The organism is Verrucomicrobiia bacterium, assembly GCA_035765895.1.
Lineage (GTDB): Bacteria > Verrucomicrobiota > Verrucomicrobiia > Limisphaerales > DSYF01 > DSYF01.
Genome location: DASTWL010000049.1, coordinates 1 through 48221 on the forward strand (window position 1 = coordinate 1; position 48221 = coordinate 48221).

Below are 48221 nucleotides of genomic sequence, written 5' to 3' on the forward strand. Positions count from 1 at the left end.
ATGACGACTACCAGAATCCGCCCAAGGGCATCGTCGAACATTGCATGGAAGGTCCGTATATGTTCAAGCGGCGGGGCATCTACTATTTGATGTATTCAGACAACATGTGTCAGGACTCGACCTACAACGTCAAATATTCCACCGGCACATCGCCCACCGGTCCGTTCACGTATGATCCGGCGAAGAATCCCATTCTGGAAACCACCGACGACGATACGGTGGACGGCCCGGGGCATCATTCGATGCTCGTGGATGGCGACCGGGTGTTCATTGTTTATCACCGGCATGACAACCCACACGATCCGGATGGTGCCCACCGCCAAACCTGCATTTCGGAGCTGCATTTCAACGCCGACGGTTCGATCAAAAAAGTTGAGCCAGACCATCTGGGCGTGGGTTACCTTGCCCCGTCCACCGTTCGCGACTCCAACCTGGCGCTCGGCAAACCGGTGACGGCCTCGTCTTATCTAAGTCCGGATTTCAGACCTGAATACGCGGCGGACGAAAACAACGGCACCCTTTGGAAAGCGGCGGACAAAAATTATCCCCAATGGTTGCAGGTGGACCTGGGCAAGAAATCGCCGGTCCGGCGGGTCGAGACGGAATTTCAGTATCCGCAGGTGACGAACCGTTACTTGATCGAATGCTCCAACGACGGCCGGCGCTGGCAGACTTTTGCTGATCGCCGGCAAAACGCCCAGCCGGGCATCATGATTGACCGGGGCGACGCGCAGGCACGCTACGTCAAAATTACCCTGCTCGGACAAAACTCGGGCCGTCCCGACCAGTGGGCCGCGCTGTGGGGATTCAGAGTTTATGACGGCATCGACCGGCCCAATCAAGCGCCCGTGGTGAAGCTTGGGTCCACCCTGCATCTCAACTTCCGTTACCCCACGGTCACCCTCGAAGCGACCGTTCACGATGACGGCCTGCCGAACGGGCCCCTGGCGCTCGCGTGGAGCAAGGTGAGCGGCCCGGGCAACGTCACGTTTACACATCCGGAGCGTGTGCGCACCGGCGTTGCCGTGGACCGGCCCGGCAAATATGTGCTGCAACTGACGGCTGACGACGGCCAGCTAAAGGGCAGGGGCACGCTGGAAGTTGATTTCGCCGCGCCTACGGAGCGCATCCTTGACTACAGTTTCGATGAAGCGAGCGGCGCCATTGCGAATGACTTTAGCGGCAATGGCCAGGATGCCGTTTTGCGGGACGGCACCACGCGCAGCTTGGGGATGCACGGGCGGGCCATTTACCTGGACGGAGTGAATGACTATGTGGCTGTTCCCGCCCTCGGTGCGTTGAAGTGCGCCACCATCGCGGCGTGGATCAATCCCCGTGTCGTGCGTCCCAATACGGGCGTCTTCTGTTCCACCGGGACGGGGCGGGGAGCCTTGCGATTGACGGTCAACGGGAACGGGGCCGTGCAGTTGGCCGTCGAAGGCGCTGCGCCTCAGGCCTCCGAGTTTCGCTTTGCGCCGGACCAGGCCGGGGAATGGCGACACGTCGCGGTAACGTATGATTCGGAGGCCAAGACGGTGGCGTTCTACATCGACGGCAAGCTGGATGTCCAACGGCCCCTGAAGGAAGCTCCCGCTCTCCAACTTGCCACTCCTCTGCGGCTGGGCGGCGCCAATTCCGGAGCGCACAACTTCAGCGGGGAAATTGACGACTTCCAACTTCACGAACGCGTGCTGTCGGCGCGTTCCATCGCCCGCCTCGCCCGGCGGTCCTCGTTCGTGAGCGTGGCGGAGGCGCGCCGCCTCAAGGATGGTCAATCCGTGGCCCTGGTAAGCAAGCCCGTGACGTTTGCAGCCGCCAATCCGCTCAGCTTGGAGCGTTCCACAGATTTCTTCTATGTGGCTGATCGCGATGGCCGGGCTGGTCTCCGGGTGGAGGATGGAAAGGTCGGACCGGACAAAGTGCGGGCCGATGCTTGTGCCAGTTTCACCGGGATTTTGCGGACCAAGGCCACCGGCGAACGTTATGTTGAATTGACGTCCACACCGACGGTGGGCGCCGCCCGGCCGGTCGCCGCGCAGACAATCAAAATTGCGAACTGGCCGACGGCCATTGGCTGTCCGGTCCGGATCGAGGGCGTGGTGAAACAAATTGCGGCCGATGGCCAGTCGTTGATCATGAGCGACGGCTCCGAAACGGGTGAAGTCAAAGTCATTACGGGTGACGCCACGCCACGGACGAAGCTCGAATCGGGCAACTCCATCGCGGTTGTGGGGGTTGTGAGTTGCGAGGACGTCCCCCGGCGACCGGTGATTTGGACGAGCGAATTGACGCGGCTAAGTCCGCCCGCCACGGATGTGCTGGCGGTTTATTCCTTCGAGGGAACCGGTGAAACTGCGCAGGATTCGTCCCCGAATCATCAGGATGCCCGGCTGCTGGGCGGGGCGACGCGCACGGCCGGCAAAGCGGGCCAGGCGCTGCAACTGGATGGGGAGCATGGCTATCTGCAACTGCCGGACCTCGGACAGCAAACCGCGGTGACGGTTGCCTTGTGGGTGAACTTGGCTGACTATGCCAAGGATACTTTCGCATCGGTGCTCCATTGCGATGGCTGGAACTGGGGGGACTTCCATTGGAACGTGGCCGCTGACAATCATAAACTGAACGCCTACCTGAATGGCATCGGCGAGCTGCATTCGCAGTTCCAGTTTACGCCCGACAAGCTGGGCCAGTGGGTGCATGTGGCGCTGACTTATGACGCCAGGGCGCGCAGTCTCCGGCTGTATGTCAATGGGGTCGAGGAAGCGGCTTCCGGGATCGAAGCTCCCCGCGCCGTAAATCTCTCCCACGTCAAGGTGGGTTGTTGGGAAGGGCATGCCCGCTTCTGGAAGGGCGCCTTGGATGAAATCCACTTTTACAACCGGGCACTGACGGCCGCCGAGATCCGCAGCCTGGCGGCCGCCGCTCCGGCAAATCCATGAGCCAGCCGTTCAACCAAAAATTCACCAATCATTGATCATGTTCATGCGCATACCTGCAGTTTGTCTTTGTCTCACAATCGGCGTTTCCAGCCTCCCGTTGGCCGCTCCGGCGGCGGAAACGCGGTGGGCGGTAGAGCCCGTTGTTCCCAGCGCTCAACAGTTGTTCGCGCCCGGCGCGGTGCGTTTGTTGGACGGTCCCTTCAAGGATTTGCAGGCTGCGGATCTTGCCTATCTCCTCCGGTTGGAGCCGGACCGGTTGCTTGCCCAGTTCCGGGTCGAGGCCGGCCTGGAACCGAAGGCCAAGCCCTACGGGGGTTGGGAATCGCCGGCGCAACCCGGCAAGACCTGGTCCCTGGCCGGTCACAGCCTGGGCCACTATCTCAGCGCCGTGAGCCGGATGTATCGCCTGACCGGGGATGAGCGGCTGAAAACACGCGTCGCCTACATCAGCCGGGAACTCAAGGAATGCCAGGACAAGCGCGGAGATGGATCGTTGGTGGCGTTCCCTTATGAGCGCGAGTTGGAGGCCGACATCCGTGCGGGAAAAGTCGAGACCATCGACAAGTATTGGGCGCCTTTCTACACGATCCACAAGGACATGGCGGGACTGCGCGACGCGTGGCTCTGGTGTGAAGACGCAACAGCGCGTGATGTGCTCGTTCGCATGGCGGATTGGTGCGGTGGCCTGGTGAAGGATCTTTCCGACGAACGGCGCGAACGCCTGCTGCAAATGGAGCATGGCGGCATGGCGGAAGTGCTGGCCGACGTTTACGCGATCACCGGCGACCATAAGTATCTGGAGTATGCCCGGCTCTTCGAGCACCACGCGGTCATGGATCCGCTGGCGCAAGGCAAGGACATTCTTACCGGCCTCCACGCCAACACCCAGGTTCCGAAATTCATCGGTTACGAACGCATCCACGAGCTGGCTGGCGATGAGAAACCTGGAGCGGCTGCGGCATTTTTCTGGGACACCGTCGTCACCAATCGCACCTGGGTGAACGGCGGCAACAGCATGCACGAGCATTTCCCCGCGCCGCAGGAGATGGGGGAGTTGATCCCTCATGATGGCGGACCGGAGACGTGCAACACCTACAACATGCTCAAACTTACCGAGGCGCTCTACCGGGAGGAGCCGACGGCGGATCAGGTGGATTTCTATGAGAATGCCCTGTTCAATCACATTCTTGCCTCGGAAGCCCCGTTGGTGGGGGCGGGGGCGTTTGTCTATTACACACCATTGCGTCCGGATTTTGCCCGCTCCTACGGCACGGACTTCAACTCGTTCTGGTGCTGCACGGGAACCGGCATGGAGAATCCCGGGCGTTATCCCGATTTCATCTATTCACACACGACCAACACGCTCACCGTGAATCTGTTCCTGGCCTCGGAGTTGAACTGGTCCGAGCGCGGCGTGGCGCTCCGCCAGGAGACTCGTTTTCCCGACGAGCAGCGCAGCACGCTGGTGTTTACGGCGGCGCCAAAAGACGCGTTGACCTTGCGAATCCGTCATCCCTTTTGGCTGGCGTCCGACCGCTTGCGGGTAAGCGTCAACGGGCACCTGGTCAAGGCCGCATCACAAGCTGGCGGTTATGCGGAGTTGACGCGCCGATGGCAGGCGGGTGACCGCGTGGACATCGAATTGCCGATGAGCATCCGTGTCGTCCGCGAGCCGCAAACGCCGGGATGGGTTTCGTTCTTTTACGGCCCCATTCTGCTGGTGGGCCAGTTGGGAGCGGAGGGCACCACGCAATCCGATTACATCGGACCTTACACGCCGATCAAAGCGATGCGGCCATTGGAGAAGGCGCCCGTGGTCGTGGTCCGCAAGGACAAGGACATGATCGCTGACATTGCCCCGGTCCCGGGCGAACCGTGCGTCTTCCAAACCTCCGGATTGGTGAAACCCGAGGATGTCACATTGGCGCCGTTCTTCCGCACGCACTTTCAGCGCTACGCGATGTATTGGCAGGTCACAGACCCTCAGAGTTGGGAAGCCAACCAGCGCAAGATCGCCGAGGCGGAACGGGCCGAACGCGAACTGGACGCCCGCACCGTGGATCAGGTGCGCATTGGGGAACAGCAGCCGGAGATTGATCACAATTTGCGGTTTGAACATTCCGAAAGCGGCACCGGGCCGCAGAACCGGCGCTGGCGGGACGCGCGCGCCGACGGCTGGTTCAGCTATGAACTGAAACTGCCGCCCGCCGGAACGAAATCAGCGCTGCACCTGGTCTATTGGGGAGGCGATGGCGGACGGGCATTTGACATTCTTGTCGATGGGCAGGTGCTCGCGACCGAAACGCTTCGTGGCGGCCAGGACGGATACTTCGTCGTCGAGCATCCGCTGCCCGACGCCATGGTGGCCGGCAAGGACAAAATCACCGTGCGGTTTCAGCCCAAGCCAGGAAGCATGGCTGGCGGTGTCTTCGGGATTCGCATCGTCAAAACCAAATGACCCGCGGCACAGGGCGGAACGCACCTGATTCATAACAAATCACAGAACCAAGCAAAGCGAACTACATCTATGCATCGTCACACTCATTTGTTCATACTCACGCTGGGCTTGCTGGCCGTGTTTCCCTTGTCGAGCCACGCGCAATCGCCGGAGCCGGCAGCCACCATCCGCGTCAACCTCAAGGCAGAGAAGGCGCCGGTGTCGCCGAATCTCCACGGCATCTTCATGGAAGAGATCAGCCATGCCTTCGATGGCGGCATCTACGCCGAGTTGATTCAAAACCGCAGTTTCGAGGAAGGCGTTGTGCCGCCGGGCATGAAGCTGGTCGAGAAGCCGGACGGCGGATTGAAGATGGAACTAAAGTCACTGCCGCCGGGCGTGCCGACAAATCAATGGGACATGCCGTGGCCGTGGAACGGGAATTGTGGCTGGGATACCAACCGGGCGCTCATCGGCTGGTCGCTTGAAAATCGGGGCGGCGCGAAAGGCGAAATGCAACTTACGGAAGCCAACCCGATGAACGCCGCCTCAAGCCGTTCGTTGGCCATGCACATCACGCCCGGCGACAATTCGGCAGGCCGCGTGGCACTGATCAACAGCGGTTATTGGGGCATCAATGCGCAGTCCGGCGTGGCTTACGATCTGAAATTCTATCTGCGTCCGGGAACGTTCACCGGGCAAGTGACCGCATCCCTCGAAAGCAGCGACGGGAAAATTCTCGCCAGTCGCGATCTGGGACAGATTAAGGCCGGGACGACCTGGGAAAAGCACACGGCCAAACTCAAGGCGACGGGCACCGATCCGCAGGCGCGCTTTGTCCTTTCCTTCCGGGGTCAGGGCGACTTGCAAGTGGACTGGGTTTCGCTCTTTCCACCGACTTTCAAAAACCGGCCCAACGGCCTGCGGCCCGAACTGGCCAAATACCTTCAAGACCTGAAGCCGGCGTTCATTCGTTATCCGGGCGGTTGCTATGTTGAAGGGCTATCGTGGGAATCGGCCCCTGACTGGCGCACGATGGTTTGCCCGCCGGAAGAACGTCCGGGGCAGTGGGGCTATTGGCAATACCGCTCGACGGACGGGTTCGGTTATCACGAGTTCCTTCAGTTCTGCGAGGACATCGGCTCGGACGCGATGTATGTCAGCTTTGCGGGCATGACGGTGCATCCGGAGAACAACTGGCCGCTCGACAAGATCGCGCCGGTTGTGCAGCGCACGCTCGACGCCATCGAATATGCCATCGGACCGGTGAATTCCAAATGGGGCGCCCGTCGTGCGGCCATGGGGCATCCCAAGCCGTTTCCCCTGAAATACGTTGAGATCGGCAATGAACATCCGCCCGCCATCTATGGCGACTACTACAAAAAATTCCGCGACGCGATCAAAGCCAAGTATCCCGACATCACGGTCGTGATGAGCATGTTTTGGAGCGGATTGAATCAGGCGGCCATTGCCCGCGCCGGCGATCAGAACATCGACATGGTGGACGAGCATGCCTACCGCGACGCGTCTTGGATCCGCTCGAACTTTGGCTATTTCGACAAATATCCGCGCAAACCGTGGAGCATTTACGTGGGCGAATATGCCTCGCATCATGGCGGCGGCGACTGGTATGGCGGCATGGGGGACTCGCTCTACCTGATGATGTGCGAGCGCAATGGGGATCTCGTCAAACTGGCGAGCTACGCGCCGTTGTTCTGCAACGTCAACAAGCGGGATTGGGGCATCAACCTGATCGAGTTCGATTCGTCCCGGAGTTTTGCCCATGCCTCCTACTACGTGCAGAAGGTGTTTGCGGAGAACCGGCCCGATGTGAATCTGGCCACCACCGTGGCGCTTCAATCCACCGAAGCCAGTCGGCCGCTGCTGGCGGGACGGTTCGGACTGTGCGCCTGGAGCACGCTAAACGAGTTCAAGGATCTCCGCATTTATGATGAAAAGGGCAACTTGGTTTGCAGCGACGATTTCCAGACGCTGACCAACTGGGATACGCCTGGCACCGGCACATGGCGCGTCGAGAACGGCGTGCTGCAACAAACCGACCCGGGCGTGGCTCCGGCGATGCTCTTTCTTAAAAATTTCCGATTCGCAACCGGGCGGGTCACAATCAAGGCGCGGCGCGTCAGCGGCGCGGAGGGCTTCCAACTGCTCTTTGGCACCGACCGGCCCGAGCGTGGCCTCGATTGCAATTACGGCGGGTGGGGCAACACGCGATCCGCCATGGAAGTCGTCTCCGCCCAAGGCATCTCCGCCCGCGTGGATGGTGAACTCCAAGGCGCGCTCGAAAACAATCGCTGGTATGACCTCAGTCTCGTGCTGACCAAGGACTCCGCGGAAATGTTCCTGGACGGCAAGCGGGTGAGCCGCGTGACGGCGGAGTTCCTGCGGGAATTCTTTGCCACGGCGGGTTACGATCGGAAAAACAAGACGGTGGTGGTCAAGGCGACCAGTTACAGCAGCAAGCCGCTGCGGGCCGAAATTCAACTCGACGGTGCGGCGCGCGTGGGCCGCTCGGGCCGGCAGATCGTCATATCCGCTCCGCAACAGTTCGATGAGAACTCGTTGGAGAATCCCCGCCTGATTGTGCCGCGGGAATTGCCGCTGTCCGACGTGTCCGAGCGTTTTTCGGTCGAATTGCCGCCGTATTCGGTCAATGTGCTGCGCCTCCCAGCCCGGCCCAAGTAAGAAGGAGACATGGTGCTGTGAATGCAATTGCTTTGCGTCGGCCGGTTGGGCGGTGGTGGCACACTCTGGTTTTGGTTGCGTTGCTCGGCCTTGCGGCCGCCGCGCGGGCGGATGTCAACCCGCTGGCCGTGGATCCACCGTCGCCGGCGCTCACCAATTACACGAGTCTGGGGGAGTGGAATGTGAGCGGGGATTTCGAAGGCTGGACCACGGCGCAACTGGCGGCCACGTCGGTGGCCGGCGGCGTGCTTGCCGGCACGCCCTCCGGCGCCAATCCACAAGTCATGTTGCTCAACCTGGCCAACGGGCCGGATTTGGATCTGGCCTTCAACGATTATCTCGACATCCGGCTCCAGGTGTCGGCGGGTTTCAGCGGCAGCATTCAAGTTTACTTTGGCACGACGAACACGCCGGGCATCAGTGCCGCGCGGGTCTTTACCATCGGCAACACCAACATCCCAAACGACGGCGCCTTTCATCTGTATCGGCTCTTTTTGGGCCCGCAGGCGTATTGGCGCGGCAGCCTGTCGGATCTGCGCATTGATCCGCTTGGCACGGGAGCCAGGCCCAACCAGACCTTTGCCATTGATTATGTGCGGCTCGGCGATCTCGCGGGCGACATTTACCATCCCTCCTACGTGGCCGGCAGCGTGCCGGGTCCGGGAACCAACAGTCCCAATGGCTTCCCAACTCTGGAACTGTCCTCGAAACACTTCCGCTTCTGCTGGGACATCAGCATCACCTCGAACAGCTTCTGGACGGCGGACATGCCACATGGGACGCTCCGCAATTTTGAGGAGGTCTGGAAGAGCCAAGTCTGGCACCTGGGCTTTCCCGAACCCAGCCGTCCCATGGGGACATCGCTGCCTTACACAGGACCGAAATACAAGGTGAACGTGACCACCTGGTATGGCGGTTATTGGACGGGGGGCGACGGCAACGGAATCCCCTGGGTCAACATCACGCCCGACGGGCTCCGGGTGGATCCGCCGACGTGGGTGCCACCGCATGAATTCACCCACGCATGTCAGGAGGACGCCAATGCCGGCGGGAATCAGACAGTGGATGGCCAGTTTTGGGAGAATCACGCCAATTACGGTCGCGAACAATGGCTTTACTATTTTCCGTGGAATACGAATCAAAGCAATTTGGATCCCTATTATGCCGACACGTCGCATTTTTGGATCGGCCACGGACGGAATTATTATCTCTGCTGGCCATTTTGGCTGTATCTGGACGAAAACCCGGACAACCTGCCTGGATTGGGCGTCAGCAATGGCGTGTTCATCTCCACGAAGCTTTGGCAAGCGGCGCAGTCCGGGGAATACCTGTGGGACACGCTTGGACGGTTGGCGCCGGGCGCCCCGGTTCAGGACATCATTGGTTACATGGCACGACGCAACGTGATGTGGGATTACTCACATCGGGCGGCCTTGACCAATGCGGCCAAAACGGGTGACACGGAGCTTAATCAGCGCTGGACTTACGCGGAGTTGCGCCAGCGGCCCGACGATCCGACATGGTGGCAGACGCCGCTTGAATTCGCGCCGCAACAGACCGGCTACAAAATCGTCCGCCTCGTGCCGCAAGGCACCGGCTCCGGACGTGTGGTGAGCGTGAATTTTCACGGCCTGCCTGACAGTGCCCGCGGTGCGGACTGGCGGGCCAGCCTGGTCGTCGTGTCCACCAGCGGCGCGGTGCGCTACAGCAGTTTGTGGAACGCCGGTGTCAACTCGGTCACGCTGGCGGCCAACGAGAACGACGTTTATCTCAGCGTCGCCGGCACACCGGCGTTGCCGTTCCTCCCCGAGTCCATCGATGATGGCCAGCAGTCGTATCAATCATCCCCGGCCAAGGCGCGGTTTCCCTACGAAGTGCAGATGAGCGGCGCCGTGCCTTACGAGAGCGCGAACGGGAGCACGGCCGGCCTGGTCCACGTGTCGAATGGAGGCGGTTGGCGGGCTTCAAGTGCCATCGTGGATGCCACCGCCTACGTGGGCCCCAATGCCCGTGTGCTGGGGACGGCGCAGGTGCGAGGCGCCGCGCGCATCGAGGATTACGCCGTCGTGGAGGGCAACGCGATCGTCCGGGACAACGCGATTGTCAGTGGTCACGCCCTGGTGCGCAACAGTGCCCTTGTGAAGGACTATGCGAAGGTGCGCGATTACGCGATGGTGGTGGACAGTGCCGTGGTCAGTGGCTCCGCGCGCGTGATCGAGCACGGCCAGATTACCGGCAGTTCGGTCATCACTGACTGGGCGACGGTCAAGGGTTCTGTTTCCACGTGGCACGACAACAACGTCGCCACGGGGTCGCAAGCTTGGAACGATGCGGTGCTTGACGGTGACTTTTCCACCTGCCAGTCCGTCAGCAACGGCTTTCACTTCGGCTTTGAGGAATACAATCCGGGGCCGCTGATCTGGATCACCAACCGCACCGCCCCCCGCCGTTTGTATGCCGCCTATGAATTCACTGCGCCGCACGATTCGCTGGCCAAGGATCTGCTCGGCGTCACTGATGGATACCTCGAGGGAAATCCGGCTTGGTTCAGTGGCGACCGGCAGCACCGGGGATTCCTGGCCTTCAATGGCGCGGACCAATACGTGATTTTGGACCGATCCTTGTCGGATCTGAGGGAGACGACCATCACCGCCTGGGTGAAATGGTCGGGCGGCCCCGCCAACCAGCCGGCGTGGTATTTTGGCACCGCGCCGACCAACGGCATGTTTTTCACGCCCGACGACGGCACCGGGAAGGCCGCTTTTTCCATCGCCCATGCGGGGGTGACGCAGACGCTCACCGGGTCAAATGCATTGTCCGTGGGAGTCTGGACGCATGTGGCCGTGTCCCTTTCGAACAATGTGATGGGCCGGCTCTATCTCGACGGCGTCAATGTGGCCACGGGAAGCATCACGATTTCTCCCGACCAGCTCAATGCGCCAAATGTGAACACCGCGGCCCAGCAGAATTATCTGGCGCGCGGCGCCGGCCGTTCGCTGCCGTTCTTCCGCGGCGCGCTGGATGGTGTGCGCGTTTACACCGGCCCCCTGACCGATGCGGAAATTGGCGCGATGCAGCCGCCGGCAAACTTCACCGGCACCGGCACGTTGTATGTTGATTTGCGGGCCACCAATGCCGCCTCCAGTTCGCTGTCCCTGTTCAATACGTGGACCAACTTGGGCGCCTCGGTCGGCAACTTCACCAAGAGCGGCGGCCTGTCCTACTCGACCAATGTCGCGGGCACGGGCATCCCGGGAATCTTGTTCGATGGTGCCAGTGGGCGCTACAGCTCGGCAAACATGTCCATCGCAGATCTCACGGGCGCGAGCGACCGGACGATTGAGGTCTGGGCTTGCAATCCCACCCTGGCCGGTGAGGAAACCATGGTCTCCTTGGGAGACCGGAGCGGCACCCGAAAGAATTGTGGTTTCAATTTTGGCAACGCGCCGGGTTGGGGCGCGGCAACTCATTTCAATGACGACGTTCCGTGGGGCGCAATGGGACTGCCCGCGGCCAATGCGTGGCATCATCTTGTCTACACTTATGACGGCAGCCGGACGGTGAGAATCTACGTGGATGGATTGTTGTGGTATACCGATCCGCTCAACGGATCACTCGTTACTCCCAACGGGGATTCAGTCAATGTCGGTTGCCAGCGGGCTGCCGGAGGTGGGGGGACGGCGGGGCAGTTCTTTTCTGGCTACATCAATGCCGTCCGCGTTTGGGGCGGGGTGATGAGCGCCAGCCAGGTGGCATCGAATTATCTCCGTGGGCCGTGGACCTTCCCCGCAGCGCCCCAAGCCATTGCTTTCGCCCCCATTTCCAACGTCACCGCCAGCGTCGGTGTTCCCCTGGTCATCACCAACGCCGCGACTGATCCGAACCAGCCGCCGCTGCCGCTCACGTTCAGCCTGTTGAGCCCGCTCGATGGCGCGGCCATTGACGCCGCCAGCGGCTTGTTCACTTGGCGTCCCGCGGTGGCGCAGGCCGACACGACCAACTTGATCACGCTTCAGGTCGCCAACAACGGCATGCCCGGTCTGACGGCCACGCAGAGTTTTGTCGTGCGCGTGAACCCCGTGGCCTTGCCGGGCGTTGCGAATGCGGGAGTTTCCAATGGCCAGTTTGGGTTTCAGATCAATGGCGACGCGGGGCCGGATTATCTGATTCAAACTTCAACGAATCTGTTGGATTGGACAACGGTCCTCAGCACCAACTCGCCGGCGCTGCCGTTCAATTGGACCGATCCCAGCCCGGCGCTGGATGCGGCACGATTCTACCGGGTGCGCCTTGGACCTTGAAGCCCGCCGATTGTGCGCGTCGCCTGCATTCAGGCGACGGTCGGTTGACCGGCGGAGTTGGAATGAACCATCGCCACAGCCGCGCCGGGAAAGTTCATCTCAAGGATGCCGCCAACCGGTGGACCTTGAATCCCAACTCGATCCGCCTCCGGTCCGCGCAGCAGCGGAATTCCCCCTGACCGTCCAAGCTTGGTCTGCACCGATTTCCCGCCATCTCTCCGCGCCGTGCGGCGGCCGCGTGAAGAGCGCACGGGTTTTTCTAAAATCAGCAGTGGTGCGAGCAGGAAAGGCCGTGACTTAATTAGGGATTAACGACGACGGTGGCAAACTTGGAAACCGACATGAAGAAATTCACTGGCGCCTTGCTGGTTTTGATGTTGTTCGCCGGCCTGGCCCGGGCGGATGTTCGATTGCCGCACATTTTTGGCGACCACATGGTGCTTCAACGCAACGTGAAGGTGCCGGTCTGGGGTTGGGCTGACCCGGGTGAAAGGGTCACGGTCGAGTTTGCGGGCCGGCGGGTGTCGGTTTCGGCGGACAAGGACGGCAAGTGGATGGTAAAATTGGCGCCCCTCAATGCCAGCAGTGAAGGTCGCGAGCTTACGGTTTCCGGGAGGAACACGATTGTTTTGAAAGATGTCCTCGTGGGCGAGGTTTGGGTGTGCTCGGGCCAGTCCAACATGGATTTCAACCTGGGTGGCGTCATTAACGCACAGGAGGAGATCCGGCGTGCCAATCATCCCCAGATCCGCCATTTCACAACCGGCTACGCCGCTCCCGCCGAGCCTGCCAAGGACTGTCAAGGTCAGTGGGTGGTGTGCTCGCCTGAGACGGCTGGCGGATTCACCGCGGTTGGTTACTTCTTTGGCCTGGAACTGCATCAAGCGCTCAACGTCCCGGTCGGTTTGATCAAGTCGGCAGTGGGCGGCACCCCGGTGGAGTCTTGGACCGGCAAGGAAATGATGATGTCTGAACCGGCGTTTGCCGCAGCGCTCAAGCTTTACGACAACACGCTCAAGAATTATCCGGAGGCCAGAAAGAAGTATGAGGCAGAAGTCGCGGCACGCGATGCCGTGATCAAGGCGCCGGTGGAGGACAAGGGGTGGGAGTCCCCCTCGCTGGAGGACGCGGATTGGAAAACGATTCCGCAGCCCGACATCTGGGAAAACCATGGTCTCAATATCGATGGCGTGGTCTGGGAACGATTCGCGGTCACGATTCCGCAAAGTTGGGCAGGCAAGGAACTCACCTTGCACCTGGCTCCGGTCGACAATGAAGATCTCACGTATTGGAACGGGACCAAGGTGGGCGAAGGCAACGATTACAAACAGGTCCGGTCCTACACGGTTCCGGCCAGTCTCGTAAAGGCAGGCTCGACCGTCATTGCCATTCGGGTCAATGACACCGACGGCTGGGGCGGCATCAATGGGAAGCCCGAGGACATGTTCCTCGCGTGTGCAGGTCAGGGAAAGATCTCGTTGGTGGGGCAATGGAAATACAAGATCGCTTTCACGCTCCCACCGTGGCCGCGGGAGCCGTTGGGTCCGGGAAACGCATTCCTGCCCACCGCACTTTACAACGGCATGATTGCGCCATACGCCGGCTACGGCATCAAGGGCGCCATCTGGTATCAGGGGGAGGGCAATGAAAGCGACAAACCCGGCAGCTATTTTTACAAGATGCGCGGCATGATTGCCGGCTGGCGCAAAGCCTGGGGCGAGGGGGATTTTCCGTTTTACTACACCCAGATCGCCAACTTCCGCGATCCAACCGATGATCCGGCTGGCAACGACGGCGTCCACTGGGCCACTGTCCGTCAATCGCAACTCCAGACGCTGAACGTGAAGCATACCGGCATGGCCGTAACCATTGATCTCGCCGATCCGGACAACCCGGGCGACATCCATCCCAAGGACAAGCAGGACGTTGGCCATCGTCTCGCCCTGTGGGCGCTCGCGAAGGATTACGGCCAGCGCGGCCTGGTTTACAGCGGACCGATTTATAAATCGATGCGGGTCGAAGGCGACCAGATTCGCCTCCGCTTTGACTGCACGGGTGGCGGGCTTGTAGTGGGTTCCAAAGCGGGGATCAACCCGTTCCAGGAACTCAAAGGTGCCAAGCTGCAGTGCTTCGCAATCGCAGGTGCGGATCGCAAGTGGTTTTGGGCCAATGCAGTCATTGACGGCCATACCGTGCTCGTTTCCAGTCCGGAGGTGGAGCATCCCGTCGCGGTGCGCTACGCGTATTCGATGAATCCGGCCGGCAACAAGCTTTACAACAAGGAGGGCCTGCCGGCGTCCCCGTTCCGCACCGATAATTGGTAATCGTCAAGCAATCCCATGTCTGCCAAATGCCATGAGTTGGGGGGGGAAGCCGGTGGTCTGAGTGCTCACTTGTCCGGTGGGTGCGTCAGGTTTCGTGGCTTGGCTTGGGTGGCGATCGCGGTCTTGCTGGTTTTATCGGCTCGCGCCGAGGTTCGCCTGAACCGGTTGTTCACCGATCACATGGTGTTGCAACGCGAGATGCTCGCGCCGGTTTGGGGCTGGGCCGATCCGGGTGAGAGGGTCTCCGTGCAGTTTGCCGGTCAAAGCGCCACGGCTGTGGCGGGTCCGGATGGAAAATGGATGACCAGATTGGGGCCTTTCGCGGCGAGTTCCTCCGGGCGGGACCTCGTTGTCACGGGAAAGAACACCCTCACAGTCACCGACGTGTTGGTGGGAGATGTGTGGCTGGGATCCGGCCAGTCCAACATGGAATTTGCGATGCGTGACGTGGAGAATTCAAAGGATGAGATCGCCGGAGCCGACAGACCTTTAATCCGCCTTTTCACGGTGCCGCGCTCGGAGAAGAGCCAGCTCGCAGATGATGTGGATTCGAAATGGGTGGTTTGTCGGCCGGACACCGTGAGGGATTTCTCGGCGGTGCTGTATTTGTTTGGTCGCGAGATCAATGCTGAGACGAAGGTGCCGGTCGGCCTCATTCACAGTTCGGTTGGCGGGACGCGCATCGAGTTGTGGACGGCGCCGGAGGGTTTCGCCACCGTGCCGGAGTTCGCGGGTGCGGTGCAGGGCATTGAGGCTGCGGAGCGACAGTATCGCGAGCAAATCCTGCCCAAGGCGCTTCCGCTGTTGGAGGACTGGATTGCGCGGACCAAGACGGCTTTGGCGAATGGCACCCGAGTGCCGGTCGCGCCGGACTGGCCCGATCATCCGCGACTTGGAAACTCCGGTTTATATTTGGGAATGATTCATCCGCTCGTGCCGTTCGGCTTGCGCGGCGTGGCCTGGTATCAGGGCGAATGGAACGGGGGCGAGAACGACATTTATGTCAGGCGGATGCAAGCGTTGATCGCTGGTTGGCGGCAGGTATGGAACCGTCCGGATCTGCCGTTCTATTACGTGCAGCTCGCGCGCATGCCGCAGAAGGATGATCCGCCCTGGCTGGGTGACGGATTGTCGCCCACACGGGAAGCGCAGCGCAAGAGTCTCGCCATCCCGCATACTGGCATGGCGGTGATCATTGACTTGCCCGGTGACTCTGGCTGGCATCCGCGCAACAAGCAGGATGTGGCCAGGCGGCTGTCGCTTTGGGCGCTGCATAATGAATACGGCCGGAAAGACCTCGTTTTCAGTGGGCCGCTTTATCGCGAGATGACCGTGGAGGAGGACAGAATTCGGCTGCGCTTTGATCATGTCGGATCGGGACTGATGGCGGGGAGCAAGAACGGCCTTGAGCCAGTGAAGCCGGCGCCGGACCAACCACTAAAAGAGTTTGCAGTGGCGGGCGCGAATCGGAAGTGGGTTCTGGCGGAGGCCAGAATTGACGGTGCCGATGTGGTGGTTTCTTCCCTCGAGGTTCCTCATCCCGTCGCGGTGCGTTACGCCTATTGCAATGATCCCGAAGGCGCAAACCTTTACAACAAGGAAGGCCTGCCGGCATCGCCATTCCGAACGGATGATTGGTAAAACGGTTTTGGTGAACAGCCTCCGGCTATCACGAATTTTGAGAGACACATTTGCCGTATGAAAGACTCGACGATTATGATCAAATCAAGGAACCAGTTCCTTTGTGCGATGATTTTTTTGGCTGCGATTGGCGGGCCTGCGCCAATCGTCCGCGCCGCCGCGACGGCACGGGACCCGGTGGTGGAAGTTGTTGCCAGTCCCGACGCCGCGCTCGGCAACCAAAATTACCCGGGCAACCGCGCGCCACTGCTGCCCAGTCCGCTCATCAATTTGCCGTTCGGTGCAATCAAGCCCCAAGGCTGGCTGCGCAAGCAGTTGGAGCTGGAGGCGGACGGCTTCACCGGACATCTCACCGAGATCAGCCCGTGGTGCAACAAAGAGGACAACGCCTGGCTGAGTCCAGAAGGTGAGGGGGCCAATTCATGGGAGGAAGTGCCCTATTGGTTTCGCGGCTACGCGGCACTCGGCTATGTGCTCGACGACCAGAAGATCATCAAGGAAGCCCAGCCGTGGCTTGAAGCCGCCATCGCCAGCCAGACCGAATACGGCTATTTCGGCCCGCGCGCCAATTTGGGTGCGCCGGTTCACCCGGCCGTGCCGGCCGATCTGTTCACGACGGGCGACGGTCAGCCCGGGCTTACGGCAGAATATTTTTCCGACCAGAATTTCGAGAAGCTCCAGGGCAAACGGGTGGATCCGCAGGTGGATTTCAACTGGCGAAAGACCAGTCCTCCGATGGCGGGGCTCGGCGGAGAGCATTACAGCGTCCGCTGGACCGGCCGACTGACGGCCAAACAGACGGGTGACTATGTCTTCTCGTTGTATTGTGATGACGGCGCCCGGCTCTGGCTGGACGGCAAGGTGGTCGTTGAAGATTGGGGCGGTCATCCAGCGCGCACGACCGTGGCCCGCCAATCCGTGCATCTGGAAGCCGGCAAACCGTGCGACCTGCGATTGGATTACTTCAACGACATCAACGACGGCGAAATTCGCCTGGGTTGGAAGCAGCCTGGCGCGGTGTATGAGGCCCGCAACATGCCGGACCTGATGCCGAACCAAAACATGCTCTTCGCGCTCCGGTCGTATTACGAATACAGCGGCGATGAACGGGTGTTGAAGCTGATGCAGCGCTACTTCGACTGGGAGCTGCAGATTCCGGACAACAAGTTCTTCTCCGGTGGCTGGCAGGTGCCGCGCAATGGTGACAATCTCGACAGCGTTTACTGGCTCTACAATCGGACCAGCGATCCCAAGTTGCTTGAGCTGGCAGCCAAGCTGCAACGCTGCGGTGCCAGTTGGATGGGCAAAGTCACCGGCGGGCACAACGTGGATTTCTCCCAGGGCTTCCGCAAACCCGCTGAGTTCTACCAGCAGAACCACGATCCGAAATTCCTGGCCGCCACGGAGAACAACTGGAACAGCATGATGGACATTTACGGGCAGGTGCCGGGCGGCATGTTCGGCGGCGACGAATTTGCGCGCGCGGGCTTCACAGACCCGCGGCAGGCGATTGAGACGTGCGGCGCCGTCGAGATGATCATCTCCGAAGCAACATTGCTCGATGTGACCGGCGACACCAAATGGGCCGACCGCTGCGAGGACATCGCTTTCAATACGCTGCCCGCGACGATGACGGCGGACATGAAGGCGTTGCGTTATCTGACTTCGCCCAATCAGGTCAACTCAGACGCGCGCAGCAAGGCGCCGGAGCTGGCCGATGGCGGACCGATGCAGGTGATGAATCCCCATGACCACCGCTGCTGCCAGCACAACAGTGGCGCTGGCTGGCCCTACTTTGCGCAGAGTTTGTGGAAAGCCGCCCCGGGCAACGGACTGGCCGCCGTGATGTATGCGGCCAGCACGGTAAACGCCAAAGTCGGCGATGGCGTGAAGATCAGTGTTGCCGAGGAAACGCATTATCCCTTCGATGGCACGGTCACGCTCAAGCTCCAGACTCCGACGTCCGTGGACTTCCCGCTGTATCTGCGCATCCCGGCCTGGTGCCAGAAGGCGAGTCTCGAATTGAATGGTCAGAAGTTGCCGTGCGACAGCCAGCCGGGCGCCTATCTCAAAGTTCAGCGGCAATGGAAGAACGGCGACACGGTCACGTTGAGTCTGCCCATGCCGGTCCGGGTGAAAACCTGGACCGCGAACCAAAACAGCGTTTCGGTCGAGCGCGGCCCGTTGACCTTCTCGGTCCAGATTGGCGAGAACTACGTTCGCTACGAACCCGCGCGCTTTCCGGAGCCGTGGCCCGCGTGGGAAATCAAACCGGCGTCGCCCTGGAATTACGCGTTGCAGATCACGCCCGCCGATGTCGCTGATTCCTTCAAGGTGGTAACGAAACGATGGCCGGAGAACAACATGCCGTGGACCCAGGAAGGCGCTCCGGTGGAGTTGCTGGCGAAGGCGCGGCAACTTTCCAACTGGCAGGAGGACCATCTGGGGCTGGTTGACAAGTTGCAGCCCAGTCCGGTCAAATCGGATCAACCGCTGCAGACGATCACGCTGATTCCCATGGGCGCGGCGCGATTGCGGGTCGCGGCCATTCCCGTGTTGGGCGACGGGCCGGACGCCCACGCCTGGCAGCCGCCGCCGGAACCGCTCACTTCCTATAGTCGTGGTGGACCCGACCCTTACGAGGCCATGTTCGACGGCAAGGTGCCGGAAAAGTCGAACGACCGGAACCTGCCGCGCTTCACCACCTACTGCTTTGGTGGCGCTGAAGATGGGAAGCTCCAATGGGTCAGGAAAAACTTTGACGCCGAAACCACTGTCTCTTCGTGCGAAGTCTTCTGGTATGACGAATCACAGCCGCCGGGCGACGTGCGGCTGCCGAAATGGTGGCGGGTGCTTTATCGGGACGGCGACGAGTGGAAGCCGGTGCAAAATCCTTCCGGCTACGGCGTCGAGCCGGACAAGTTCAACGTCGTGACGTTTGCGCCGGTCAAAACCACCGCGCTGCGCCTCGATGTTCAATGTCAGGACGAGCCCAATCGCCATGCCATGGGCATTTACGAATGGCGAATCAAGTGAGCGCATTCCTGAAGACGGCTTGGGGGACGGCGCTCTGGCGCGGCCTCGGGCGTTGGCAACCGCTGAATCCGGCGCCAATTTTCGCCTGACAAAAACTGAATTCGGGACAAGCCGATCAAGTCATAGACATGATGATCATCTCACGGACATTCCCCATCGGATTGCTGGTTTTCTGCCTTGTCCCGGCGCGCTTGTCCGCCGCGCCGGCTGAAGGTCAGCCAGGCGTCAGGACGATCAAAGTCATCCATCCGCCGGAGCAAGGCTTCTTTGCCAAGGAACTCGACTACGAGGGCATACCCATCAAGGCGCCGGACGTCGTGGTGGATGCGGCTCTCTACGCCGCCTACGACCGGCTCTCCATGATGTTGACCAACCTCCCGAGCGTGCGCGCGAAACTCCGCGCTGCCGGAGCGGAATTGCAAATCATCGGGCGCGATCAGGTCACCACGGATTTGCCGGATTGGCGGCACGACAAAGGCAAGCCGCTGCCCGAATACAACGGGCTGACCCGCGACCAGCGCACGCGCGGCATGGGCGGCCTGCACACGTCCTGCGGCGAGGAGAATCTGCTCAAGCTCGAGAAGGACCGCTATCGCGGACGCGATATCTGCGTCCACGAATTTGCCCACAACATCCTCGGCAGCGGCGTGTCGCGTGAGGTTCGTGAAATGGTGCGCGCGCAATATCGCCGGTCGCTCGACCACGGTTTATGGGTTGGTTCCTACGCCGGCTCGAACCTCGACGAATTCTTCGCCGAGTTGACGATGTGGTATTTCGGCACGCACGGCGACCTCGGCATGAATGGCCCCAAGCCTGCGAATGGCCGCGCAGGATTGAAAGCCTACGATCCGGAAGCGTTCAAGCTGCTGGATGATTTTTACAGCGGACGTCTGGAAGCAGGCGCTCCCATTGCCGCATCGAAGACCAATTCAGCAAACCAGTGATATGCCCATGAAACCCATTCAGAACATCCAAGGCATTGCGTGCCTCGCAGTATTGCTCCTCGCCGTCGGGCGCGCCGGTGCAGCGGAGGAATCACCTCAATCCGCGACAACTACGGGCGTCAATCTCGCGGTCGTGGCCGAGACCGCCACCTCGTATGTGTCGGGACACGAGACGATCACTGCGCTGAATGACGGCGCCACGCCGGCCAATTCCAATGACAAGAGCCACGGCGCCTACGGGAATTGGCCCCAGCGCGGCACGCAATGGGTTCAATACACCTGGCCCAAACCGGTCTCGATCAACCGCATGGACGTTTACTGGTTCGATGATCACGGTGGCGTGCGTCTGCCCAAGGCGTGCCGGTTGAAGTATTGGGATGGGAATGCGTTCGTTGAAGTCAGCCAGGCGAGCGGACTCGGGCTGGCGGAGAATTGCTTCAACACCACGACGTTTCCGGAATTGACCACCGCGAAGCTGCGGCTGGAGTTTGATGGGAACGACGATGGGGCCTCCACCGGCGTCCTGGAATGGCGGGTTTATGATTCCGGCAAATCGCCCAACTTTGCGCCCAGTGTCACCGCGGGTGTGGACCGCGTGGTGGTTCTCGCGGGTCAGACTTACTTGAGCGGGACGGTGAAGGATGACGGCAAGCCGGCCGGGAAGGCTCGAGTTCGTTGGCTGAAGGAATCGGGGCCGGGGCGTGTTGATTTTGCCGACGCCAGCGCGCCGGAGACCACGGCGCGGTTTTCCAAGGCTGGCGATTACGTGCTCAAACTCACGGCCGACGATGGGCAGCTCAATTCATCCAGCTCCGTCAAAGTCCGTGTTACGCCGCCGGCACCCAAGGCCCATTTGATGCCGGTGTGGACCACACGTTATCAGGTCAGCAGTCCGTTCTGGCGGCCGCGGCTCAAGAATTTGATCGTGAACTGGATTCCGCATTGTGTCCGGCAATGTGAAGACCCGACGTTGAAGGAAGGCGAAGGCGGCATTGAAAATTTCGTGCAAGCGGGCCGGAAGCTTGCCGGGTTGCCCGCCAAGCACACCGGCGCGGTCTTTGCCAACACCTGGGTTTACAACACGCTGGAGGCGATGTGCAACGCGGAGATGTTCGACGCGCAGGGCGATCCGGAAATCATCGCGGCCCAGGCGTCCATGCGGCGGACGATTGACGACTGGGTGCCCAAGATCTTGAGCGCCCAGGAACCGGATGGTTACATTCACACGCAATATACCATCGAGGGACATCCCCGTTGGACTGACAAAGGGGCTCACGAAGACTATCAGGCCGGAAATTTCATCGAAGCTGCGATCGCCCATTACCTGATGACGGACGGCACGGACCGCCGGATGCTTGATGCGGCCAAACGTGTCGCCGACTGCTGGGTGAGAAACATTGGCCCCGCTCCCAAGCGTGCCTGGTATCCCGGGCACCAGGAAATGGAGCAGGCGCTGGTCAAACTCGCACGCCTGGTTGAGCAGGTGGACGGCCCAGGCCAGGGCCGGGACTATGTCGCCATGGCCAAGTTCCTTCTCGATTCCCGTCGTAATGGCGAGGAATACGACCAGAGTCACCTGCCGGTCACCCGGCAATACGAAGCAGTGGGGCATGCGGTGCGGGCGGTTTATTCCTACTCCGGCATGGCGGACGTGGCCATGGAGACCGGCGACGTGGATTATCTCAGCGCCGTGCAGTCGCTCTGGGACAACATCGTCAATCGCAAGTATTACCTCACCGGCGGCGTGGGCAGCGGTGAAACGTCCGAGGGCTTCGGCAAGGATTTCTCACTGCCCAACAACGCCTACTGCGAGTCGTGCGCCAGCTGCGGCGAACTCTTCTTCCAGACCAAGATGCAGATGATCTTTCAGGATGCCCGCTACGCGGATTTGGCCGAGGAGACGATATACAATGCCATCCTCGGCGATGTTGATCTGGACGGTCAGAATTACACCTACACGAATCCGCTGGATTCCAGCGGGCACCGTTACAAGTGGCATGTGTGCCCGTGCTGTGTAGGCAACATTCCGCGCACGCTGCTCAGCCTGCCCACGTGGACCTACACGAAAGGCGAAAAGGAACTTTACGTGAATCTCTTCGTCGGCGGCACCGTCAACGTCGGCGAGCTCGCCGGGACGCCGGTGAAGATCACTCAGGCGACTGAATATCCCTGGCAGGGCAAAATCACGTTGACCGTCAATCCTGAAAAGACCGCCCGTTTCGCGCTCCATGTGCGCGTGCCGGACCGGCAGACCAGCGGGCTTTACACCGCCACGCCGGCCGTGGTCGGGCTGGCTTCGCTGGCGGTCAACGGAAAGACGGTCAAGCCGGTTGTTGTCCGCGGTTATGCCGTGATTGACCGCGCTTGGGCGGCGGGGGACAAAGTCACCTGGGAAGTGCCGTTGAAGGTTCAGCGCGTGACGGCCGACGAACGCATCGCCGCCGATCGCGGCCGGATGGCGTTGCGTTACGGACCGCTGATTTACAACGTCGAGAGCGTGGATCAGGATATGGATTCTCTTCTGAGCCCGAACGCGCCGTTGGCCACCGAGTGGCGTGGCGATTTGCTCGACGGCGTGATGGTCATCAAGGGGAAATACACGGACGGCAAGCCGCTGCTGGCAATCCCCAACTATGCGCGTTTGAACCGGGGCGGGCGTTCGCTGGTCTGGCTGAAACGTCAGTGAACATTCTTTCCGAGTGGGAAAGCTCGCCATGGTGACGCGCCACCGAACTTGCGGGATGGTCTTCGCGGGGCGTGGCTTTGCCCGGACGGCACGAACCGCGTGGTGGGCCGGTCTCGTCGGTGCGGCACTGCTTGCCGCGGCGGCGGAGCCCAAACCGGAAACATTGCAAAATGACCAGTTCAAGCTGCAGGTGGCCGACGGAGCAATTGTCAGTCTGCGATCCGCGGCGGGGAATGCGGTGGAATTCGTGCCGGCCGGCGCGCGAGTGGGGGACGTGCTGCTCCGTTACCGCCAGACCGGCATGGAATGGACGGCGGTTCACACCGGCGAACTCAAGCCTGTGGTGGACACCCTCCATGGGGCCAAGGGGGCAAGTTATCGCGTGCGCTACCAGACCACGAACGGGTTGGCTGGATCGCTCGGAATGGAAATACAGCTCAACCTGGCGGGGGCGGCGGTTGAATGGACGTTGAGGTTGCGAAACAACTCGAGCCAGCCCCTCGAAGTCGGCGATCTGGCGATTGCGTTGATGAACACGTCCTCACGCCCGGGCGGACCTGTGGTGTTGAAGCACAGTTTTCTTGCGGGCCACGGTTCGCATGTCATGTGGTTGCGCGCGGATGGGGTCGGCCCCTTTCTGACCCTGACGCCGACGGGTGACACCTCGTTCGAGTATTGGGAGGCGAGGGATGGGTTTCGCGCGTTCATACACTCCGCCGCCGCGGCGGTTGACATCGCACAGCACGGCTCGCATTGGCGCCTGCCCCACACATCCCTCACGCTGGCCCCGCAGGGTCAGACAGGCAGCGACCACACCTATGGTTTCAAATTTCGCTGGGCGGCTGACTACGCCGGCGTCCGGAACATTGTGGTGGCGGAGGGCGGGGTGGATGTGGAGGTGGTTCCGGGCATGACAGTGCCGGATGATCTGCCCGTGCAACTCGCGCTCCGCACCACGCAGAAGCTCGAAGGAATCGAAGCGGAGTTTCCCCGGCAAACCCAAATCGAATCGGCCGGCACCAATGGCGGCTATCATCTGTTTCAGGTGCGCTTCGCCCGGCTCGGCGAAAACCGGTTGACCATTCATTATGGCGACCAGCGTCGGATGTTCCTGGAATTTTTCTGCACCGAGCCCATCGAGACCTTGATTCGAAAGCGCGCCGCCTTCATTGCCAGGTGCCAGCATCGTGATGCCAGCAAGTGGTATGACGGCCTGATCTCCGAATGGAACATGGAAACCCAAACGTTGCTGGGGCCGGACAACTATGATCGCATCAAGGGCTGGCGGATTTACGAAGTCACCTGCGACGATCCCGGATTGAGCAAACCCGCCTTTCTGGCGGCGAAGAACGCCGAGTTTCCCGTGCAAGGTGAGGTGGCGGCGCTGGACTACTACCTCCAGCATTTCGTCTGGGGCGGTTTGCAGCGCACCACGGACGAAAGCCATTCCTATGCGATTTACGGCATTCCGGACTGGAAACAAAACCGCGAGAGCAAGGACCCCGGTTCCAAGGGGCAGCAGCATTTCTGGCGGGTTTATGATTATCCCCACGTGATCCTCATCTACGAAAGCATGTATCGGGTCGCGCATGATCATCCGGAAATCAAAACGGTGTTGCCGGCCGCGGACTATCTGCGGCGCGCCTACGGCACCGCCATCGCCATGTTCACCATTCCCCTTGAGATCGCCGGCTGGGGCGCCGACGGGACCGGCTATTACAACGAGTTGGTCATCGTGAAATTGATTGATGATTTGGAACGGGCGGGGCTGACCGATGAGGCGGCGCGCCTGCGTGCCCACTGGGAGCGCAAGGTCAAGACCTTCGTTTCCGGCGGCGGAGACTTGTTCCGCTCCGAGTATGCCTTCGACACGACTGGATTCGAGTCCACGCAGGCCCTGGCGGCTTATGCCGTGGCGCACACGAATGACGCGGTCGGGCACCGGCTTGGCCTCACGGCGTCGCAGGCGGAGCAGTTCATGGAGCGGCAAATGGCGGCGAACATTGCGTGCCGCGGCTGGTTGGAACCGGCCTACTATTTGTTGGGCAGTGACTGGCGCGGCAGCGGCAATGGCTACATGCTGACTTACATGGCGCAAATGGGCGGCTGGGGCGTGCTCGATTACGCGCTGCATTACACCACCAATGATGCGCCATTCCTGCGGCTGGGCTACGCCTCCATTTTGAGTGCCTGGGCCTTGATGAACACGGGCACGCCGCAGTCAAACTATGGCTACTGGTATCCAGGCCGGGCCAACGACGGCGGCGCCGGTGGTGGTTTTGAGCCCGCAGCGTTCGGCCAGACATGGCTCGAACAACCGCATCATCGCGGCTCCTGGTATTACGCTTGCGAAATTGATCTCGGCTTTTGCGGCGCGTTGCGGGCAGCGGCTACGATTCTCACGGACGACCCAATTTTCGGACGCATTTGCCTCGGCGGTGACTGGCACAAGTCCGGCGGCCAGTTGATGGTCATCCCGAAGGATGGCGTGCGCCGGCGTTTTCACGTCCGGCTTGCCGGGGGACGGTTTGATCTGGTCACTCCGGTGGAACACTTCGCCGCCGGCCGGCCGCTCGTGTTCACCGAAACCGGAACCCAAATCGAGTTTACGCTGGAAACCTCCAACACGCGCGCACATACGACGGAGGTGCGTGTGGCAGGGTTACCGCCTGGAGAATACTCCGTCCACGCGGGGTCTCGAAAGGTGAGCACGCTCACAGCCCCTGGCGGTGCAGAAGTAGTGCTTGAACTCCCGTTCGCTGCCGGCGGCAAGGACCAAGTCTTCAAACTCAAGCGCACCGGGGGGCTGCAACCATGAAGCCGCTTCGCCTGGTTTGCACTGGTGGCGGCGCTGGCGGGGAATCCGCCCAAGAACTTCCAATTGCGATGAAATGCCCGGTGAAGAACATGCAGCCAGCTCCTTCCCGACCCCGGCATGCGCCCAACCGCGCGTTCACCTTGATCGAATTGTTGGTGGTCATCGCCATCATCGCCATACTGGCGGCGCTGCTGCTTCCTGCCTTGAGCATGGCCAAGGCCAAGGCCAAAGCCATCAATTGTGTGAGCAACCTCAAACAGATTGGCCTTTTCAGCCGGCTCTACATGGATGACAACGACGGCGTCATGATTCCCTTGTGGCTCGCGTCGGGCGCGCCGGGCTGGAATATGCCGGCTTACGACCCGGAGACCTTTGTGGTTCAGAGCGCAGATCATCTTTGGTGGCCCGACAAACTTCGGCTGGACGGTTTCAAGCCGGGGCAGCGGTTGTTTGATTGTCCCGCGCTCACCCAGGCTGCGACAGGCGGTGCGGGCGGCTCGATCAGCAGGGTGCATTCTCTCGGTTTGGGCATGAATTTCCCCGAATACGGCCGGATCATTTCGTCCGCATCCGGGCCGACCTATCCGCGCGGCGTCGCCAAGGATAATCTGGTGGCCGCGCCCAGCCGGTTCGTTGCCTTTGCCGATGCGGCGGGCGTTGCGAATCCGGGCGAATCCAATCCGGACAACTGGACCGAGACCGCGGGGACCGGCGGCTGCTTTTTTCGGGCGCCGAGCGATTCTGAGAACTTTCCCGCTGGCGATGCGCGGACGGTCGCGAGACATGCCAAGCGGGTGAATGCCGCCTGCTTTGACGGACATGTCGAAGCCATCCGCAACAGCGCCATTCGTTACAATCTGCCCCGGCAAAGTGCGTCTGTGTTGTGGGCCAGAAATAATGATGGAGACAGCCCTTGAGTTATGAAGTTGAAACGTCTGGCACAAATAAAACGGGCGCTGCCGCTGCTGTTCGTGGCGGTTATTGCGGCATTTTGCCCGGCCGCTTCTGTTCGAGAGGCAAACACCGCGGAGCACGGGCAAGTTTTGCCGCGCCTAGAGGAGCGCTTCGACGACGACTGGCGTTTTCATTTGGGCGATGTGCCGGAAGCGTCGGTGATGGACTTGGATGATTCCTCCTGGCGGACCGTCAATTTGCCGCATGACTGGAGCATCGAAGATCTCCCTCCCTCGCCGGCAGCAAACCTGCCGACCGTGAATGCCGGGCGGGGAACGTGGCGGTTCAAGGAGGGGGACGATTCCTCGTGGCGGGCCGCCGACTTGGACGACTCGTCGTGGCGGGACATTAAACTTCCGGCCCGGTGGAGCGAGCTTGGCTTGAAAGCGGAGAATGCTTTCGGCTGGTATCGTTGTCACATCCAGGTGCCCGCGGATTTGCGTGGCAAAGAAGTTCTGCTCCTGCTGGGCAAGGTGGACGACGTGGACGAAACCTTTGTCAATGGCACGCGCGTCGGAGGCATGGGCTCCTTTCCTCCCGCCTATGAGACGGCGTGGGACCGGGTCCGGCGGTATCGCGTGCCGGCGAATCTGTTCAAATGTGATGGCACAGATGTGATCGCCGTGCGCGATTACAACGGCTCAGCGGATGGGGGCATCATCGAGACGGCTGCGCCTTTGCTGCGGAGCGGACCCTTCACCATGGACAGTCCGAATGGCGGTCCGCAGGGCTACACGGAAGGCGGGCTGGCTTGGTATCGCAAGACCTTCACGCTTCCGGCCGCGGAACAGGGGCGTCAGGTGGGCATCACCTTCGAGGGCGTTTACATGAATTCCGAAGTCTGGTTCAACGGCCAGAAGCTGGGCGGGCGGCCCTACGGCTACAGCAGTTTCTATTTTGACCTCACGCCGCTGGCGCGCTTTGGCAAGCAGCCGAATGTTCTGTCAGTGAAGGTGGATTCCCGCGGGAAAACCAGTCGCTGGTATTCCGGCTCGGGGATTTACCGGCATGTGTGGCTCACGCTCACCGACCCTGTTCACATTGGACAATGGGGCGTTTACATCACAACCCCGCGCGTCAGCAAAGACGAGGCGGAGGTTTCGGTGCGCACAGCCGTGAACAATGAAGGCCACGCTCCGCAAAACGTGACCATCGAGTCGCGCATTGTGCGGGCGGCAGCCCCCAACAAGACGCTCGCGATCGTAAATGGTCACGTTGCCATGGCGGCTGCCGGTGCACAGGAAGTTCAGCAAACCGTCAAGGTGCCGCGCCCGCATCTCTGGTCGCCGGACAATCCCGAGTTGTATTGTCTCATCAGCACCATCAAGCGTCAGGGAATCGTGCTGGACGAAGTGCGAACAACCTTCGGCATTCGTTCCGTGTCCGTGGATGCCGAACGAGGATTTGTTCTGAACGGCGAGCCCTTGAAATTGCGCGGGGGCTGTCTGCATCACGACAACGGCTGTTTGGGTTCCTGTGCCTACGACCGGGCCGAGGAGCGCAAGGTCGAATTGCTCAAGGCGGCCGGCTACAATGCGGTTCGGACCAGTCATAATCCGCCTTCGCCGGCGCTGCTGGCGGCGTGTGACCGCCTGGGCCTGCTGGTGATTGATGAAGCCTTCGACTGTTGGGAGATTGGCAAAAACAGCGACGACTACGCACGCTACTTCAAGGACTGGTGGCGGCGCGATCTTGGTGACATGGTCCGGCGCGACCGGAATCACCCCAGCGTGGTGCTGTGGAGCATTGGCAATGAGATTCCCGGACAGCCAACCCCGGAGGCTGCCAAAATCGGCGGCGAACTGGCCCAATGCGTGCGCGAACTCGACCCCACGCGGCCGGTCACGCAAGCGGCTTTTGCGGGAGAAACCAAGAACCTGCTGCTCTTCACCAATCTGGACGTGTGCGGCTACAATTACATGCCCGACCATTACGTTCCCGATCACGCCGTGCAACCCGGGCGAGTCATGTGCGGCACCGAGTCTTTTCCGCGGGACTGTTTTGCCGCCTGGATGCCCGTTGTGGATCATCCGTATGTAATTGGCGACTTCGTGTGGACGGCGTTTGATTACATCGGCGAAGCCGGGCTCGGGCACGAGGAGCACACCGTTTATCCGCCGGGGCAATTCGAGGCACGACCGTTCACCATGGCCAACTGTGGTGATTTTGATCTGTGCGGCTTCCGACGTGCGGCCTCTTACTATCGCAGCGCGGTTTGGGGCGTCGGCAGCGGCGTTTCCTGTTTCGTCGAAGCATTGGGCGACCACGGCGAAAGCTCCAGAGTTGATGGCTGGAACTGGGGCTGGTATGACGAACGGCCCTCATGGACCTGGCCCGGCTGGGAGGGGAAAATGGTGAGGGCGCACGTTTACTCGCACGCACCCAAAGTGCGACTGACGTTGAACGGGCGGAATCTGGGGGAACGCAAGACCGACCGCGCGACGCACTTTTTGGCGACTTGGGAAATGCCTTATGAACCCGGTGAACTTGTGGCTGTCGCGCTGGCCGAGGATGGCAAGGAACTGGATCGTTGGGCCCTGCGCACCGCCGGCCAGCCCGCAACCATTAGGCTGACGCCCGATCGGGCCAGGTTGACCGCCAACGGGCAGGATCTGTCGTTCGTAACTGTGGAGATTTTGGATCAGCGAGGCGTGCGGGTTCCCAATGCCGACAGTGAATTACATTTCCGCGTTTCGGGTCCGGGCGAGATTATTGGCGTCGGCAATGGAGACCCGCACAGTTGGGAAAGCTTTCAACAGCCGCTGCGACGCGCTTACCGCGGTCGCTGCCTGGTTGTGATTAAAACAACGGCCAAGGCCGGTAAAATCAAGTTGGAAGCTGCCGGGGCAGGTCTTAAGGAGGCCAGCGTGCTGTTAAAGACGATAACTGTGCAATGAGCCTCAAGCCGATCCTATGCCTCCTGGCAGGCACACTGGAACTGTTTGCGGCAGGCGGCCTCACCTCGCCCGTCGTCGCCGACAAACCGCCCATGGGATGGAACAGCTACGATTGCCTCGGCTACACGGTCACGGAAGAACAGGTCAAGACCGTGGCCGACTACATGGCGCAGCATCTCAAATCATGCGGATGGGATTATGTCGTGATTGACTGGTGCTGGTATGCGCCTTCCACGGGGAGCAAGTGGCCGCCCAATCAGAATGAACACTTCGAGCCACCGCTGGCGATGGATGCTTATGGCCGCTTGATCCCCAGTCTGGACCGCTTTCCCTCGGCGGCTGAAGGCAAGGGTTTCAAGCCGCTGGCTGATTACGTGCATGGGAAGGGGCTTAAGTTTGGGATCCATATCATCCGCGGCATTCCCCGCCAGGCAGTCGCCCGGAAAACACCGGTTTTGGGTTCCACCGCGACCGCGGCCGACATCGCGTGGATTGGCAGTTCCTGGGGCAATCCCAACTGCACCTGGGGCATTCGAATGGATCAGCCTGGGGCGCAGGAATACCTGGATTCGGTTTTCAAACTCTACGCCCAGTGGGGTGTTGATTTCGTCAAAATTGATGATCTTACCCAGCAGTATTATCAGGCAGAGATTGAGGGTTATCGCAAGGCCATCGACAGGTGTGGACGCCCCATGGTTTTCAGCGGATCGCCGGGAGCAACGCCGCTGGAGCAGGCCGCCCACGTTTCCCGCCAACTTAACATGTGGCGGCTCCTCGAGGATTTGTGGGATAACTGGAAACAGGTCGATCATGCCTTTGAAGTCATTCCGCAGTGGCTGCCCTATGCGGCACCCGGTCATTGGCCTGATCCGGACATGCTGCCGCTGGGCCGCGTCATGGACATTGGCCAGAGCCGGCTCAATCATGACGAGCAACGCACGCTCATGACCCTCTGGTGCATTACCCGTTGCCCTTTGATTCTTGGGGGATACCTGCCGGACAATGATGCGTTCACCACGTCACTGATCACCAACACCGAAGTGCTCGCCGTGGACCAGGAGCCCGCGCGGTGCTCTGTCTTGCGTTCAGGAGAGCTGCCTGTCTTTGTCGCCACCCGGACCGGTGCGCGTGATCAATATGTCGCCCTGTTTAATCGCTCGGACAGGAACCTGGCGGATGTCACCATCAACCTGAGAGAGGTGGGAGTTCAGCAGTGCCGGGTCCGAGATTTATGGGCGCAGCAGGACTTGGGCGAATTCAGCGGAACCTTCACTGCCGCGATTCCCGCACACGGATCGGGACTCTTCCGCTTGACTGTCGTTGAGGCGGCTTTGGACGCGGCGACGAAGCCGTGAACTGTTTTTCGCCGGCTGCGGCTTTGCCTCGTTCGCGGACGGCCACGGCCTGCCGGGCTGCCCGCGCCAGTCTGTGAATTACGCATCTGCTTTTGTTAAGAACACGGTGGCGCGGCGATTGGCGGGTTGCCACCATGACATCAATCAACTGAATGAGATCGTTTCGCTTCGGTTTTATTGTTTTGCCGCTGGCGTGGACTTGGCTGTTGGCCGCGAACGCCGCGCCGCCGGAACAACTTTCCTTGGTCAGCCGAGGGCGTGATCTGACCTTCATCGTTGTTTCTGATACGCACTATGGCCTTGGCGGTGAAGAGGGTGCCCGGACTATTCCGCTGCTGGTGGACAAAATGAACGCCCTGCCGGGCACGGCGTATCCCACCAATCTGGGCGGCACGGTGGGCCGGCCAAAAGGTGTGATTCACCTCGGTGACATCACCAATGATGGCAAGCCGGAGCAATGGGCCATGTTCGTGCGGGATTACGGATTGACGGGCAAGGACGGACGGCTCGCCTATCCGGTTTATGAAACGTTTGGCAACCACGATGGCGGACCGCGCTCCCCTGTGCGGGAAGGCATTCGGGAACGCAACCGGCATCGCATTGGAGTCACGACGATTTCCACGAACGGACTGCACTACGGCTGGACATGGGATGGCATTCAGTTTGTCGCGCTCGGGGTGGCGCCCGGCTCGACCACGCATCCCTATGATCCGGAATACAGCATGGAGTTCCTCGAACGGGTGTTGCCGCATGCCACAAAGGGCGAGCCACTCATTCTGCTGCATCATTTCGGCTTTGATCCGCACAGTCTGGGTTGGTGGTCCGAAGAGCGCCGCGACCAGTATTATGACCTGATCAAGGGTGAGAATGTATTGGCGATTATTCATGGCCATGCCCATGAGCCGCTGATTTACCAATGGCGGGGACTGGATGTCTATCACCCGCCGCATTTCCGCCAGAAGGTTCCCAAGGGCGGTCCCAAGAACACCGGTCCGGTCACGCATGGGTTTTTCGTATTCCACATCACCGATACCGAACTGACCGTGGCGGAGCGCCGGTTGGATGACACCTGGGGCATGACGTCGCGAAAAAGCCTCCCGCGTGGCCCCGCCGTGAATGCGCCTCCCAAAGCAACGACTTCCGGGGCTGAGCTCCCTTCGGAACAGGTGTTGACCATCGATCTGGCGGCTGCCGGCAAAATGATCGGCAACAAGTTCAGTGATCTCAACATGTGGTCGGTGGACCAGACTTGGACGCAGGAGGCGTCCGCCCGGCCCGGCAATTACTTCGCCAGCAACTTCCCGTTCGTTCAGCGGGTGCAACTGATGGCCGCCACGGGGGGCAACGGGCAGCGCGATTTGTTCAAGGATCCCAACGACCGGCGAACCCTGACCGACTACGATTTCTCGCCGTTGATTAAAGCCTGCGAAGGGATCCTGGCTCACGGCTTGAAACCCATGATCAAGACGGGGTGGGTGCCTTTGAAAATGAGCACGCCACCGCGCCTTGGTGCTTTTGGCACCAACGTCCGTCCGCCCGATGATTACGCAGCCTACGGTGCTTATATTCGCGCGCTGTGCCAGGCACTCAAGGAGCGATTCGGCGTCGATGAGTTGAGGCAGTGGTCGTGGGGCGTCGGCGTGGAATTCGAGAATCGGGATTGGTTTGCGGCGCAGGACGAAACACCGGAGAGCACGAAGCAGGCTTATTTCCGCCTCTACGACGAAACCGTTGCGGGGTTGGAGGAGGTGCTGGGGGCGAGGAATGTCACCGTGGGGGCGCATGGCATGGTCGTCAGCCGTGGCTGGTGGGATCCGCGTGATTTCATCGAACACTGCGCCACGGGGGAAAATTTGCAGCATGGCGGCAAGGGCACGCACTTGGACTTCGTTGGAGTCTCCTACTACACGGGCGAGCCGGGATTTGACCCCGCGCTGTTCGTGAAGACCGTGCACGCCATCCGGGACAAGGCCAATGAACTTGGCTTGAAACGGCTGCGGATAGGCATGGACGAAGGACGCGTGCTCAATGGTTGGGACGGGCGGGTGCTCTATCCCCGCGAAGTGGAACACCCCATCCAGGCTGCAGGCGATGCACGGCTTTTCCACCTGATGGTGGATGAGGATGTGGATTACTGTTCGACCTGGTGCCTGACCACGGCGGGAATCTTTGGTGGAATCCCCGTCGTCAGCGCGAACCTGCGCAACCTGGCGTTTCGGATGGCCGGCAGCGTGACCGTAAACGTGCAATCCTCCGGGCCGACGGTGGCAGGTGCGGACCGGGTGATGTGCCTCGCCGGTTACGAACAACCGACCCAAACCCTGCGCGTGCTGCTTTACAATTTTGATCGCGATCGGACCGGCCGCGGGCCCGGCAAGGTTCGGCTTGCATTGAACCACGCCCGTCTCCCGCAGCCTGACGCGGTGCATCTGTCCGCCTGGAGATTGGATGAAACGAACGGGAATTGGTGGTCGGCGTGGGAGGCCGATGCCGCCGCGCGCGGCCTTGCGGCCGACGCATATCGGGCATCCGCCTGGACCCTGTATCTGCCGGGTGAACTGGTGCGTCCTGCCGATGTGCAGTTCTGGAATTCGCGGCGGCCCGCTTATGAAGCGCGGGCGAGAATGGACTGCACCAGACACGCCTTGTCCCCCGGTCGCGGAGGCGAACTCTTTTGGGATGCGGAATTGAATCCCAACACGGTCTTGCTTTACGAAATCGCACCCATTGAAAAGGCAACGTTATGAAAACCATTTCTCACCGCGCCGGACGCCATCCGGGCGCACTGCTGTGGGCCGGACTGCTCGTGGCCGCTTTCGGTGTCTGGGCGGCAGCCCCCGGGCGCGAGGTCACGTTCATCTCGACCTCCGACCTGCACTACCGTGAACCCGACCATGCGGGGGGAACGCATAATGATTTGAACCGCGCCTCGGTGGAGGAGATCAACCGCATCGCCGGATGCAAATGGCCGGAAGGTCTGGGCGGCGACGTCATTCAAAAACCGCGCGGCGTTCTGGTGCTCGGCGACGTCATCGATGATGGCGATCGGGGTGGCAACGGCCGGAAGATCAGCGAGGAGCAATACAAGTTGTTCCTCGTGGATTTTGGCCTTGATGGCACGGATGGGTTGCTGAAATACCCGGTCTTTGAAGGTTGGGGCAACCATGATGGTCCACCGGAGGGCAGTGAGAAGAACGGGTTCAGCTTCCAGGCTCAACTCAAAAAGCGCAACCAGATCCGCTTGAAGAAAGGGCTGATTTCCAACGTCTCGAGCAACGGCCTCCATTACTCCTGGGATTGGGACGACGTGCATTTTGTGCAATTGAACATTTACCCGGCGGACCAGCAGCGTGCAGGCGTGCATTACTCACCGGTCTGGCACAATCCGCAGGGCGCGCTGAGCTTTTTAAAACAGGACCTGGCCCAGAAAGTCGGCCGGAGCGGCCGGCCGGTGGTGCTGATGTCGCATTGCGGGTTCGACACGGACTGGTGGACCAAGGAGGACTGGGCGGATTTATATGAAGCGGCCAAAGACTACAATGTCGTTCTTTACCTCTACGGCCATTCGGGCACGGGTTTGCACGACTGGGCTCCGCCGGGGGCGGTCAAAAAATGGACGTGCATCAACGATGGTCAGCTGGAAAAGGGCTTTTTCGTCATTCAGCTCGGCGGCCATCGGTTGCGCGCAGCCATGCGCGTGAAAGCGGGCCTGACGTATGCCAAAACGGCGGGCAAGGTGACGCATGATTGGGCGGGCCAGTGGGAGTGGAAATGGGTGCTGGACAAAACAATCATCGAGCCGCCCACCGCCGACCGGCCATGACCCGTCGCGTTCCGCCCGGGTGTTGCCTCAATGCGCTTCGGCGAGCCGCCGATGCACCAGTTCCGGCAGATACTTGGTGGGGACGGAAGCGGTTTCCAGCACAGCCTCGTGGTAGCGGGCGAGGTCGAACTTGTCACCGAGTTCCCTTTGCATCTGCTGGCGCAGCCGGTAGTGGGCCATGCGTCCCACGAAATAGGTGCTCAATTGCACGGAGGATTGCTTGGCCCGGATGACCTTGAGTTTCGCCTCGCCCTCGGATTGAAAGGCGTCCTCGGTCAGGAATTTCATGGCCTCGGCATCGCTCATCTGCGTGCAGTGCATGCGGTAATCCAGGATCGAGTTGGCCACGGCGCGCAGGTAGAACTTGAGCTGCATCAGGCGCAGCCGCAAATCGCCGCCCCCGTAGCCCGCGTTCAGCATGCTGACTTCGCCGTAAACCGCCCAGCCTTCGATGTAGGTGCCGGATTGGAGCACGCGACGGATGATGGAGGGATTCCGGTTGGCGTATTCGAGCTGGACGTAGTGCCCCGGGTAGGCCTCGTGAATCGTGAGGATCTGCAGCATCCAGCGGTTGTATTCTTCGAGAAAGCTCCTGACCTGTGGTGCGGTCCAGTCGGCGGGCGGCGGACTGACCGCATAGTAACTGCGGGCGTCGGGATCGAGGGGCGGTGCATTGTCGAGGTAGGCCAGCGAATTGCCCCGTCGGAATTCCGGCATCTCAATCACAGCGCAGCGGTCCGGTTCGGGCAGGCGCAGGTAGTCGCGGTCGCGGATGAAGGATTTGATCCGCTCCACGGTGGCGCGGGCATCCGCCACGAGCGCGCCGGCCTCGCCGTGCTCCTGGTTCACGGCGTCAATGACCCGCAGGATGGTGGCCCGGCGGCCGGTGTCATCATCGGCGGGCAGATTCTCCCGGGGAAAATACTGCGGCCACAACTGGCGCGCGATGATGTAGAGCTCGGTCCGCACCCGGTCGAATTCAGATCGGGCATCGGCCAGATTCTGCTCCGCCGTCAGGCCGGCGTTGACCTCCAGCTCAAATTTTTTGGCGAACTTCGCCTTGCCGAGCCGCCAGTTGTCCTCCGCGCGGGCGCGCGCGGGACCTTCGAGAAACGCCTGGTAGTCCTGCAACGCGGAAACAACCTTCGCGGCCGCCGCCTTGAGCGCCGCCTGTTGCGCTGTTTCGCCGACGTAATGGAACAGGTCCGTTTCGTAAAAGGTGATGGCGCCGGCATTCTGCCGGATGGCGGTTTCGAGAATCGGACGTGCCGGATGCGTCAGGGAATTTTTTGCGGTGGCAATGATGCGGGGCATTTGCGCCATGCGGGCAATGGCGTTGGCCACGTTGGTTTCCTTGGGCAGCGTGGACTGGGCCACCAGCAAATAGACGCTGTCGTTGAGGTAGCTGCCATAGGTGCGCGGATCTTCCGCAAAAGGATGCGTGTGGTCGGCCAGCCACAACTGGCGTTGCAGCTCGTGCTGGAAAATTTCGTAGTCAATCTGCCCATCCCGGCTGAGCTGCCGGTAATCGACCGTCCCGGGCAGGGCCTTGAGCGTGCTTTTGGCCAGGGCCCGCCACCGGGCCCGCGCCGCGGGTGAAATGTCGTCCAACCGGGCATCGAACCGGTGATCGCCAAGCTGGGTGGCTTCCAGTGGCTGCAACTGAAAGTGGGCGTCGAGGTAGTTTCCAAAAAATTCGTTGAGCCGCGAATCTTCGGTGTTTTGCGACCAGACGGTTGTCAGGCTGCCGGTCAGCAGCAATGCGGCAAGCGCGCCGCGGAATGACTTTTTCATGACGTTTTGCACAGTGAGTGACGCCGTCAGCCGGTTTCGGCATCAGGGGGTGGATTTGGCCGGGGTGCCGGCGGGTGCCGGATTCGTCGCCGCCCGGATGAGCAGGGGATCGGCCCAGCCGCCCTCGTCGTGCGAGCGGTAACCGGCCGTGGCGCCGCCGCGGTCGCCCTCGACCCGCAACACGAGGCGCTGGATATTCTGGACATCGACCCGGGCCGGTTTCGGGGCGTCATCTTTTTTCATCGGCCCGCTGCGCCACAGCTCGCGACCGTCGCCAAGGACGATAAATTCCAGCGTCTGACCGTCGCGGGTGTGCGGGCCGACGCCCACCAGGGCGGTGAAGGTTTTGAACGCGCCGTGGATTTGGTAGGCCACCTCGGAGTCAGCCAGCGCACCCACTCCCTCGTGTTGCTCGCCACCGAAGGTGAGCGCCCCGGCGGAGACGGTTTCCTCCGACCACGCGCCGCGCGTGCCGGCGGAGTGATCCGGAGTCAAATCCGTCAGTGAAAGGCGGGGCGGCAACAAGTCGGACAAGTTGAAGGTGATTTCGCCGCGTTTCCGGCTTTCGATGCCATCCTGCCAGACGGCGGCGACGCTGGCCATGTGGGAACGGTTCCAGTCCAGCCCGCGCAAGGGAAAGCCAGCGTCGGCGGTGTAGCCGGCCAGCGCGCCGTCGAGGTAAACCTGATAGCCGCAGTTGAGGTAATATTGCTCCTGCCAGTGGAGGTTGACGCCTTCCAGACCGGCGCGCTCCACCGTCAAACCTGCCGGTGTGCCGGGGGGGAAATGATAAACGTCACCCGGGCCAAATGTAACCTCCCAGCGGATGCGACCGGTGTGGCGTGGCGTCACGATGACCGAGGCCCAGCCCTGGTGGTTTTCAATGCGCACCGGCAACGTCCCTCCGCTTCCCCGCGCCCGGACGGATTTCACGACACAGTTGGTGCCGCGCGGAAACGCGAACCGCAGTGCGTAGGGATCATTGCCAATCACCTCGCTGACGCCCTTGAAACCATGGCCGTCCGCGCTTCGGGTCAAGGAAACCAGGTCAATCCAGCCTTGAGTGAGGTGGCGGCTGGTGGAAACGAGTTCGATGCGGCCCGTGTCGGGCACAAGCGTGAGCACGCGGCAGCTCGTGGGGTCGAGCGTTATGGACAGGCCGGCTTCCCACGCGCCGAGATACTCCTGGTTCCAGAAATCAAACACATGGTAACGCTGCGTGGCGGACAGTCCGAGGTCCGTCCAGGACACGCGCAGCGGTTTTGCCGAGCCTGCGGAAAAGTTGAACAGCCCGACCACATCGTAACGCCGGTCCAGGTGGTGAATTTTCAAATCCCAAATGTGTTTCTCACCTTCAACCGGAAAGAGATCCAGCGGGCGCACATCCGCGGCCGGGAAAATGCGCTTGAGCAATTCAACCCGACCGGCCGGGAGGTCCATGAGCCGGTCGCTGGACATCACCGCCTGCCCGGTCAGTCCCTGCAGCGTGGCCCAAACTCGGGCCTGCTCGAAGGGCAGGGGAGGGCGGACAAGCACCACGTCAGGGTCGGAATACCAGACGATATTGTGAAGATAATAGCCCTGGAACGTTGCGCGCAGGGCCACTTGAAAACCGCTCCAGCCGAGGACGATGTCCCCGCCGGTGCGCGAACCGTTCATGATGCCCGCGCCTTCGATGGGCAATCCCCAGCAGCCGAGCAGATAACGGTCGGGCCCAATGGCCGCCCGAATGGCCTCCAACGTATTCCGGTAGAGGGCCGGTGCGTCATCGGCGGGTTCGTGCATGAACGCTTTTTTCCGGGCGTATTCGTCCACCACGATGGGCTGGCCATCAATTTTGAAATAGTCATAGCCGGCTTGGGCAAGTCCGGCGAAAAGGTTGCTCAGGTAACCACGGGCCGCCGGTGCGGTGGGATCGACCAGGAATTTCCCCTCCCAGGTGTCCGACGCGGTCGTGCCATCGGGCTGCTGGAGAAACAACCCGGGATGATTGCTGACCACTTGGGGCAGGCTTTGGCCGTGCGGAGCGAGCCACAGACCCGGTTTCAAGCCGAGCGCCTTGATGTGGTGCGCCACTTCCCCGAGGCCGCGCGGAAAACGTTCGGGATTGACGTGCGTCCAGTCGCGTGTGCCGTCCGGGCCGCCCAACCCCTGCCAGCCATCGTCAATTTGCACGTAGCGGGCGCCGTAGTCCTTGAGATTGGCCGCCAGCCAGTCGGCATTGCGCTCCACTTCCTTGGCGGTGATGCGGTTGTAGTAAAAATACCAGGTGCACCAGCCGGACGGTGGCGCTGGAAAGCGCGTTTTGTCGATCGGCTGATAAAAACGGACGCCCAGTGTGTCGCGAAAGTAGTGGGGGCGTGTGGTGCCGTCGTTGAGCGTGACCGTGTCGCGTTGCGGATCGAATTTGCCCTGCGCGAGTGGGGTTTCCACGTCGCCCAGCGTCATTACCCAGACATCCGGGTTGGTTCCCTCCTGGATGCGGCAGGGGACGGGGGCCGGCCACGGGGAGCCCGATGGTCCGGGACCGTCCGCCGCTGCCGGGTGGCCGCTGAAGGCGGCCAGCAGCAGCACGAATTGAAGACCGGTGAACGGGGCGCCGCGTTTTGCGTCGCGGATCATGGAGTGGTTCATGAAGAAATGCGGTTGGTTAAACTATTCTGGCAACGCGGCGCCTTTCTGAAAACGTGGATGCCTTTTCAACGGCGTGGCGGCGATGAGTGGCCGCCTGCCTGACGTTCTTTCCCGGCGTCCGATCGCGGCTTCAGCGGTGCATCAAGGCCTCAATTTCTCCGGCTTCGATGGGAATGTGCGCCATCAAGTCAACGTTGCCGCCTTCGCGCACGAGGATGTCGTTTTCCAGGCGAATGGCAAATCCCTCCTCGCGAATATAAATCGCCGGCTCCACGGTCATGACCCAGCCCGCTTGAATGGGGCTGTCGGCCGGAGCCACATCATGCACGTCCAGCCCCAGTGGATGACCGACTCCGTGCATGAAATACTTTTTGAATGCCGGCTCGTCGGGCGGCTGGCGTTTGAGGTCCGATGGTTTGAGCAGGCCGAGGTGGACGAGTTCCCGTTCAACCAGCATCTCCGCCTCCTTTTGCCAGTCCTTGGGGAGTTTGCCCGGCGTGGCCGCCTTGCTGATGGCGCGCAGCAGCCGCAGCACGGCGTCGTAAACTTGACGCTGGCGGCGGGTAAATCGGCCGTTGACCGGAATGGTGCGCGTCAGGTCGGCGTTGTAATTGGCGTAACTGGCTGCCACGTCGAGCAGCAACAACTGGCCGCTGCGACAGGGCTGGTCGTTGCGCAGGTAATGCAGAGCGCATGCATTGAGGCCGGTGGCAATGATGGGGCTGTAGGCGAAATGGCCGCCGCAGCGCAGGAACTCGTGCGCCAGTTCGGCCTCCACCTCCATTTCGTTGAAGCCCGGCCGGACTTTCCGGCAGACGCGGCGAAAGCCCCTGGCCGTGATGTCACAGGCCTTTTGCAGGAGTTCCACCTCAATGGGCGATTTAATGGCGCGGAGCTGGTGAAGCAATGGCGCGAGGCGGCGGTAATCGTGCAACGGATACTTGCGACGCGTCTCCTTGATGAAGCGGGCGTCGCGGCTTTCGACGGCGACCTGGGCCCGCCGATGTTCGTTGTGATTCAGAAAGACGTGCTGACATTCACACATCAGCCGATGAAAAATCGCCGGGAAATCGGCCAGCCATTCCACCTTGGCCACGCCCGCGATCTTTTTTGCCTCGGGCTTGGTAAGCTTGCGTCCTTCCCACGTTTCCAGATGGGCATTGGGCTGCCGGAGGAAAAGGATTTCGCGATCCTCCGGATCATGCGCGCCGGGAAACAACAATAAAACGCTTTCCTCCTGCTCCACGCCCGTCAGGTAGAACAGGTCGGAGTTGGGCTTGATCAGGAAGGTGCCATCGCCGTTGGTGGGCAGCACGTCATTGGCGTTCACCACGGCCAGGGATCGCGGCGGCAGCAGGTTCCGCAAATTGGACCGGTTTTCGATGAAAAGCCGCGGATTGATGGGCGCGTGTCTCATGACCACTTGAAAAGTTTGCCGCCGTCATGGTCAAGGTTTACGGACGGAGAGTCTTGGCAGGAATTGACGCATGGATCGTGAAATTCAACCAAAGCCGCCCGTGGGCCTGTGGACGCGTTGTCACTGCAAGCAACCACGCCCGTCTTTGACCTTTCCAGCCAAGGTCGCCTTGGGGCGGGATCGTGCCGGCCGCGCGGTCGGATCGGGCATGTTAAATTTGCACCGGCTTTGGTAAATGCTCAGGTGGTGAGGGGGGCGTCGGCCGTGGTAAGCACGGAGCCACATGATCACCGTGAAGTTGAAAGCGGCAACCATGGCGGCGGTTCTGGGTGACATCAGAGGGTTCGCCCCCGAGGGCCTGGCCTTGGTGGAGCAGTTGTTCGACCATCTGCCCGATGCGGTCTTTTTTGCCAAGGATGCCGAGGGACGATACGTGGCGGCGAATCAAACGCTGGTCCGGCGATGTGGCCGGCGTGCGAAACGGGAACTGCTCGGTCGTGCCGTGGGTGATTTTTTTCCGCCCGACATGGCGGCCCGTTATTCAGCGCAGGACGAAACGGTGCTGCGCTTTGGGCGGCATCTCACCGATCATCTGGAAATGCACTGGCTGGAACACCGGCGTCCAGGCTGGTGTCTGACCACGAAACTGCCCGTGCGTAGTGGGGCCGGTCAAATCATCGGCCTGATTGGTCTTTCCCGCGATTTGCGCACACCGGGCGGACGACTGAACATTCCCGCCGGCCTGGTGGCGGCCCTGGAGCATCTGGAAACGCATTACGCGGATGCGGTCTCACCCTCCTCCCTTGCGCGGCGGGCAGGATTGACGTCGGCCCGGTTTGCGCGGCTGGTCAAACGCATTTTCCAGCTCACCCCGCAGCAGTTGATTGTCCAAACGCGGCTGGCGGCCGCCGCGCGGCTGCTCACCGAAACGGATCGCTCGCTGGCACAGACTGCGCTGGAATGCGGCTTTTACGACCACAGTGCCTTTACGCGCGCCTTCCGGGCGGCAACGGATCTTACCCCGTCGAAATTCAGGGAGGCGCGCCGCTACTAGGGATGGCGCCGATGGGGGTCGGAATGGTGGCCGCCTGGGCGCCAGTTACCTTGCGCGGGCCCACAGGTCAGCTGCGGGTTGGTGCGGCAGGGTGCACCAAGGGAGCCTTTTTGCGGTATTCCGAGGGCCGGCATCCGACGTTGGACTTGAATTCTTTGGAGAAGGCCACGGGGTTGGGGTAGCCCACGGCCCGGGCGATTTCATTCAACGTGAGGGGGGTGGTGGTCAGCAATTCGGTGGCCCGCCGCATGCGGAGCGATGTGAGTTGCTGGAGCGGACTGCGGCCCAGTTCCTTCACGCAGGCGCGGCGTAGATTTTCGGCGCTGCATTGCGCTTCGCGGGCAAGGGATTCCATGTTCCACGGTTCGGCAAGCCGCGCGGAAACGCGCAGCCAGAGTGCCGGCACCGGGCTGGTGGAGGGCGACGGCTGGGCGAAGGCCAGGACATACCCTTGAACCAGTTCCAGCCAATGGTCAATCTGGCCGGGCCGGTTGGGGCCGCGGCATTCGGCGGTCAGCCCTTGAATCGCCAGCCGGAGCGGTTCCGGATCAAATTCCGCCACCACGGGAGAACTGACCGAGCCAGTCGGGCGAACCGCCGGTTGGGCGGGGGAATGTTGGTAGCACACGTAGGCAAAGCGCCAGGCCTCCCCGGGCAGCGCGCCAAACGCCGTGTGCAAATGCTCGGGCAGCAAAAAGGCCAGCCCCGGCCGCACGGTCCGCCAACGTCCATCCACCAGAACCTGGCCGCGGCCGCCAAAACACGCCAGAAAGTAGCTGGTTGTCTGATTGGTGCGCACGATTTGGTAGGGGGCGTGGGCTTCGGCGATGCCGGTGTGAACCATGCCGTGACGAGCCAGGGCGCTGGAAACGCCGTAATGTTTCAACCACGGTCTCGGCTCTTCGGTGCCCACGCGCACGCCTTCAAAGGTTGTGCCCTTGCCATGAACCGTCACATCCTGTTTCAACCGGGCGTTGGTCAATCCCAGCGCCGATGTCGAGGCGCCGTTGACATCAATGGGCAGGCCGGCGCGTTCCGCACTTTGGGCCTGTTGCCGGAATGCCCGCGGAGAAATGTGGCGGAAGCGGCGGAATTGAGCATTGAAGTGCGAGAGATTGTTGAAGCCGGCGTCGTAGGCGATTTCAGTGATGGGCTGGTCGGTGTCAATCAACGCCCGGCTGGCGTTGCGAATTTTGATTTCGTTCACGTATTGAACGTAACTGGTGCCGAGGTTGCGCCGGAAAAACTGGCTGAAGGCCGCGGGCGAGAGGCGGACGGCTTTGGCGACTTCGCTCTGGGTCAGGTCCGGGCCCAGGTGGGCTTGAATGTAATTCAGGATCTTTCCGAGTTTGCCGTTCGCCTCGGCCGTGACGGGCACGATGAAGTCGCTCGCGGCCAGGGGCGCGAGTTCCTGACTTTGGGCGATGCCGTGGAGCATTTCCAGCAACGTGTTGAAGCGCATGAATGAGCCCGGTGGCTCCTGTTGCATGATGACAAAAAGCTTTTCCACCTCCCGGCGCACGGTGCCGGTGACTTGCAGGCCGCGCCGGGCATCAGTCAGCAGTTTGGCAATGCCTCGCATCTCCGGCATCTTCCAGAACGGTTCGCCCCACGCATCCGGGCGGAAATGCACGACCAATGAGAGCACGCCCGGCTCCAGATCCTTGTCGGAAACCCAGCAGTGAGGTGTGTCGGTTCCGATCAGGCAAAGGTCCCCATCGACAAACTTCTCGACCGAATCCCCGACGAATCGCAGCCCGCGTCCCCGGACAATCAAGGTCAACTCCACCTCCGGATGGTAGTGCCAGTTGAAGGGGAAATTCGGCCAGTCGAATTGTCTGAACGTCAACGACGAGCCGACGTCCGCCGGCACGTTTTCAAAGTGAATGCTTTTCGATTTGGCGGGCAACATGGCAACCATCAGATTGTCGACTGACTCAAGTCATTCATTTTTAATCCGTGTTTGTGACGGCCCGGGCGGCCACAAACACGGAGCCGTGAGCAGCACGGTGGATTCTCGGGGCGATAAATTTTGGGCATGTTAAATTTCCACCGGTTTTAGTCAATCGTGCGGTAGCACGAATTTGATGCTATGCTAGACATATGAGCACGCAAATTATTACCGCCATGCAGACCCCTTATCGCTGCTCGTTTGGCGACGCCTTTTACCGGAAGGGCGGGCGAAGTTCCGTTGGCCGCGAAGCCGACCCCGTCTCGGGGAGTTTCCGTGGCGCCGGCTTCACCTTGATTGAACTGCTGGTGGTGATTGCCATCATCGCGATTCTGGCGGCCATGCTGCTTCCCGCTCTCAGCCGGGCCAAGGCGAAGGCCAAAGAAACTTCATGCATGAACAATCTCCGGCAAATCGGCGTTGCCACGGTGATGTATACCGCGGATTACAATCGTTATCCGGGCTGTCTTTTTATTTCGGGCAACGCGCATTATGTATGGCCTGAACGTCTGTTCACCCTGATGAGTGAGAACCGGCAGGCGTTTTGGTGTCCTTCGGCCAATCCCAACAGCAGTTGGGATACAAACCTGAACAAGACGCTCGGCTACCCAAGTGATCGATTTGCCGTCCGCCCCAATTCGCGCTTTTCCTATGGTTACAATGACTGGGGCGCTTACCCGTATTTTGGCGGCAACTACGGTCTGGGTGGCGATGTGGACAGTCCGGCCAATGAGGTAAAGGACACCCAGGTGCTGCACCCGTCGGAAATGATCATGCTGGCGGACAGCCGGGTGAACGGCGACTTCGATGGGAATATTGATCCGACAACGCCGGATGAGTGGCCATCCAGCCGCCACAATCGGCGGACGGTGATTATGTTTTGTGACGGGCATGCCGAAAAGGTTCTCCGGCGGGAGGTCGTCAACCCGGCCAACGAGTATTGGAGCCGGCGGTGGAACAATGATGGACACTATCGCGGCGCGAACGCATGGTCTTACGATGCCAACGCTGCCAATTCGCTGGATGAAAATTAAAATATCCGCCCGCCAACCGTCTCCGTTCCAACGAGTCCCGTATTGGACCGGTTTTTTCACAAACACCATGCAGCACACAACAGACCCAACAAAAGCCAGTTAACTCAGGCATTCGGGACAACAAACTTATGAAAACCACAACCCAAACATGGCGGCGTCATGAGCCGTCTTGTTCGTATGATGCCAACAACTCCCCCCAGGCGCCACGCCGCTCGTCCGGCGCACGGAACGTCAGAGCTTGGTCCGCGATCACACTCCTATGTCTCGGGACCAGCTTGAGTTCCACGCTGGCCGCCAACCTCCTTACCAACCCCGGCTTTGAAAGCGGACAGACCGGCTGGGCCAATCCCAATCCGATTTACGGTGGCGCGTCGGTTGTGATCAATGATCCAGCCCTTGCTCACAGCGGAAACAGTTGCATTTCCAATTACAATGCCGGCGGCATTTCGGGGCCGGAACAGGGCGACAGTGCCGGTGGCTGGAGTTCGGGAGTGTCGCTGCCCATCTCTTCCGCCAACTTTTATCGCCTGAGTGCCTACGTCAAAGTGCCGGGGGCCTCAACCAACCCTCAGCCCATCACCCTGCGCTACCGCTTTGAACCGTCAACCACGCGCAATGACGTGGGCACCAAGACCATCAATACGGAAAACTGGACGCTGGTGCAAAGCGGCTGGCTCTCGCCCGCCGCGGGCGATTATTTCGAGAGCTACTGGATGGTGCACTCGATCAACAACGGCGTCATGTTCTATGCCGATGATTGCGCGCTGGAGGAGGCGACGCCATTAACGCTGCAGGGGCGGGTGGTTACCAATGGCGTTGGGGTGGATGGCGCGAATGTAAGGGCCGTTTCCGCTGACTATTCAACCACGACCACGACGACGTCGGGCGGAGGATATTACACGCTGGCGGTGCCACCGGGCACGTATTTCATCGGAGCCAATGTTCCCGGTCTGCTGGGCAGCACCAACGCGACCGTCAGTTCGGATCCGACCACGGCGGGCGACATCGTCCTTAGCACGGATCCCGATTATGATCCGGACCTGATTTTGTTTGCGCGCAGTTCGGCATTCAATGCCGGAGCTCCATGGGCCACGGCCTTTCCGGCTGGCGGGGCGCTTTCGCTCATCAACAATCCCGGCGTGAAGAGCTTCGGGGGAGTCAAGTGGGAGAACAACGATGCGGTGAACAACACCGGCTTCCTCCTGGGCACCTACGACACCTCCATTCCGGCCAATGGCGCATCGGTAGTGCTGGTCGCCAAGCGCAAGCCCAGCATTGCCAGCGACAACTGGGATTCCATTGTGGATGTGTTTTATGATCGTCTGGTGCTGGGCATCCGCAACGACACCGGCGTCGTGAATGTGCGCCGCAACGGCAGCCTGGACTACAGCACCACCTCAATTCCGGTGGGGCAGACCACAGTGTTGAGTTTGGTGGTGCAGCCGGACGGCACTTACAAAGTCTGGGCCAATGGCGTTTCCATCATGACCAACACCAACACCAGCGACATGAGTGCCTTGGTGCCGATGGTGCCCGGTCCGTTTGCCAACGCCATCAACGTGGGGCGCAACAATCCGGACACGTGGACGACCTTCAACGGCTACGTTGGCGATGTTTACATCTACCACACCGCGCTGGATGCCACCAAGCGCCAGGCGTTGGAAGCAAGCTTGATGAACAAGTTCGTCACCAATGCCACGCTGAGTTATACGATCGTATCCTCGGCTGACGCGAATGGTTCGATCAACCCGGCCGGCACCAATATCGTGGTCCAGGGCAATGACCAGACCTATACCATCACAGCCAATGCAGGTTACGTCGTTTCGGATGTTTTGGTGGACGGGACTTCGGTGGGCGCGAAAACCAGCTATACCTTCACCGATGTTTCCACCAATCACACCATTGCTGCGAGCTTCATCTCCCTGCCGCCGCAAACCATCACGGCCACCGCCGGCGCGAATGGGACCATCAGTCCGACGGGCGCGGTTAGTGTGGCACCCGGAAACAATCAAAGCTTCGCGATGATTCCCGACGTCGGCTATGCGGTTGCGGACGTGCTTGTGGACGGGGTTTCGCAGGGTGAAATCTACAATTACACCTTCAACTTTGTGACGGCTCCCCACACCATTTCGGTGACCTTCCGCGCGCTCAGCATGCCTGTTCCGCGGACGGAACAGCTGGTCTTCGGTGCGGTGTCGAGTGTCCTGCCGGGTGATGCCATCACGATCACCAACTGGCCGGCCTATGTGCCCGCCAACAAGACCTTGGTGACCATTGGTTCGCCCACCAGCACGCTGATCAATGGTCCGGTGGCGACCAACATTTGGGAAAACAACAACAGCGGGACGTCCGACGGCTATCGTTATCCCGGTGGCGCGGGCGGCGGCGGCGAATACCTGTCACCGATCCCCTGCGCGGGCGCCACGATTGTCGCGGTGGCGGCGCCCAACACCACTTATTCCGACACGGGTCCGTGGACCTCGATTGTGGACGTGTTCTACGATCAATTGGTGCTGGGCATTCGGAATCTGGACGGCACGGTCGTGGCACGTGTGAAGGGCGGGGGCGCCGTTTATAGCACAGACGTCATTCCCGTCGGCCAGCCCACCGTGTTGACCATGGTGGTGCAGCCGGACGGCAGCTACAAAGTGTGGGCGAACACCGCGCTGATGTTGTCGGGCACGAGCGGCACATTCACCAACCTGACGCCCGGGGCCAACACGTTCCAGCATTACATCAATGTGGGACGCAACAATCCGGACGGCTGGACTGCGTTCAATGGCAACATCGGTGACGTGTTCCTCTACAAGACGGCCCTGACCGATGGCGAACGTCAGCAGCTTGAGGCCACCTTGATGGCCAAGTTTGGCGCGCCGCTGCCTCCGAAGTATGCGTGGAAGGGGAGCAATAACGGCAACTGGAGCAATCCGGCCAACTGGAATGACTCGGTTCCCGGCGTTGGCAACTTGGCCACCTTCTCGGACACCAACACCGCGGGTGCCACGGTGCAACTCGACACTGCCATCACCGTCAAGGGAATCGAATTCAACAATCTGGTGCCTAATACCACCATCGCCTCCACGCTCGGGAACACCCTGACCTTGGATGATGGCAAATCCACGTATAACACGCGTGCCCCGATCCTGGTCGATGGCGGCGCGCACACGATCAGCGCGGCTGTTGATGCGTGGGCGGGCATTGAACTGACCGGCCCTGGCAAGCTCACGATCTCGGGCACAACCAGCATCGGGACCTACTCTGTCGTCAATCCGGCGCTCGTCGTTAGCGGTGGGGGTGAACTTGAACTGGATGGGGCGAGCACCCTGACTTTCACCCGCGGCGCATTGGTCCAAGGCGGCGGCAAATTGACCATCACCGGGGCCTTTACCAGCCAGGACGCGGACCAGATCATTGGCGACAACGACACAACGGGCGAGGTCGTGTTGAGCGGGTCCGGCTCTTGGACTCATTCGGGCAGT

21 protein-coding genes and 1 pseudogene are annotated in these 48221 nt (G+C 60.9%); 18 read left to right on the forward strand and 4 right to left on the reverse strand.

The window, feature by feature from the left end:
• The 15 genes from VFV96_10350 to VFV96_10420 form a co-directional block, all read left to right on the forward strand.
• Positions 1–2939, forward strand: a 2939-nt coding sequence (locus VFV96_10350; GenBank protein ID HEU5070795.1) for a LamG-like jellyroll fold domain-containing protein, incomplete at its 5' end; no start/stop codon positions are given.
• Between the two features lie 43 nt (positions 2940–2982).
• A complete protein-coding gene (locus VFV96_10355) occupies positions 2983–5397 on the forward strand; it encodes a beta-L-arabinofuranosidase domain-containing protein (GenBank protein HEU5070796.1) in 2415 nt (804 codons plus the stop codon).
• 69 nt (positions 5398–5466) lie between these two features.
• Positions 5467–8079 (forward strand): alpha-L-arabinofuranosidase C-terminal domain-containing protein, encoded by a 2613-nt coding sequence (locus VFV96_10360; GenBank protein HEU5070797.1) that lies wholly within the window; start codon positions 5467–5469, stop codon positions 8077–8079.
• Between the two features lie 71 nt (positions 8080–8150).
• Positions 8151–12380: a LamG-like jellyroll fold domain-containing protein gene (locus VFV96_10365; GenBank protein ID HEU5070798.1), complete on the forward strand. Its 4230-nt coding sequence runs from the start codon at positions 8151–8153 to the stop codon at positions 12378–12380.
• 341 nt (positions 12381–12721) lie between these two features.
• On the forward strand, positions 12722–14704 hold the full coding sequence (locus VFV96_10370; GenBank protein HEU5070799.1) for a sialate O-acetylesterase: 1983 nt from the start codon (positions 12722–12724) through the stop codon (positions 14702–14704).
• Between the two features lie 180 nt (positions 14705–14884).
• Positions 14885–16345 (forward strand): sialate O-acetylesterase, encoded by a 1461-nt coding sequence (locus VFV96_10375; GenBank protein HEU5070800.1) that lies wholly within the window; start codon positions 14885–14887, stop codon positions 16343–16345.
• A gap of 108 nt (positions 16346–16453) precedes the next feature.
• Positions 16454–19381: a beta-L-arabinofuranosidase domain-containing protein gene (locus tag VFV96_10380; GenBank protein ID HEU5070801.1), complete on the forward strand. Its 2928-nt coding sequence runs from the start codon at positions 16454–16456 to the stop codon at positions 19379–19381.
• Between the two features lie 128 nt (positions 19382–19509).
• Entirely contained in the window at positions 19510–20325 is an 816-nt protein-coding gene (locus VFV96_10385) for a hypothetical protein (protein HEU5070802.1), read from the forward strand.
• Positions 20326–20332: 7 nt separating this feature from the next.
• The gene (locus VFV96_10390; GenBank protein ID HEU5070803.1) at positions 20333–23011 is read left to right on the forward strand and encodes a beta-L-arabinofuranosidase domain-containing protein; all 2679 of its coding nucleotides are present in this window, start codon (positions 20333–20335) and stop codon (positions 23009–23011) included.
• Between the two features lie 13 nt (positions 23012–23024).
• The gene (locus tag VFV96_10395) at positions 23025–25829 is read left to right on the forward strand and encodes a DUF5695 domain-containing protein (GenBank protein HEU5070804.1); all 2805 of its coding nucleotides are present in this window, start codon (positions 23025–23027) and stop codon (positions 25827–25829) included.
• 89 nt (positions 25830–25918) lie between these two features.
• Positions 25919–26746: a prepilin-type N-terminal cleavage/methylation domain-containing protein gene (locus VFV96_10400; protein HEU5070805.1), complete on the forward strand. Its 828-nt coding sequence runs from the start codon at positions 25919–25921 to the stop codon at positions 26744–26746.
• A 3-nt stretch (positions 26747–26749) separates the two neighbouring features.
• Positions 26750–29680 carry a glycoside hydrolase family 2 TIM barrel-domain containing protein gene (locus VFV96_10405; protein ID HEU5070806.1) on the forward strand — a complete coding sequence of 977 codons (2931 nt, stop codon included), beginning with the start codon at positions 26750–26752 and terminating at the stop codon, positions 29678–29680.
• On the forward strand, positions 29677–31035 hold the full coding sequence (locus VFV96_10410) for a glycoside hydrolase family 27 protein (GenBank protein HEU5070807.1): 1359 nt from the start codon (positions 29677–29679) through the stop codon (positions 31033–31035). Before VFV96_10405 ends, VFV96_10410 begins: the two co-directional genes overlap by 4 nt.
• 152 nt (positions 31036–31187) lie before the next feature.
• Positions 31188–33782 carry a metallophosphoesterase gene (locus VFV96_10415; protein ID HEU5070808.1) on the forward strand — a complete coding sequence of 865 codons (2595 nt, stop codon included), beginning with the start codon at positions 31188–31190 and terminating at the stop codon, positions 33780–33782.
• The gene (locus VFV96_10420) at positions 33779–34858 is read left to right on the forward strand and encodes a metallophosphoesterase (protein ID HEU5070809.1); all 1080 of its coding nucleotides are present in this window, start codon (positions 33779–33781) and stop codon (positions 34856–34858) included. The genes VFV96_10415 and VFV96_10420 overlap by 4 nt, the downstream gene beginning before the upstream one ends.
• A 27-nt stretch (positions 34859–34885) precedes the next feature.
• Here the strand turns inward: VFV96_10420 and VFV96_10425 are convergent, their stop codons facing one another.
• The 3 genes from VFV96_10425 to VFV96_10435 form a co-directional block, all read right to left on the reverse strand.
• Positions 34886–36652, reverse strand: coding sequence for a DUF885 domain-containing protein (locus VFV96_10425; protein HEU5070810.1), 1767 nt, complete (start codon positions 36650–36652; stop codon positions 34886–34888).
• 42 nt (positions 36653–36694) lie between these two features.
• Positions 36695–39286, reverse strand: a complete 2592-nt coding sequence (locus VFV96_10430; protein HEU5070811.1) for an NPCBM/NEW2 domain-containing protein — start codon at positions 39284–39286, stop codon at positions 36695–36697.
• 130 nt (positions 39287–39416) lie between these two features.
• Entirely contained in the window at positions 39417–40703 is a 1287-nt protein-coding gene (locus tag VFV96_10435) for a Xaa-Pro aminopeptidase (protein HEU5070812.1), read from the reverse strand.
• Positions 40704–40995: 292 nt separating this feature from the next.
• On the opposite strand from VFV96_10435, the gene VFV96_10440 reads away from it, so the two are divergent.
• Positions 40996–41757, forward strand: a complete 762-nt coding sequence (locus VFV96_10440; protein ID HEU5070813.1) for an AraC family transcriptional regulator — start codon at positions 40996–40998, stop codon at positions 41755–41757.
• 67 nt (positions 41758–41824) lie between these two features.
• Here VFV96_10440 and VFV96_10445 read toward each other — a convergent pair whose 3' ends face one another.
• On the reverse strand, positions 41825–43669 hold the full coding sequence (locus VFV96_10445) for a helix-turn-helix domain-containing protein (protein HEU5070814.1): 1845 nt from the start codon (positions 43667–43669) through the stop codon (positions 41825–41827).
• 323 nt (positions 43670–43992) lie between these two features.
• Between VFV96_10445 and VFV96_10450 the strand changes: the two are divergent.
• Both VFV96_10450 and VFV96_10455 read left to right on the forward strand, forming a co-directional pair.
• Positions 43993–44742: pseudogene (locus VFV96_10450) on the forward strand (DUF1559 domain-containing protein).
• A gap of 275 nt (positions 44743–45017) precedes the next feature.
• Positions 45018–48221, forward strand: a 3204-nt coding sequence (locus VFV96_10455; protein ID HEU5070815.1) for a hypothetical protein, incomplete at its 3' end; no start/stop codon positions are given.

What these genes read in the sequence shown, in the direction of transcription:
- VFV96_10355 (HEU5070796.1), top strand. Translation starts at nt 2,983, where the DNA reads ATGCGCATACCTGCAGTTTGTCTTTGTCTCACAATCGGCGTTTCCAGC.
- VFV96_10360 (HEU5070797.1), top strand. Translation starts at nt 5,467, where the DNA reads ATGCATCGTCACACTCATTTGTTCATACTCACGCTGGGCTTGCTGGCC.
- VFV96_10370 (HEU5070799.1), top strand. Translation starts at nt 12,722, where the DNA reads ATGAAGAAATTCACTGGCGCCTTGCTGGTTTTGATGTTGTTCGCCGGC.
- VFV96_10375 (HEU5070800.1), top strand. Translation starts at nt 14,885, where the DNA reads ATGGTGTTGCAACGCGAGATGCTCGCGCCGGTTTGGGGCTGGGCCGAT.
- VFV96_10380 (HEU5070801.1), top strand. Translation starts at nt 16,454, where the DNA reads ATGATTTTTTTGGCTGCGATTGGCGGGCCTGCGCCAATCGTCCGCGCC.
- VFV96_10385 (HEU5070802.1), top strand. Translation starts at nt 19,510, where the DNA reads ATGATGATCATCTCACGGACATTCCCCATCGGATTGCTGGTTTTCTGC.
- VFV96_10390 (HEU5070803.1), top strand. Translation starts at nt 20,333, where the DNA reads ATGAAACCCATTCAGAACATCCAAGGCATTGCGTGCCTCGCAGTATTG.
- VFV96_10400 (HEU5070805.1), top strand. Translation starts at nt 25,919, where the DNA reads ATGCAGCCAGCTCCTTCCCGACCCCGGCATGCGCCCAACCGCGCGTTC.
- VFV96_10405 (HEU5070806.1), top strand. Translation starts at nt 26,750, where the DNA reads ATGAAGTTGAAACGTCTGGCACAAATAAAACGGGCGCTGCCGCTGCTG.
- VFV96_10410 (HEU5070807.1), top strand. Translation starts at nt 29,677, where the DNA reads ATGAGCCTCAAGCCGATCCTATGCCTCCTGGCAGGCACACTGGAACTG.
- VFV96_10415 (HEU5070808.1), top strand. Translation starts at nt 31,188, where the DNA reads ATGAGATCGTTTCGCTTCGGTTTTATTGTTTTGCCGCTGGCGTGGACT.
- VFV96_10420 (HEU5070809.1), top strand. Translation starts at nt 33,779, where the DNA reads ATGAAAACCATTTCTCACCGCGCCGGACGCCATCCGGGCGCACTGCTG.
- VFV96_10425 (HEU5070810.1), bottom strand. Translation starts at nt 36,652, where the DNA reads ATGAAAAAGTCATTCCGCGGCGCGCTTGCCGCATTGCTGCTGACCGGC.
- VFV96_10430 (HEU5070811.1), bottom strand. Translation starts at nt 39,286, where the DNA reads ATGAACCACTCCATGATCCGCGACGCAAAACGCGGCGCCCCGTTCACC.
- VFV96_10435 (HEU5070812.1), bottom strand. Translation starts at nt 40,703, where the DNA reads ATGAGACACGCGCCCATCAATCCGCGGCTTTTCATCGAAAACCGGTCC.
- VFV96_10445 (HEU5070814.1), bottom strand. Translation starts at nt 43,669, where the DNA reads ATGTTGCCCGCCAAATCGAAAAGCATTCACTTTGAAAACGTGCCGGCG.